59 protein-coding genes, 1 riboswitch and 1 other annotated feature (2 of these 61 cut by a window edge) are annotated in these 57,671 nt (G+C 37.3%); of the genes, 3 read left to right on the forward strand and 56 right to left on the reverse strand.

The window, feature by feature from the left end; all coding sequences use genetic code 11:
* The 22 genes from rsgA to QSJ81_RS12185 all read right to left on the reverse strand — a co-directional run.
* Positions 1-661: the 5' portion of a ribosome small subunit-dependent GTPase A gene (rsgA, locus tag QSJ81_RS12080; protein WP_285717635.1), read on the reverse strand. It extends 215 nt beyond the left edge of the window; only the first 661 of its 876 coding nucleotides appear in the window; it begins with the start codon at positions 659-661; its stop codon lies off the left edge, out of view.
* A 12-nt stretch (positions 662-673) separates the two neighbouring features.
* Positions 674-2,548, reverse strand: a complete 1,875-nt coding sequence (pknB, locus tag QSJ81_RS12085; protein WP_285717636.1) for a Stk1 family PASTA domain-containing Ser/Thr kinase — start codon at positions 2,546-2,548, stop codon at positions 674-676.
* 16 nt (positions 2,549-2,564) lie between these two features.
* Positions 2,565-3,980, reverse strand: coding sequence for a peptidoglycan D,D-transpeptidase FtsI family protein (locus tag QSJ81_RS12090; RefSeq protein ID WP_285717637.1), 1,416 nt, complete (start codon positions 3,978-3,980; stop codon positions 2,565-2,567).
* The gene (locus QSJ81_RS12095) at positions 3,967-5,232 is read right to left on the reverse strand and encodes an FtsW/RodA/SpoVE family cell cycle protein (RefSeq protein ID WP_285717638.1); all 1,266 of its coding nucleotides are present in this window, start codon (positions 5,230-5,232) and stop codon (positions 3,967-3,969) included. Before QSJ81_RS12095 ends, QSJ81_RS12090 begins: the two co-directional genes overlap by 14 nt.
* 2 nt (positions 5,233-5,234) lie before the next feature.
* Complete coding sequence (locus QSJ81_RS12100; protein WP_285717639.1) at positions 5,235-5,954, reverse strand: Stp1/IreP family PP2C-type Ser/Thr phosphatase; 720 nt, start codon at positions 5,952-5,954, stop codon at positions 5,235-5,237.
* A 6-nt stretch (positions 5,955-5,960) separates the two neighbouring features.
* Positions 5,961-6,431: an FHA domain-containing protein gene (locus tag QSJ81_RS12105; protein WP_285717640.1), complete on the reverse strand. Its 471-nt coding sequence runs from the start codon at positions 6,429-6,431 to the stop codon at positions 5,961-5,963.
* Between the two features lies 1 nt (position 6,432).
* Entirely contained in the window at positions 6,433-7,197 is a 765-nt protein-coding gene (locus QSJ81_RS12110) for an FHA domain-containing protein (RefSeq protein WP_285717641.1), read from the reverse strand.
* A gap of 120 nt (positions 7,198-7,317) precedes the next feature.
* The gene (gene rlmN, locus QSJ81_RS12115) at positions 7,318-8,373 is read right to left on the reverse strand and encodes a dual-specificity RNA methyltransferase RlmN (protein ID WP_285717642.1); all 1,056 of its coding nucleotides are present in this window, start codon (positions 8,371-8,373) and stop codon (positions 7,318-7,320) included.
* Between the two features lie 10 nt (positions 8,374-8,383).
* A complete protein-coding gene (gene rsmB, locus QSJ81_RS12120) occupies positions 8,384-9,715 on the reverse strand; it encodes a 16S rRNA (cytosine(967)-C(5))-methyltransferase RsmB (protein WP_285717643.1) in 1,332 nt (443 codons plus the stop codon).
* Positions 9,716-9,741: 26 nt separating this feature from the next.
* Entirely contained in the window at positions 9,742-10,503 is a 762-nt protein-coding gene (locus tag QSJ81_RS12125) for a DUF116 domain-containing protein (protein WP_038671044.1), read from the reverse strand.
* A gap of 13 nt (positions 10,504-10,516) precedes the next feature.
* Positions 10,517-11,458, reverse strand: a complete 942-nt coding sequence (gene fmt, locus QSJ81_RS12130; RefSeq protein WP_285717644.1) for a methionyl-tRNA formyltransferase — start codon at positions 11,456-11,458, stop codon at positions 10,517-10,519.
* Between the two features lies 1 nt (position 11,459).
* Complete coding sequence (def, locus tag QSJ81_RS12135; protein WP_285717645.1) at positions 11,460-11,915, reverse strand: peptide deformylase; 456 nt, start codon at positions 11,913-11,915, stop codon at positions 11,460-11,462.
* An 82-nt stretch (positions 11,916-11,997) separates the two neighbouring features.
* Positions 11,998-14,430, reverse strand: coding sequence for a primosomal protein N' (gene priA, locus QSJ81_RS12140; protein ID WP_285717646.1), 2,433 nt, complete (start codon positions 14,428-14,430; stop codon positions 11,998-12,000).
* Positions 14,431-14,559: 129 nt separating this feature from the next.
* On the reverse strand, positions 14,560-15,750 hold the full coding sequence (gene metK, locus QSJ81_RS12145; RefSeq protein ID WP_285717647.1) for a methionine adenosyltransferase: 1,191 nt from the start codon (positions 15,748-15,750) through the stop codon (positions 14,560-14,562).
* 69 nt (positions 15,751-15,819) lie between these two features.
* Positions 15,820-15,925, reverse strand: a riboswitch (SAM riboswitch).
* Positions 15,926-15,978: 53 nt separating this feature from the next.
* A complete protein-coding gene (coaBC, locus tag QSJ81_RS12150) occupies positions 15,979-17,175 on the reverse strand; it encodes a bifunctional phosphopantothenoylcysteine decarboxylase/phosphopantothenate--cysteine ligase CoaBC (RefSeq protein WP_285717648.1) in 1,197 nt (398 codons plus the stop codon).
* A 9-nt stretch (positions 17,176-17,184) separates the two neighbouring features.
* On the reverse strand, positions 17,185-17,391 hold the full coding sequence (rpoZ, locus tag QSJ81_RS12155; RefSeq protein ID WP_038671054.1) for a DNA-directed RNA polymerase subunit omega: 207 nt from the start codon (positions 17,389-17,391) through the stop codon (positions 17,185-17,187).
* Positions 17,392-17,408: 17 nt separating this feature from the next.
* Positions 17,409-18,026 (reverse strand): guanylate kinase, encoded by a 618-nt coding sequence (gmk, locus tag QSJ81_RS12160; protein WP_285717649.1) that lies wholly within the window; start codon positions 18,024-18,026, stop codon positions 17,409-17,411.
* Between the two features lie 24 nt (positions 18,027-18,050).
* Positions 18,051-18,317, reverse strand: a complete 267-nt coding sequence (gene remA / locus QSJ81_RS12165) for an extracellular matrix/biofilm regulator RemA (protein ID WP_007934670.1) — start codon at positions 18,315-18,317, stop codon at positions 18,051-18,053.
* Between the two features lie 59 nt (positions 18,318-18,376).
* On the reverse strand, positions 18,377-19,261 hold the full coding sequence (locus QSJ81_RS12170; RefSeq protein WP_285717650.1) for a YicC/YloC family endoribonuclease: 885 nt from the start codon (positions 19,259-19,261) through the stop codon (positions 18,377-18,379).
* A gap of 141 nt (positions 19,262-19,402) precedes the next feature.
* Positions 19,403-20,002 (reverse strand): hypothetical protein, encoded by a 600-nt coding sequence (locus QSJ81_RS12175; RefSeq protein WP_285717651.1) that lies wholly within the window; start codon positions 20,000-20,002, stop codon positions 19,403-19,405.
* 123 nt (positions 20,003-20,125) lie between these two features.
* On the reverse strand, positions 20,126-20,962 hold the full coding sequence (gene dapF, locus QSJ81_RS12180) for a diaminopimelate epimerase (RefSeq protein WP_285717652.1): 837 nt from the start codon (positions 20,960-20,962) through the stop codon (positions 20,126-20,128).
* A gap of 40 nt (positions 20,963-21,002) precedes the next feature.
* The gene (locus tag QSJ81_RS12185; RefSeq protein ID WP_285717653.1) at positions 21,003-23,756 is read right to left on the reverse strand and encodes a calcium-transporting P-type ATPase, PMR1-type; all 2,754 of its coding nucleotides are present in this window, start codon (positions 23,754-23,756) and stop codon (positions 21,003-21,005) included.
* 171 nt (positions 23,757-23,927) lie between these two features.
* Here QSJ81_RS12185 and QSJ81_RS12190 point away from each other — a divergent pair, with 171 nt between their 5' ends.
* The gene (locus tag QSJ81_RS12190) at positions 23,928-25,685 is read left to right on the forward strand and encodes an Rqc2 family fibronectin-binding protein (RefSeq protein WP_285717654.1); all 1,758 of its coding nucleotides are present in this window, start codon (positions 23,928-23,930) and stop codon (positions 25,683-25,685) included.
* A gap of 63 nt (positions 25,686-25,748) precedes the next feature.
* Here QSJ81_RS12190 and pyrR read toward each other — a convergent pair whose 3' ends face one another.
* The 23 genes from pyrR to QSJ81_RS12305 all read right to left on the reverse strand — a co-directional run bounded on the left by pyrR (position 25,749) and on the right by QSJ81_RS12305 (position 45,460).
* Positions 25,749-26,300: a bifunctional pyr operon transcriptional regulator/uracil phosphoribosyltransferase PyrR gene (gene pyrR / locus QSJ81_RS12195; protein WP_038671068.1), complete on the reverse strand. Its 552-nt coding sequence runs from the start codon at positions 26,298-26,300 to the stop codon at positions 25,749-25,751.
* Positions 26,301-26,312: 12 nt separating this feature from the next.
* Complete coding sequence (locus tag QSJ81_RS12200) at positions 26,313-27,236, reverse strand: RluA family pseudouridine synthase (protein WP_285717655.1); 924 nt, start codon at positions 27,234-27,236, stop codon at positions 26,313-26,315.
* A complete protein-coding gene (lspA, locus tag QSJ81_RS12205; protein WP_285717656.1) occupies positions 27,229-27,681 on the reverse strand; it encodes a signal peptidase II in 453 nt (150 codons plus the stop codon). Before lspA ends, QSJ81_RS12200 begins: the two co-directional genes overlap by 8 nt.
* A gap of 163 nt (positions 27,682-27,844) precedes the next feature.
* Positions 27,845-28,204, reverse strand: coding sequence for a carboxymuconolactone decarboxylase family protein (locus tag QSJ81_RS12210; protein ID WP_285717657.1), 360 nt, complete (start codon positions 28,202-28,204; stop codon positions 27,845-27,847).
* Between the two features lie 206 nt (positions 28,205-28,410).
* On the reverse strand, positions 28,411-28,575 hold the full coding sequence (gene fdxA / locus QSJ81_RS12215) for a 4Fe-4S ferredoxin (RefSeq protein WP_038671076.1): 165 nt from the start codon (positions 28,573-28,575) through the stop codon (positions 28,411-28,413).
* 125 nt (positions 28,576-28,700) lie between these two features.
* On the reverse strand, positions 28,701-29,405 hold the full coding sequence (locus QSJ81_RS12220; RefSeq protein ID WP_285717658.1) for a TVP38/TMEM64 family protein: 705 nt from the start codon (positions 29,403-29,405) through the stop codon (positions 28,701-28,703).
* Positions 29,406-29,600: 195 nt separating this feature from the next.
* A complete protein-coding gene (locus QSJ81_RS12225) occupies positions 29,601-30,251 on the reverse strand; it encodes a TraR/DksA C4-type zinc finger protein (RefSeq protein WP_285717659.1) in 651 nt (216 codons plus the stop codon).
* Positions 30,252-30,262: 11 nt separating this feature from the next.
* Positions 30,263-30,790 carry a nitroreductase family protein gene (locus tag QSJ81_RS12230; protein ID WP_285717660.1) on the reverse strand — a complete coding sequence of 176 codons (528 nt, stop codon included), beginning with the start codon at positions 30,788-30,790 and terminating at the stop codon, positions 30,263-30,265.
* 18 nt (positions 30,791-30,808) lie between these two features.
* Positions 30,809-31,096 (reverse strand): DUF5665 domain-containing protein, encoded by a 288-nt coding sequence (locus QSJ81_RS12235; RefSeq protein WP_285717661.1) that lies wholly within the window; start codon positions 31,094-31,096, stop codon positions 30,809-30,811.
* A gap of 77 nt (positions 31,097-31,173) precedes the next feature.
* The gene (gene ileS, locus QSJ81_RS12240; RefSeq protein WP_285717662.1) at positions 31,174-33,960 is read right to left on the reverse strand and encodes an isoleucine--tRNA ligase; all 2,787 of its coding nucleotides are present in this window, start codon (positions 33,958-33,960) and stop codon (positions 31,174-31,176) included.
* 36 nt (positions 33,961-33,996) lie between these two features.
* Positions 33,997-34,213 (reverse strand) — a binding site (T-box leader).
* Between the two features lie 99 nt (positions 34,214-34,312).
* Positions 34,313-34,762 carry a DivIVA domain-containing protein gene (locus tag QSJ81_RS12245; RefSeq protein ID WP_038671086.1) on the reverse strand — a complete coding sequence of 150 codons (450 nt, stop codon included), beginning with the start codon at positions 34,760-34,762 and terminating at the stop codon, positions 34,313-34,315.
* 19 nt (positions 34,763-34,781) lie between these two features.
* Positions 34,782-35,567: a YlmH family RNA-binding protein gene (locus QSJ81_RS12250; protein ID WP_285717663.1), complete on the reverse strand. Its 786-nt coding sequence runs from the start codon at positions 35,565-35,567 to the stop codon at positions 34,782-34,784.
* Positions 35,560-36,381, reverse strand: a complete 822-nt coding sequence (gene proC, locus QSJ81_RS12255; RefSeq protein WP_285717664.1) for a pyrroline-5-carboxylate reductase — start codon at positions 36,379-36,381, stop codon at positions 35,560-35,562. The genes QSJ81_RS12250 and proC overlap by 8 nt, the downstream gene beginning before the upstream one ends.
* Before the next feature lie 23 nt (positions 36,382-36,404).
* Positions 36,405-36,833, reverse strand: coding sequence for a cell division protein SepF (locus QSJ81_RS12260; RefSeq protein WP_038671093.1), 429 nt, complete (start codon positions 36,831-36,833; stop codon positions 36,405-36,407).
* Between the two features lie 16 nt (positions 36,834-36,849).
* Positions 36,850-37,551: a YggS family pyridoxal phosphate-dependent enzyme gene (locus QSJ81_RS12265; RefSeq protein ID WP_285717665.1), complete on the reverse strand. Its 702-nt coding sequence runs from the start codon at positions 37,549-37,551 to the stop codon at positions 36,850-36,852.
* Positions 37,552-37,735: 184 nt separating this feature from the next.
* Positions 37,736-38,548, reverse strand: coding sequence for a peptidoglycan editing factor PgeF (gene pgeF, locus QSJ81_RS12270; protein WP_285717666.1), 813 nt, complete (start codon positions 38,546-38,548; stop codon positions 37,736-37,738).
* Between the two features lie 15 nt (positions 38,549-38,563).
* Positions 38,564-40,303, reverse strand: a complete 1,740-nt coding sequence (locus QSJ81_RS12275) for a TIGR03960 family B12-binding radical SAM protein (RefSeq protein WP_285717667.1) — start codon at positions 40,301-40,303, stop codon at positions 38,564-38,566.
* 86 nt (positions 40,304-40,389) lie between these two features.
* Positions 40,390-42,396: an anaerobic ribonucleoside-triphosphate reductase gene (gene nrdD, locus QSJ81_RS12280; RefSeq protein ID WP_285717668.1), complete on the reverse strand. Its 2,007-nt coding sequence runs from the start codon at positions 42,394-42,396 to the stop codon at positions 40,390-40,392.
* A 38-nt stretch (positions 42,397-42,434) separates the two neighbouring features.
* The gene (nrdR, locus tag QSJ81_RS12285; RefSeq protein ID WP_285717669.1) at positions 42,435-42,893 is read right to left on the reverse strand and encodes a transcriptional regulator NrdR; all 459 of its coding nucleotides are present in this window, start codon (positions 42,891-42,893) and stop codon (positions 42,435-42,437) included.
* A 291-nt stretch (positions 42,894-43,184) separates the two neighbouring features.
* The gene (locus QSJ81_RS12290) at positions 43,185-43,469 is read right to left on the reverse strand and encodes a YlmC/YmxH family sporulation protein (RefSeq protein WP_285717670.1); all 285 of its coding nucleotides are present in this window, start codon (positions 43,467-43,469) and stop codon (positions 43,185-43,187) included.
* A gap of 359 nt (positions 43,470-43,828) precedes the next feature.
* Complete coding sequence (locus tag QSJ81_RS12295) at positions 43,829-44,059, reverse strand: hypothetical protein (protein WP_285717671.1); 231 nt, start codon at positions 44,057-44,059, stop codon at positions 43,829-43,831.
* Positions 44,060-44,132: 73 nt separating this feature from the next.
* Positions 44,133-44,369, reverse strand: a complete 237-nt coding sequence (locus QSJ81_RS12300) for a hypothetical protein (RefSeq protein ID WP_285717672.1) — start codon at positions 44,367-44,369, stop codon at positions 44,133-44,135.
* Positions 44,370-44,521: 152 nt separating this feature from the next.
* Entirely contained in the window at positions 44,522-45,460 is a 939-nt protein-coding gene (locus QSJ81_RS12305; protein WP_285717673.1) for a hypothetical protein, read from the reverse strand.
* A gap of 397 nt (positions 45,461-45,857) precedes the next feature.
* On the opposite strand from QSJ81_RS12305, the gene QSJ81_RS12310 reads away from it, so the two are divergent.
* Together QSJ81_RS12310 and QSJ81_RS12315 are read left to right on the forward strand one after the other, a co-directional pair.
* On the forward strand, positions 45,858-45,995 hold the full coding sequence (locus QSJ81_RS12310; protein ID WP_158442810.1) for a hypothetical protein: 138 nt from the start codon (positions 45,858-45,860) through the stop codon (positions 45,993-45,995).
* 113 nt (positions 45,996-46,108) lie between these two features.
* Complete coding sequence (locus QSJ81_RS12315) at positions 46,109-47,581, forward strand: recombinase family protein (protein WP_285717674.1); 1,473 nt, start codon at positions 46,109-46,111, stop codon at positions 47,579-47,581.
* A 146-nt stretch (positions 47,582-47,727) separates the two neighbouring features.
* Here the strand turns inward: QSJ81_RS12315 and spoIIR are convergent, their stop codons facing one another.
* From spoIIR to murA, 11 genes are all read right to left on the reverse strand, one after another.
* Positions 47,728-48,336, reverse strand: a complete 609-nt coding sequence (spoIIR, locus tag QSJ81_RS12320; RefSeq protein WP_285717675.1) for a stage II sporulation protein R — start codon at positions 48,334-48,336, stop codon at positions 47,728-47,730.
* 21 nt (positions 48,337-48,357) lie between these two features.
* Positions 48,358-49,131 carry an RNA polymerase sporulation sigma factor SigG gene (sigG, locus tag QSJ81_RS12325; RefSeq protein ID WP_038671115.1) on the reverse strand — a complete coding sequence of 258 codons (774 nt, stop codon included), beginning with the start codon at positions 49,129-49,131 and terminating at the stop codon, positions 48,358-48,360.
* 233 nt (positions 49,132-49,364) lie between these two features.
* Positions 49,365-50,102, reverse strand: a complete 738-nt coding sequence (sigE, locus tag QSJ81_RS12330) for an RNA polymerase sporulation sigma factor SigE (RefSeq protein ID WP_285717676.1) — start codon at positions 50,100-50,102, stop codon at positions 49,365-49,367.
* A complete protein-coding gene (gene spoIIGA / locus QSJ81_RS12335; RefSeq protein WP_285717677.1) occupies positions 50,093-51,019 on the reverse strand; it encodes a sigma-E processing peptidase SpoIIGA in 927 nt (308 codons plus the stop codon). The genes sigE and spoIIGA overlap by 10 nt, the downstream gene beginning before the upstream one ends.
* 253 nt (positions 51,020-51,272) lie before the next feature.
* Entirely contained in the window at positions 51,273-52,319 is a 1,047-nt protein-coding gene (ftsZ, locus tag QSJ81_RS12340) for a cell division protein FtsZ (RefSeq protein ID WP_285717678.1), read from the reverse strand.
* 32 nt (positions 52,320-52,351) lie between these two features.
* Positions 52,352-53,545 carry a cell division protein FtsA gene (gene ftsA / locus QSJ81_RS12345; protein WP_285717679.1) on the reverse strand — a complete coding sequence of 398 codons (1,194 nt, stop codon included), beginning with the start codon at positions 53,543-53,545 and terminating at the stop codon, positions 52,352-52,354.
* A 224-nt stretch (positions 53,546-53,769) separates the two neighbouring features.
* The gene (locus tag QSJ81_RS12350) at positions 53,770-54,099 is read right to left on the reverse strand and encodes a small basic family protein (RefSeq protein WP_038671235.1); all 330 of its coding nucleotides are present in this window, start codon (positions 54,097-54,099) and stop codon (positions 53,770-53,772) included.
* On the reverse strand, positions 54,099-54,791 hold the full coding sequence (locus QSJ81_RS12355) for a DUF881 domain-containing protein (protein ID WP_285717680.1): 693 nt from the start codon (positions 54,789-54,791) through the stop codon (positions 54,099-54,101). The genes QSJ81_RS12350 and QSJ81_RS12355 overlap by 1 nt, the downstream gene beginning before the upstream one ends.
* A 37-nt stretch (positions 54,792-54,828) precedes the next feature.
* On the reverse strand, positions 54,829-55,590 hold the full coding sequence (locus tag QSJ81_RS12360) for a cell division protein FtsQ/DivIB (protein ID WP_285717681.1): 762 nt from the start codon (positions 55,588-55,590) through the stop codon (positions 54,829-54,831).
* Positions 55,591-55,808: 218 nt separating this feature from the next.
* The gene (locus QSJ81_RS12365) at positions 55,809-56,741 is read right to left on the reverse strand and encodes a D-alanine--D-alanine ligase (RefSeq protein WP_285717682.1); all 933 of its coding nucleotides are present in this window, start codon (positions 56,739-56,741) and stop codon (positions 55,809-55,811) included.
* A gap of 11 nt (positions 56,742-56,752) precedes the next feature.
* Positions 56,753-57,671: the 3' portion of a UDP-N-acetylglucosamine 1-carboxyvinyltransferase gene (gene murA, locus QSJ81_RS12370; protein ID WP_285717683.1), read on the reverse strand. 335 nt of this gene lie beyond the right edge of the window; 919 of the gene's 1,254 nt are visible here — the last part of the coding sequence; its start codon lies off the right edge, out of view; it ends in the stop codon at positions 56,753-56,755.

Genomic DNA, 57,671 nt, shown 5'->3' on the forward strand with positions numbered 1-57,671 from the left:
TAAAACTAAAACCGGGCGTGTCGACAACAAAGCCACCGGTAGTTAAGGGTAACAGCTCTGCAAAGCGAGTCGTGTGCTTACCACGACCAATTTTTTCACTAACTTCACCTGTTACTAGAGTAAGCCCCGCTTCAATTGTATTTAAAATCGTGGATTTGCCAGCCCCCGAGGGACCAGCAAATACGCTAATTTTATCAGAAAGAGCATTTTGCAATTCCCTAATACCAAGTCCCAATTTAGCAGATAATGTGATAACCTTATAACCAATACTCCGATACAATGCAAGAAGAGGTTCTAATTCTTGCATATCAGCCAAATCAGTTTTATTAATACAGATGATTATATCTAAGTCCGACATTTCTGCCAAAACTAGAAATCGATCTACTAAAACTGCATTAATATTTGGATTTACTGCAGCAAAGGTAACAATAACTTGATCTATATTTGCAATCATTGGTCTTTTCAACATGCTACGGCGAGGTAATATCTTTTCAATTATCCCTTTATCATTTTCAGTAATATCATATTCAACTTCATCGCCTACTAAAAGTGAAAAACGTTCTTTTTTAAAGCGTCCTCGCAAAGTGCACATAATCACCTTGTCATTTGTTTTCACATAATAAAAACTATTATATGTTTTTAGTATCACCCCATGCTGCACTTGCTATGCCTCCTATATTGTTTGCTCTTGCAACAATACACCATTAATATACACTTGTACTCTAACTTGGCCTACACCATCCACGGTTTTTTCAACCTTATCACCAGGCTTATGGACATTTTCATAAACAACACGTCGACCATTTGTATCAGTTAAAACAACTTGAACTGCTTGGCGAGTGGCCCCTTCAGGTACTGTTATTTGCACAACGGCTTTTTTAGTTGCACTACCGCCGCCTTTTGCAACTGTGAAATCTACCGAAGCACCTTCTGTAATTTCCGCTGATGGACCAGGATTTTGTCCAATAATAGTCCCAATTGGATACTTATCGCTAACTTCTTCAGTTACTTTACCCACTTTTAGTTTTAGACTCTCAATTTGGGTGTTTACCGTATTTATCGGCGTACCACGAAAATCAGGTAAGGCAAATTTACGTGGACCAGCACCTTTACTTATAACAAGATCAACCGTAGAATTCTTATTGACTTGAACCGGCGGGCGTGGCTGCTGATTAATAATTGTATCCGCTGGAACGTCAGCGTTAAACTGTTCATCAATTCTTCCTACTACTAAACCAGCATTTTTAATTTGCAGTTCTGCATCCCTTCGGCTGAGTCCTCTAAGATCAGGCACTATAGTAATCTCGCCACCCTTGCTAATAACAAGATTAACCATACGCTGCTCTTTTACTACTGTATTTGCCTCTGGATATTGAGAAATGACGTTTCCAGCTGGTACTTTATCACTAAATGATTCTGATACTGTGACACGCAAGTTTTGCCCTGTTAAAATACTGCGGGCAACTTCTACTTGTTTGCCAACAACATTTGCAACGGTAACATCATTATTGCTCCAAAACTTACCAAAAGCAAAAAAAGCACCTATCATAAAGCCAAATAATAATAGCAATATTAAGCCCCATACTCGCTTCTTGGATTTATTACTTTTCGTTAAACTATTATTTTCTGGTTCGGCTCCAACCATATTTGCCTTGTTAGAAATCGGTTCCTCTATGCGTGGTAGTATCTGAGTAGGGAAATCGCCTCTTGACAGACGGCGCGTATGGTCATCCCTAAAATAGTTTTGTACTGATTTTAAGTCAGCAATCATCTCGCTAATGTCAAATCGGTTCGCTACATCTTTTGCCATTGCCTTAAGAACAATAGCCTCCAACAAAGGTGGTACTTCTGGTTTTAGTTCCCGTATAGGACGCGGTTCTTCTTGTAAATGTTTCAAAGCAATGCTGATTGGCGTTTCGCCATTAAAGGGCACTGTTCCCGTCAGCATTTCATAAAGAACAACACCTAATGAATAAATATCTGACTTTGCCCCAACCACTGTTCCTTTTGCCTGTTCAGGAGAAAAGTAATGTACTGATCCTATTATTGTTGAAGTATGATGCATCGTAGCTGAGCTTACTGCTCTTGCAATACCAAAGTCAGTCACTTTTATACGTCCAGCGCGAGTCATAAGTATGTTATGAGGTTTTATATCACAATGTACTAAATTATTCTGATGCGCGTGTTCTAATGCTTCAGCGATATCTGCGGCAATCCGAACTGCCATTTCTATAGGCAGTGGTTCTCGTAAAATACGTTCTTTAAGAGTTTCACCTGATATATATTCCATAACAATATAGTGTACATCTTCATCTTTTCCGACATCATAGATATTTACAATATTGTGATGAGATAAACGAGCCGCTGCTTGCGCTTCACGCCTAAAACGGGTCACAAATTCTTCGTCATTTGCAAATTGTGAACGTAAAACTTTAACTGCTACAGAGCGATCCAATAGTTTATCGTGTGCCCTATAGACATCAGCCATTCCACCGCCACCAATATGCTCTAAAACAGTATATCTCTTATCAAGAGTTCGATTAATCATGTGAACCATCACCCCCTTATTGTAATGCTGCCCTAAACACTTGACGGGCAATTGGCGCTGCAATGCTTCCCCCATAACCAGCATTTTCAACAATTACCGCAATTGCAATTTGCGGATTATTTGCTGGTGCGAAACCAATGAACCAAGCATGAGAATCCCCCTGAGCGTTTTCTGCGGTACCAGTTTTACCAGCTACTATTATACCTGGTAAAGAAGCTGATTTACCTGTACCACTTTCAACAACTTTGATCATCATTTTATTAATATCCTCAGCTAGTTGAGGGCTAGTCACAGTAAGCCATTCTTCCTGAGAATATGATTTAATTACAGTACCATCAGGATCCGTTATCTTATCTACAAGATATGGCTTCATAATTACCCCCTTATTAGCGAAACTACTTGCTAGCATAGCCATCCGCAAAGGTGTAACTAATAAACTGCCCTGGCCAATGCCCGTTTGTGCTAAATCTCCGTTGCCCAACGAAGAAAAATTCGGCAAATGAGAAGCAGTTTCTTGCAATTCTTGACTGACAGGTTGTTTAAAACCAAATCGCTCAAAGGCATTCGCCATTTTGCTGCGTCCTAATTCTAAAGATATGGTGCCAAAAAATACGTTAGACGAGACGGCTAATGCTTCAGTTAAGTTAATCTTACCATAGGACTCTAAATGACTTTCTTGCAAAGTATAATCTGGTGGTATCTTTAAAATACCTTCACAATCTATGGTTCTATTTAGGTCTATTACCTTCTCTTTTAATGCTGCCTCAGCAATCATAACCTTAATCGTAGAACCAGGAGGATACAATCCCTGAGTCACCCGATTTAATAAAGGACTATTCTCATTCGTAGAAATACTTTTCCACTCCTGATCAATTTGATTAGGATCAAAACTAGGCTTACTCACCATAGCTAAGATTGCTCCTGTACGAGGATTTATCGCAATTACGGCTCCTCGATGATTTCCTAGAGCTTTGTAAGCAATTTCTTGCAGTTTCACATCCAAGGTTAATACTACATTATTACCTGCCTTATTGGCAAATAAATGGCTGATTGCCCCTAAATGAGCCATTGCGTTATTATTCCCAGTTAAATAGGAATTGAAAGTCCCCTCAATACCACTCTTACCATATGTGCTACTATCGTAACCTACCACTTGTGCTGTCATAGCTTCATAGGGATACTTACGCTTAAATACATCTCCCTCTCTTTGACTATAGGCCAACTTATCACCATGTCTATCCACTATCATACCATATGGAATCATACGAGCAATTTCAGCCGTGCGGCGATTTAAGGGGTGTGTTGCCAAAAATTCACTCTCTACAACTTGTATATAAGACAGATAGATTAGTAAACTCAACAATAAACCAACTAGTCCTAAAGCCACCTTACGAATATTATCAGCTATATGATTCATGTCATTTCGCATCATAACATCTCACTTCCGATATGGAAAACAGCATACCTAGCAATATGAAATTTGATACAATAGAACTCCCCCCATAACTAATAAACGGTAAAGTAATGCCTGTTAAAGGAAAAAATTTAATAACTCCGCCAATAATCAAGAATATCTGGAGTGCCATAGAAACTGCCAATCCGCCAGCTACCATCATACTAAAAGGCATAATTGACAATAACGATGCACGAAAGGCACGATAGATTAAAATAATATATATTATAATAACCGCACCTGCCCCCATTAAGCCCATCTCTTCCCCGATAGCAGCAAAGATAAAATCTGTATGAACTTCAGGGATCATACCAGGAAATCCATAAGTAAGACCAGTCCCCATAATCCCCCCAGAGCCCAAAGCAAATAAAGACTGAACAATTTGATATGCTCCTCCGTTAGGGTCAGCCCACGGATTTAGCCAAATATCAACACGAATTTGTATATGAGAATATAATTTATAACAAATGACTGAGCCAATTAAAAATAAAACTAAGCCAATGATCACATAGCTCAATCGCCCACTAACCATATAGGCCATGAGTATAGCAATACCAAAATACAATAGGGCTGCCCCCATGTCACGTTGCAATATAAACATAAGCATTGTAATGCCCCATACTGCAATAAGAGGCGCAACAAATCTTGGGTGTGGCAGCACCAAAGGTCCATAATGCCTAGTAGCATGAGTAAGTAATTCTCTTCTTTCACTTAAATAAGCTGCTAAAAATAATACAATAAATATCTTTGCAAATTCAGAAGGTTGAAAGCGAATTGGTCCTATAATTACCCAGCTTTTATGTCCGCCAATATCAACTCCAAAGACAATTGCTGTTAATAACAAGCTGACACCAATAAATCCACAAATATATTTAAAATAAGCCACTTGTTCTAGTCGCCTAGAAAGAAATACAGATACTAAAAAAACACTCAACCCCACACCAATCCAAATCACTTGTACTAAAAAAAGATCTGGTCTAAGTCTAAAAATAGTAGTCAATCCAATACTCACCAGTAGGGCTGTTAACGGGAGTAATAGAGGATCACCAGCATGTCCCATTCTACGCAAGAGAGTATTTACTAGCATAAACCCAGCAAAGATAGAACATATAGCTCCTAATGCAATATAATTAATGACCCCGTGAGCCAAGCTAACAGCTGCTACACCATGTAACATAATGATACCAGCAACCACAAGCAAATTGCGCTCAAGTTGTCCTATGTTAGTCATAGTTATGCATCCTCTTCTTTAATTAAGATAGTCGTAATATTATCGAATCCACCCGCATTTTTAGCTTGCATCACCAACTGTTCTACAATAGAGCGAGGATCGCAGTCTTTTCTTTGAATTAATTTGTGGATTTCTTCTTCACTAACCATATTAGTTAGTCCATCCGTACACATTAATACAACATCACCTGCTTCTAAGGAAAGGGTGCCTGTATCAACGCTAATTAAACAACTCGTACCAACCGCACGAGTCAATATATTGCGCTTTGGATGATTCTGCGCGTCTTCTCTCGTTATACTACCGCTTTGCACTAATTCCCAAACCAATGAATGGTCATTGGTTATTTGGCGAAACTCTCCATTACGCAATAAATAGATACGGCTATCACCGACATGGCCCCAATGAAGCTTTTTCCCATCAATATATACGACCGTTACCGTTGTCCCCATACCACTAAAATCTTCTTTAGATAGAGCCATCTGATAAATGGAGGTGTTAGCTTGAATTATTGCTTGTTTGAGTAACAATTCAAGATTATCCTTCCCTACATGCTCTTGAATATAACCATTGACTGTTTTTACTGCAAGTTTGCTTGCAATTTCTCCAGCCACATGCCCTCCCATACCATCAGCCACAATGAACAAATGTGGTGGGCTACAGAAATAACTATCTTCATTTGTCTCTCTAACCAAACCAATATCAGAAATTACATGTGCGAGCAATACCCCTCACCCCTTAAAACTAAATGTAACAGATCCAACTTTAATTAGATCACCATTTTTCAACAAGGTTGCCTCTACAATAGGCTGACCATTAAGATATGTTTTATTAGTGCTATGTAAGTCAGTCAGCCAATACCCCTGTTGATTTTTATGGATACTAGCATGTTCATATGATATAAACGAATCCTCAATTACGATTCCATTATTCTCGTTACGCCCAAGATATACCGTTCCTTCTAAAAAAAAACTAGTTTGCCCTAGATTAACATGCCCACTATCAACTACCAATAATTTTGCCTCATTAGAGCCATCAAACTTATTCTGATCATTCTTTACTGATACTTTTTCATGCTCGGATAAATTTAAATCAGTATAAATTAATTTTATGACTTTATATAAAAAATAATATAGGAATCCTAATAAACTATATTGTAGTATAACGCCAATGCTATTTAAAATGAATACCTTGCTCGGCAATTCAATTCACCTCATATAAAATAACAGTATTACCTATTTTTATATGATCACCATGGGTTAATTCTTTGCAACTAATTCGATGATCATTTACATAAGTTCCATTTAGGCTTTTCGCATCATATATCACATGATTACCATCTTCAAATATCACATAGGCCTGTAACCTTGATGTATTTAAATCGGTAAGTGGCAGTTCATTACTAGCCCTACGTCCAATATTCACCCTGTTGGTTGTCATTTCAATCTTTACACCTGCATCAGGTCCTTCCAAAACACGTAATTTCCCATGTAAACAAGCTTGTTCTAATATATTACATTCCACTTTATCAAATACACGAGTATCGGATATTTCTTGTTGTTCTATATTCTCACTTACTACCCTTTTTTCATCAGGCAAGGGCTCGCTAAAGCAACTTACTACACGAAAACTCCCCTTAATAACAGACTCATCTTGGTAAAACTCAATTATAGGCATACCTATAATCGTATATTTCCTTTGTTTCGCCTGCTCCATTAAGTGCGTAGACAATTCTTGGGAAATAGACTGGCTATAAGAAGATATTCGATTATAATCAATATCGTTTAAATAAACCATATATAAATTAGGAACATACGTTTTTGAAATACCGACTGTTTTCTCGTCCTCCATACTCCTAACCAATTGCTTTCCAATTTCTATTGGCTGTAAACCACTAGAAAATTTACTATTAAAGAATCCTTCAATATACTTCTCAAACATATTCTCCAAGCCTCGAACAAACTTCATAACTATTACCTCACCAATTTAATCTATTTTATTATACTTTATATTACCACCATAGTCAAAATGAGGTACTTTTATCTTCAAAATCTTATCGAAATAATAAATCGAAAAAGCAAGGCATTATCACCTTGCTTTTGGGCTATTATTTACTACGTTATTTCTAAGCTGTCCACAAGCAGCCCGTATATCCGTACCCATTTCGCGACGTACTGTAACATTAATTTTTTTGTCGAGAAGGATTTTTTCAAACTGCTGAATTCTTTTATTATCAGGCCTTAATAACCCTCGTTCCATAACAGGATTAACGGGTATTAGATTGACATTAGCCAATCGCCCTTTCATCAGCGCCGCTAACTGCCCCGCATGCTCGATTTTATCGTTAACATCAGAAATTAATACATATTCGTAAGTCACCCGTCTACCTGTTTGCTCAGCGTAGTAATCGCCTGCATCCATAACTTCAGGTAATGAATAACGATTATTAATCGGCATTAGTTGGGAACGAATTTCGTTAGTAGGTGCATGCAAAGAAATAGATAAGGTTATTGGCAATCCCTCTCTAGCTAACTGATTCATTTCCGGCACTAAGCCTGAAGTGGATAATGTAATACTGCGATAACTAAGGTGAATACTATATTCTTCGTGACACAATCGGATAAATTTAAGTACATTGTCATAATTAGCCAACGGTTCTCCAGAGCCCATAATTACAATATTATTGACAGCAGCCTGTTCTTGCTGCAACAATCTGTTAATATACAACACTTGCGCTAAGATTTCGCCGCCTGATAAATTTCTGGTAACCCCATTTAATGTAGAAGCACAGAACACGCAGCCCATGGCACATCCAACCTGAGTTGAAACACATACACTATTTCCATAAGGCTGACGCATTAATACAGTTTCTACTGCAGAACCATCATGAAAACTTACTAAGTATTTACTTGTCTTACCATCAGACGACTGCTGCACAGCTTGTGTTGCCACCGTATGAATTACAAAGTTATCCATCAGTAGAGCTCTATGATCTTTAGACAAATTCGTCATATTATCAAAATCATAAACCCCGCACTGGTACATCCATTTTGCAATTTGCAAGGCCCGATACTTTGGTAAGCCATAAGGGTGAATGACTTGAGCAATTTCATCTACAAACATACCGAAAATATCAATTTTCATTATTATTCACCTATTTCACCCGTAGTAAGCGAGAAATAAAAAAACCATCTACCTGATCAATATGTGGCCATAACTGAACCATTTCACCCTTATGCTCTTCTGAGGGAAAGAGTTGGCCTGCATGCTGAAGTGTGAAATCCTGATTATCTAACAAGAAACTATCAATAATATTTTGGTTTTCTTCAGGTTCTATTGTACACGTACTATATACTAAAGTGCCACCTATTTTTACGCATGCAGCAGCGCTCTTTAAGATCGCCTTTTGTAAGACAGGTAAATCTTTAAACATAGATTCCGTTTTTCGCCAACGTGAATCCGCTTTACGCCTTAATACACCAAGACCAGAGCAAGGTGCATCCACCAGTACTCGATCCGCTTGCCTTAAGTATTTATCGCTTAAGGTTGTCGCATCAATTGCCTGTGTTTCAATAATGCTAATACCTAATCGTTTTGCATTCTCGTTAGTTAGTGCTAATTTATGATCATAGATATCAGTTGATAAAACACGCCCCTTATTTTCCATCAAAGCGGCTATATGGGTGCTTTTACCTCCAGGTGCACCGCAAGCATCAATAATAAACTCGCCTGGTTCGGGAGAGAGGACATGAGCAACTAACATAGAACTCTCATCTTGTATTTGGAATAACCCTTCGTTTAAGGATTTCAAAGTGTTCAATGCTGGATAACTATGACATACAATACCTTCTGGGGTCCAACGAGAAGGTTCAGCACTTACTCCTTCTTTTGCTAAAATATCTAGAAGTTCTTCACGGGTAACTTTTAGAGTATTTGTGCGTAAGGAAAGAAGTGGTGTTACGTTATTAATTTGGCATAATTCTTCAGTAGCTTTAGGACCTAGGCGCTTTAACCAACGAGCTACCATCCATTGTGGATGAAAGTACTTTAAAGATAAAAAGCGAAGAATATCCTTCTCCCGATCTGGATATACCACCTTATCAGTTCCGCGACCCGCATTACGTAGGACAGCATTAACAAATTTAACAGTACCAGCATGTCCATACTTCTTAGTCAGTTCTACTGCCTGATTACAGGCTGCCGATACTGGCACTTTAGACAAAAAGAAGATTTGATACATACCCATACGTAAAATATTCAAAATAATTGGGGCTACTTTATCTAATGACCTGGTGACAAAATGACCTATAATCCAATCTAATGTCTTACCAGCTTTAATCGTACCATATACTAATTCTGTAACGAAACGACGATCTTGATCGGATATTTTATGACGATTGATCTCCCTTACCAAAGCTATATTTGCATAAGCTTTATTATTTGTTACATCATTTATAACCTTTAGCGCAATCTCTCTAGCATCCATATATTCACCTTTTACACCTTTATATATTAAGAAATGAAATCTTTTACCGCTTCCTCTACCCGTTTAACATCAATTCGTGTGTTACAACAAGGTCCATTCGGTCTTTCATTTAACACACCAATAACCGGAAGTGGAAAAACATCCTGAATACCACTTGTCAAATCTCGTTCACAAGCAATGGCGAGCACTGCATGGGGACGAAGGGTTTTTATAACTTTTCGGGCTAATGTCCCTCCAGTAGAAATTGTTACATGTACCCCATATTTTTCTGAGATGGTCAGCAAATCTCCAACCTGACAAGCTCCACATTTACGACAATTGGCAATATCATGAGTCACTTTATATTGGCATAATTCTTGCTGAATACAATGAGGTGTAAGAATTAATAATTTATCAGGTGAAACTTTAATGTGTTTCTGATGAATTAAATAATTACTCACCTCAATAAAGGAACGTTCTACTCTTTCTTTTTCTACATCAAAAATTTTACCAATTTGGATGGCCAGAGGAAACAGCAAGTTAATTGCAGACCAAGCTGGCCCTTGAAACAAAGATAATGTAGAAAAACCTAAGATGGCTAAAATAATGCCGCCAACCCCAATCCCAATAGCCAATAAAACCATTCCTAACAAAACTCCAAGAACAACTGGCAGAAAAGTACTAATATTAGCGAGACCAGGGAAACTAACCATCCACAATCCATAGGTAGAAAGAGTGGCTAAAAACAGACTAGCCAATATGAGTGCCAAAAACAATCGTTTCTTGGGACGAGCTATCACCTCAATCACTACCATTCACCTTCTATTCTAATATATCGCCAACACGCAGCCCATAACCACAAGTAAAGTCACTTGCACTCATACGCCTTTTACTGTCAGGCTGAATTTCTAAAACTTCTAGCATTCCCTGCCCTGCTTCTACTACAAAACCATCTGCAGTAATCTTTGTTATTCTACCAGGATGAGTTACTATCTCGTCAGACGGATAAACCCTAGTTCGCCAGGTCTTTAGGTTTTTACCTCGGTAACAACAATAAGCACCGGGCCAAGGATTAAGTCCTCTGACTAAGTTATGTATATCTAACGCTGACTCTTGCCACTTAATACGTTCTAATTCTCTATTTAACATAGAAGCATAGGTAGCAGATGCATGATTTTGTGCCATACGCGGTGCTTTATTACCCGCAATTAATTTTATTGTTTCACTAAGAACGTTAGCACCAACACACTTCAACTTATCATGAATGTCTCCGGTCGTTTCCGTTTCTCCAATAGGTACCTCTTCTTTTAGTATCATATCACCAGTATCCATTCCAATGTCCATATACATAGTAGTAACACCTGTAAATTTATCCCCTTTAATAACGGACCAATGAATCGGTGCAGCTCCACGATAAAGAGGCAATAAGGAGGCATGCACGTTAATACAACCTAATAAGGGTAAATCCAATATACTTTTAGGTAATAATTGGCCAAATGCAACAACAATAATAATATCCGGTTTTAATAAAGATAATTCAACTTGAAACGCAGCCTCTTTTACTTTAGCTGGTTGCAAAACAGGTAAACCATAACTTAGTGCTGCTTGTTTGACTGGCGATTCAGCTAACTTCTGCCCCCGTCCTTTGGGACGATCTGGCTGGGTTACTACTGCAACAACATTATAGTTATCTGCTATTAATTTATCCAAACAAGGGACGGCAAAATCTGGCGTCCCCATAAATACTACTCGTAAATTTGACATCTTATTTACCCCTATGAATGGTTTGCGCTTTTTCAATAAATAATATGCCATCCAGATGATCAATTTCATGCTGTAAGGCTCTAGATAACAAACCAGTTCCTGTAATACTTATATTTTTCCCAAAACGGTTTAAACCAGTTACTGTGACTTCCGCAAATCGTTCTACTTCACCAAAAACACCTGGTATACTTAAGCAGCCTTCATTTCCCAGTTCACAGCCTTCACTTTTCGTAATAACTGGATTTATTAGTTCAATTAACTCTTCATTTACATCAATCACGATCACTCGAAGAGATATACCTACTTGGGGTGCTGCCAAGCCTACTCCATCGGCACTATACATTGTCTGTGCCATATCATCAAGAAGTTTCCTAATTTTTTTATCAACACGTAACACTGGCTCCGCTTTCGTTTTTAATACCTTATCGCCAGCTTTTCTAACGTCCATTATAGCCATAATAACCTCCTAGTAGATAAATCATGCCAAAATTCTATCATAGAAACATATAAAAATCCACGTTTAATATAAACAATATTTTTCACATAATACTAACTGGTTCAACATCAATAATAACATCTGGTCGCGTAGTTAGGCCCATCGCAACTATATGAGGCTTTACGTCCACAAGATTATCTGTTTTTACAATGATATTCATACGAAAAATATCATTTATCTTAGCAACAGGGGCTGGAAATGGCCCTATTACTTCTATATTTTTATTTTCTTTTACTAGACTTCGTAATTCTGTTATTAGCTTATCAGCTAGATTTCGAGCCTTTCCTTCTTCATCAGCCTGAACTGTAAGTTTAAGAATTTGACTATAGGGTGGATAAGAAAGGGCTTTACGAAAAACGATTTCAGCATCATAAAAGCTTCGGTAATCATGTTCAGCCCCCGCTTTTACTGCATAATGCTCGGGATTATAAGTTTGAACTACAACTTTGCCTGCCTTCTCACCACGCCCTGCCCTACCTGCGGCCTGAGTTAACAAGGCAAACACACGCTCTGCTGCCCTAAAATCAGGTAAATTCAATATACTATCAGCTGCTATGATACCCACGGCTGTAACACTTTTTACATCATGCCCTTTAGCTACCATTTGCGTACCAAGTAAAATATCATATTCGCCTTTTGAAAATCCATCTAAAATACGATCATAAGCCATCTTCCCGCCAGTAGTATCTTGGTCCATCCGCACTATACGTACATCTGGAAATAGCTTCATTAACTCTTCTTGTAATTTTTGCGTGCCTGTGCCAAAAAAGCGAATATAACGACTGCTGCATTCTGGACAAACATCGGGCACCTCTTCAATACATTGGCAGTAATGACACTTCAGTTTTTTACCTATAGAATGGTACACTAAAGAAATATCACAATGCTTGCACCGTACAATATGCCCACATTCTCGACACATTACAAAGGTAGCATAACCACGACGATTCAATAAAATAATAGCCTGCTCACCGCGGTTTATTGTCTCAGTTAGCAATTCTTGCAAAGGCAAGGAGATGACACTACGCCTTTTATTACGTAATTCTTCACGCATATCAACAACCGTAACCGCAGGTAACAACGCATTTGCAATCCGCTTTGACATAGCAAGCATTGTATGCTGCCCCTCTAAAGCTTGATAATATGTCTCAACTGCTGGCGTAGCACTTCCCATTATTACCACTGCACCTGCCAAATTAGCTCTCATTAAAGCTACCTGTCTCGTATGATAGCGCGGTGTTTCCTCTTGCTTGTAAGTAAATTCATGCTCTTCATCCATTATAATTATTCCGATATCTACCAAAGGTGCAAAAATGGCTGAACGAGCACCAATAACAATACCTGCTTCTTTTCTACGAAGACGCTGCCAAGCATCATAACGTTCACCAGTAGATAGCTTACTATGCATGACTACCACATCATCACCAAACCGAGCCTTAAATCGTGAGACAATTTGGCTTGTAAGGGCAATTTCAGGGACTAAAACAATCGCCTGACGGTAATTTTGACGAGCTACTGCCACTGCTTCGATATAGACTTGGGTTTTACCACTTCCAGTAATGCCATGAAGTAAAAAAGACTCAAATTCCTTAGCTTGCATTTTCGGTATAATTTTTCCCAATACTTGCTGTTGTTCAGTCGTTAATGAAACAGTATTTTTTGTTTCCGATAAATCAGCATAGCTATCACGAACTATCTGAACTTTTTCAATTTTAACAATGCCCTCTTGTACCAATTTTTTGACAGTATCATAACTAGTATTACTTTTTTTCAAGTCATCGTAAGAAAGCTGCCCATACTCTATTAAATAATTCAATAAACGGCATTGTGCTGGTTTTCTAACTAAACTGCTAATAAGGGTTTGGGCGGATTCAATAGATATGTCTAAATAGATTACACTTTTATAAAGATGTGTACCAGTCTTTTTTCCGATTGACTCTCCAACTATTACTTTCTTACGTAGTAAATATTGTATGACTTTTAATACACCAGCACCAAACTGTTTTTCTAATTTGGACGAAAGTACCGATCGCTGCTCATATATATATATAAATACCTGGTAATATTCTGCTGATTTAGCTAATAACTCAGTTAATGTTTTCTGAATATCCCGATCAGTGCCTACCGAATAAAGTGTAACACTTTTTATGCCTGATTTCCCTGGAATAAACAAACGCATCGCATCAACTAAATTACAAAGATAATATTCACTAATACACCTAGCAGTATGCATCATATGCTCATCAAACCATATGTCATTATCCAATGTATCTAAAATAGGTTTTAGGTTAATTATATCAGAATCTTCACCCTGAGTAATATCAATAATAAAACCCTCTAGTTTGCGATTTCCAAAAGGCACTAATACACGCCAACCTACAGCAACACAATCTAAGTGTTCAGGAATATGATATGAAAAAGCTTTGTTAATGTTTTTAGTTGTAAGATTTACTAAAACTTGTGCTATACGTTGCATTGTTACCACCATTCCATGATACTTAATAAAATTAAAAAGGGGGAATCTCACTGAGTCCCCCTTTTATCATTAGCTATACCTATAAAATTCGTATGATGAGATAAAAACCCTGCAAGAAATTATTAAAAATTAAAGATTTGCTTCCTTACGTAAAATTTCTGCTTTATCAGTGCGTTCCCAAGGCAAATCAATATCAGTACGGCCAAAGTGTCCGTAAGCTGCTGTTTGACGATAAATCGGACGACGCAAGTCCAAGGTTTTAATAATGCCAGCTGGACGCAAATCAAAATGTTTTTTAATCAGCTCGGCAATCAGTTTTTCATCTACTTTAGCCGTGCCAAAAGTCTCTACCATAATCGAGACTGGATGCGCCATACCAATAGCATAAGCTAACTGGATCTCACATTTATCTGCTAATCCTGCCGCAACTACGTTTTTGGCAACGTAGCGAGCTGCATAGGCAGCTGAGCGATCTACTTTGGTACAATCCTTACCAGAGAATGCACCGCCACCATGACGTGCCATTCCACCATATGTATCAACAATGATTTTACGGCCAGTCAAACCAGCATCGCCTTGAGGTCCACCTATTACAAAACGGCCTGTTGGGTTAATATAGTATTTCGTATTTGCATCTAATAGATGAGCTGGAACAATTGGTACAATAACTTTTTCAATCAAATCTTTTTCAATAGTTGCTAATTCAACTTCAGGACCGTGCTGGGTTGAAATTACGATCGTATCGACACGAAGAGGTTGTCCATCTTCATATTCCACCGTTACTTGTGTTTTTCCATCAGGACGTAAATAATCAACTTCTTCATTTTTACGGACTTCTGTTAAACGACGAGCTAACTTATGTGCTAAGGATATTGTCAATGGCATATACTCTGGAGTTTCATTGGTTGCGTAACCAAACATCATTCCTTGGTCACCAGCACCGATTGCTTCAATATCATCCATTTGTCCTTGTTTTGCTTCTAGCGCCTTGTCAACACCCATCGCAATATCAGCGGATTGCTCACCTATGGAAACCAGTACACCACAAGTGTCACCATCAAAGCCATATTTTGCACGTGTATAGCCAATTTCTTTAATTGTATCACGTACTATCTTAGGAATATCCACATAACAATTCGTTGTTATTTCACCAACTACATGTACTTGACCTGTTGTCAACAAAGTCTCACATGCTACCCGTCCCATAGGATCTTTTGCCATAATGGCATCTAATACACCATCTGAAATCTGATCCGCCATTTTATCAGGATGTCCTTCAGTAACAGACTCTGAAGTAAATAATACGCGTTTTTTTTCCACAATTTCTACCTCCAATAATTAATAAAAATAAAAAAACTCCCATAAGGGAGGGTGATTGTCACTGTCACTCTCCCATCTTGCGGATTTCACCGCAGGAATTGGCACCGTTTTTGGATATTCCAAATGGTTGCCGCGGTTTCATCGGGCCATTCCCTCCACCATCTCTTGATGAGCCAATATATAATTCTGCCAAATCAAATTTTAAAGTAAAATAGAACAAAAATCAACCTATTTTCGACATTCTATGTGAATTTTATCTAAAATAACTTCTGCTAGCCTTTTTTTAGACATTTGAGGCAACTCTTCTATACGACCGTCACGGTACAACAATTTTGCTATATTTGTGTCCGTATTAAATCCGGCACCAGGTATAGTAACATCATTAGCGACAATCATATCTAAATTTTTTCTCGTTAATTTATCTTGTGCATGAACTAGTAAATCCTGAGTTTCAGCAGCAAAACCAACCAATATCTGATGTTTCTTTAGGTGCCCAAGCTGTAGTAAGATATCCGGATTTTTCTCTAGTATCAAATGTAGCGTCTCACCAGTCTTTTTAATTTTATGCTCCGACATACTCTGTGGACGATAATCCGCTACTGCCGCTGCCTTTATCACAATATCACTTTCCGCAAAATGAGCCAATACGGCATCCTGCATCTGTGATGCTGATTGTACAAATTCTATTGTAACACCAGGTGGCGAAACTAAATGAGTAGGTCCCGATATTAAAGTGACTTTTGCTCCTCTGTGCGCAGCAACCTCCGCCAATGCATAGCCCATTTTCCCACTAGAGCGGTTACCGATATATCTTACGGGATCAATTGCCTCCTGCGTTCCACCTGCAGTAATTAATATCTTTTTCCCTGTAAAATCATGATTGGTTTTTAGTATCTCAATTACCTTTTCTACAATAGCCTCTGGCTCAGGTAAACGTCCTACACCCTCTGTACCACATGCTAATTTACCACAATCTGGATCCATAAAGTAATAATCTAATTGAGTCAGCTTACTAATATTTTGCTGAACAATGGTATTTAAATACATATTCGTATTCATAGCTGGCACCATTAAGATTGGTGCCGTTGTCGCCATAACCGTAGTAGATAACATATCATCCGCTATACCATTGGCTATTTTACCAATAATATTTCCCGTTGCAGGAGCCAATAAAAACAAATCTGCTCTACTAGCTAATGCAATATGTTCAACATTCCAATTGGTAGCTTCTGCCCACATATCAACTACAACCGGATGTCCACTTATTTCTCGGAAAGTCAATGGGGTAACAAAGTTAGTCGCTGCCTTAGTCATAATAACATATATGTTGGCGCCCTGTTTTTTTAGACGGCTAACGACATCCACTACTTTATAAGCAGAAATACCACCAGCTACGCCAACAACAATATTCTTTCCCTTTAACATAACGACCTCCTACTTTATACCGCTTTTGGTCCGCTCATAGGATATTTTGTCTTGCGCTACTTCCTCTAAAGCAATGGTTACTTGCTTATTCGACTTGCTCTCAACCATGGGTACTGAACCGTCCATAAGTTCTCGAGCACGCTTAGCCGCAAGCACAACCAATGTATATTTACTATCAACTTTAGTCACTAAAACATCTAATGATGGATGAATCATAGTAGTCCCCCTAAGTTTTATTTATTAAAATTAGTTAATATTTCTTCCACTATATTGTCATTACGTACCACTTGGCACTTTTCTGCAGTAATAATTGATAAAACCTTGTTTGTTGCTTCTTGCACCTCATCATTTACTACTATGTAGTTATAATTATGTACGTATGTCAATTCATTATTAACACAACTGAGCCTTTTCTTTATCACATCCAAGCTGTCAGTACCTCTTTTATGAATGCGATTCGCTAGCTCATCCAAGGACGGTGGTGCAATATAGATAAACACTCCTTGGGGGAATCTTTTTTTTATCTGCGTAGCTCCCTGTGCATCTATTTCTAAGACAACATCCTTACCATTTTGTAATAAATCCTTTACATGACGGCATGGTGTTCCATAAAAATTGCCATAAACTTCAGCCCATTCCAACAACTCATCATTTTTTATCATATTCTCAAATTCTTCACGAGAAACAAACCAGTAATTAACCCCATGTTTTTCTCCTACACGTGCTGCCCGTGTAGTGGCAGATATGGAATAGTTTAATTCAGGATATCTACGCAGCAATTCTTGACAAATTGTCCCTTTACCTGCTCCAGATGGACCAGATAAAACAAGTAAAATTCCCTCTTTTGTCATACATGCTGCTCCTTTCATCATCTGCTATTCTGCAGTGTCCTCGCTAGTTTCTTTGCTGGCAAGGCGATGAGCTACGGTTTCAGGCTGCACTGCAGATAAAATTACATGATCACTGTCAGTAATAATTACAGCTCTAGTACGTCTTCCATAAGTTGCATCAATTAACATTCCTCTGTCACGAGCTTCTTGAATAATTCTTTTAATTGGCGCCGATTCAGGACTGACAATAGATATGATTCTATTCGCAGATACAATATTACCAAAGCCAATATTGATAAGTTTTATTTCCATATAAAAATCCCCCTTATTTTTTATATCGCTAGCATCTACCTATGGTTCTTTATTTGATTCTACTCTACATTTTGAATCTGTTCTCTGACTTTTTCAATTTCACTTTTAATTTCTACGACTATGTTGGCTACAGTAAAATCATTCGCTTTTGAAGCAATTGTATTCGTCTCACGATTAATCTCCTGCACGATGAAATCCAATTTTCTTCCTACTGCCTCATCAATATGTAATGCAGTATGAAATTGTGCCAAATGACTTTTTAAACGTACTAACTCCTCAGTTATATTCGTTTTATCAGCAAAAATCGCTGCTTCCTGTACCAATCTGCCGACGTCAGGTTCTTCTCCTATCATCCCCAATAAATCACGCATACGTCCCAATATCTTTTCCCGGTACTCTACTAAAACTTGAGGAGCACGCTCTTCTACTGATTTAATATATGATTCAATCACTGCGATACGCGCTATCAAATCTTGCTGAATATTTAACCCTTCTGTTATACGCATCTGCATAAGATTATTGACCGCTATAGAAACGGCTTGAGACAATTTAGGCCACAAAGATAAAGCATCTTCTGTTACTTCCTCAGCGCGAATAACATCAGGATATTTTGCTATTTGATAAATTCTATCCTTTACTGGCATAGCAAATAATTCTGATAATTCATCTAAAGCTTTATTATAAGCCACTGCTAATTCTTTGTCAATCCGAACAGCTCTTTTCTTTTCTCCATACTCGTCTATTGTTATAAAAACATCAATACGGCCTCTTACTAGTGCACTAGATACACTGCGCCGAATTTTATCTTCAAGTGGTCCTAAATTCTTAGGCATACGAATAACGATTTCATTATAACGATGATTTACAGCTTTAATTTCTACAATTAGTCTGTATTCATTATCCATATATTCGCCACGCCCAAACCCAGTCATACTTTTTATCACACTAAGCGGCTCCTTTCTTTGCACATTTTTATTATTAACGATAATATTACAATTATCCAAATCTCTTTAAATACTTCTCCATACTTTCACTAAATCCCTTTTTCGCTTATTATCTAGGTATACCATTGTTTAAAGAATCTTTTATTTTATCTTTGCAATATCAAAGTAGAAAGAATGTTCTATTTTATCGTTTGTTTTAATCAGTAATATGATAGGAATATCAAGTACAATGTCTTTTTCTAAAAAATAAAAGTAACATTGAGCAGTAAATGTATTTTGCCCTGATTCTCCAGTATTCTTTTCGGCTTTAGAAGGAATTACCGTCTGGTATGCCTTAATTTCTTTGCCAGCCTGTTTAAGTATTACATTAGCGTTTTGAGTGAAATCCTGTTTCCCCCCAAACAAAACTGTACTAAAGCTTAATAAGCCTGAGTAATCTGCCAATATACTTTCACTATCTAACGCAGTAACATTACGCCCTAATAAATTCTTTTCTCGAGCGTCTGTTGCTATGAGCAAAAAGGAAGTGTATAAATACGAACGTTCTGCTGTATCATTTAACTTTATCGCTTTCTCTTCATAAGACATCCATGGCAGCAAGAAATCCTTTAATTGATTTTGTGCATTCGATTTACCATAATCCTGCGCCTCTTTTATAACATCAATATTAACCGGAGATATTGCAAAAGTCTGACTAAATGATAGTAATAAGAAAATCACTGTCAAAGTAAAAAATCTCACTATAGCACCTCCCTACTCTTATGAGGTATATTATTACACCACAAATAGAAAAATTCCTTTCAAATAAAAAATCCAACTCCTAATTTTTAGAGAAGTTGGACTTTTCTTTATTATCTAGAAAACTCAAAGATACTTGCCACGAAAAACTTCTACTGCTGGGCCAGACATATAAATATGATTATCCAAACCCCATTCAATAAACAAAGTACCCCCGTCTAATTCAATTGTAGCTTGCCGATCTGCTTTACCATTGAGTACCGCTGCTACTAATGTAGCACAAGTTCCTGTACCACAAGCCATAGTAACACCAGCACCGCGTTCCCAAACACGCATACGTAATTTTTGTTTATTTAATACTTGCACGAATTCAACATTCGTTTTCTTCGGGAAGATAGGATCTGTCTCAATTTTGGGTCCGATTACAGATAGATCAACTAAAGTAAGGTCATCAACAAATATTATACAATGGGGATTTCCCATAGATACGCACGTAATGTTGTATTCAATATCGCCAACTCGTAATATTTCGTTAATTACCTGTTCATCAGCGTTCCCGACCATCGGTATTTCACTTCGCTTAAGGCGCGGTTCTCCCATATCAACTTTTACGGTATCAAGTATACCATTGGTAAAAATTAGTTCTGGTTTAATAATACCGGCTTTCGTTTCTAACGTAATTTTTTTCTTATCTGTTAGGCCGTGCTCAAACACATAACGAGCCATACACCGTGTGACATTACCACACATTTCAGCTTCACTACCGTCTGAATTGAAAATTCTCATTTTAAAGTCAGCTATTTCTGACTTTAATAATATAACTAATCCATCTGCTCCTATCCCAAAATGCCGGTCACAAACCTTAATCGCCATTTCTTCATAATTTTCAATACTTTCTTCCAATCCATTAACAATTACAAAATCATTTCCCAAACCATGCCATTTACTAAAATTAAACTTCATGTCCTATTCTCCTCATTTTAAACTTAAAATTTCAATTCTATTAATGCACCCGCCCCAAAACGGAACGAGGCACCCGCCTACGAAAAAATAGATGTTTAATCGCACCTATAATAAAAGTCCACCCAGAAATGCACAGCACTACTAACCAATCCGACAAACCAAGAGGAACCGTGGCAAAAATTTCCCTCATAAAGGGATGATACACAACTAACAATTGCATAAACACAGAACAGACCGTGGCAAAAATCAGATATTTATTTTTAAACATGCCAATTTCAAAGATACTAAACCTTTCGGACCGACAGTCAAAAACATGAAACATCTGACAAAAAACCAAAGTACAAAAGGCCATTGTTCTAGCCAGTGTTAAATCATTTTTTAAAAAATATACTCCTGCAAAAACCAATACTGTACTAATACCGATTTGAAAACCACGTGTAATGATTTTAAGGCTTAACCCACGAGAAAATACACTTTCTCGCGGCTGCCTTGGTGGCCTATTCATAATATCATGATTGTTAGGATCTACTCCTAAAGCCATAGCTGGTAGCCCATCAGTAACTAGATTAACCCATAAAATTTGTACGGGCAACAAGGGCAAAGGCAATCCAGCGAGTGTAGCAATAAACATGGTGAGCACTTCGCCTAAATTACAAGATAGCAAATACCGAATAAATTTTCGTATGTTATCATAAATACCTCGACCTTCTTCTACAGCAGCAACAATAGTAGCAAAATTATCATCCGCTAAAACCATCGCTGCTGCCTCTTTGGTAACATCAGTGCCTGTAAATCCCATCGCGATTCCAATGTCAGCTTCTTTGATAGCAGGTGCATCATTAACACCATCTCCAGTCATAGCTACAATATGTCCCTGACGTTTTAACGCTTTGACAATACGCAACTTATGAGTTGGAGATACACGAGCATATACGGTAACACTATTGATGATCTTAGCCAATTCGCCGTCATTTAATTCATCAAGTTCATTACCAGTAAGAGCTTGGTTTTTCTCTTCTTTAAACATTTGCAGTTCCTTAGCAATTGCTACTGCAGTATTACGATGATCTCCAGTAATCATAATCGTCTTTATTCCAGCTTGCCGACATAAAGCAATTGCAGGCTTTACTTCTTGTCTAGGCGGATCAATCATACCAATCAAACCAACAAAAACTAAATCCTTTTCCAACTCTTCGCTTACATGACTAGCCTCCATCTTTGTAATCTGTCGGTAAGCCACGGCCAATACCCTAAGAGCCTGATCTGTCATTTTTTCATTTTGTTCCAGAATATCGCTTTTTATAGCCGCAGAAAGCGGTGATTCGGTGCTATTATTCATATAATGTTGGCACATATCTAAAATAACATCCGGAGCACCTTTGACATAAATAACATTTTTGTTATTTTTCTCATAGAGAACCGACATTCGACAACGTTCTGATTCAAAAGGGATTTCAGCTAAACGTCGCTGATTTTTCTCCATTTCACTGCGCCAAATATCCGCCTTAGCTGCCGCAATCACTAACGCACCTTCTGTAGGATCCCCTTCAATAGACCACCCACTGGTAGTTGTACGTCGCCATAAACCACTTATTCCTATATTATTATGCTTTAAAATACTATTATTACATAATGCACCTATTTCTAAGCACTGTAGTAAACATTTATCCCTTTTAGGATCAAATTCCTGCTTATTGTATAAAAAATTCCCCTTTATTTCATAACCAGTGCCAGTTAGTTCATAATTTCGACCTACAACAAATACTTTTTGCACAGTCATAACATTTTGTGTAAGAGTACCCGTCTTATCAGAACAAATGACCGTAGTACAACCTAGTGTTTCAACTGCAGGTAACTTTCTTATTATCGCATTCCGTTTTATCATACGCTGTACACCTAATGCTAAAGCAACTGTAACAATGGCTGGTAGCCCTTCTGGAATCGCAGCCACCGCTAAGCTAATACCTGCCATACACATTAAAAAAAGCGGTTCTCCTTTAAGTACGCCAGTTACAACAACGATCACACAAATGATTAAACATCCCCACACCAGCCATCGTCCTAAAGATTCTAACCTCAGTTCAAGAGGTGTACTTTCAGGCTTCACATCCTGAATCATATCTGCAATACGACCAACTTCTGTGGCCATCCCAGTAGCACAAACTACCGCCTTACCTCGCCCCTTAATAATGCTTGTTCCAGCGTACACCATATTCTTACGATCACCAAGGGAACTAGTTTCCCCAATTTGTTTATCCGCTACCTTTCTAACAGCTAATGATTCACCTGTTAATGTAGCTTCGTCCACTTCCATATTGTGTACATCAATTAATCTAGCATCAGCAGCAATTTTATCGCCTGATTCTAAGACCATAATATCTCCTGGAACCATCTCACGGGCCGCTATTTGCTGTAAAATACCGTTACGAATAACATGACTCATCGGTGCAACCATCGTTCGTAACGCATCCATAGATTTCTCAGCACGATGTTCTTGAATAAATCCTAATATAGCATTGATTAGCACAATAGACAAAATAGTTGCTGCATCAGCATATTCCCCTAAAAATGCTGAAATCAAAGTGGCAGCTAGTAAAACCAAAACCATAAAATCCTGGAATTGAGCAAAAAATCGTTTCCACCAAGCGGGTTTTTGTTTTTCCACCAATTCATTATATCCAAATTCAGCTATTCTACTTTTCACTTCACTAGAAGATAACCCTTCTTCTTGATCCGTTCTCCAAAAATCGATTATCTCTTGCGCTGTACGTGTATACCACTTGTCAGTATCCACTATGCCACCTCACTTACCATGTGTTTTTTTATTCATGTTATTCCAAACAGCCTCTAATTAGACCTAAATTGACCGAGGAAACGCAAAATGGTATACTAGTGAAAATTATACTAAAGGTACATAGAGAAACCTATACCTATCTCAAAATCAATATATTAATGGAGGAAAGGCATGAGTCTTGATGGAGTATCCTTATCAGCTTTACTTGCTGAATTAAATACAAAACTTACAGGCGGAAGAATTGATAAAGTTTTTCAGTCCGATAAATATACATTAATATTATGGATAAGACAATCGAATGAAAACTTACGCCTACTAATTTCAGTTAATCCAAAGCATCCTCGCATTCATCTAACTGAAGGCACTTTGGAAAATCCCGCTACACCTCCGGCCTTTTGCATGTTATTACGAAAACATTTAGAAGGTGGGCGCATTGCTAGCATTCTTCAGCACAGTCTCGATAGAATCGCTTTAATGTCTATCGATTTCCGTAATGAAGATGGTACGATTATAACTAAATGTCTTATCTCTGAGTTAATGGGCAAACATAGCAATATTATCCTCACACAAGATCAGGTTATTATTGATGCTATTAAAAGAGTTGGTCTAAGTATCAGTCGTACCCGACAGGTTTTACCTCGAATGGAATATACCTACCCACCCGGTCAAATGTGCCTAAATTTTTTTGAGACTCCTATACCTGTTTTTTTTAATACGCTTAAGACGCTCCAAACAACTCCTGTCACCAAAGCCATTATTCAAACAGGTATTGGTATCGGACCTATAACGGCCAAAGAAATAGTTTGGCGAGCTGGGCTACCTGCTGACATTCTAGTTGAAGCCTTAGATAATTCTGATATTATCGCTTTACAAGAAGCAACCGAGAGTATTATTACTCATTTAAACTCAAAAGAAATAGAACCTACAGTGATTGTTAATGCCGAAAATCAACTAGTTGGTATTGCATCTTTCAACTTAGAACATTTAATACAAAAAAATACGAAACATCATTTTTTCACCATGAGTGAGGCTGTTGAATTCATAGATAGTCTTTCAGGGAAAAAAAAGCTTCCTGAACAAACTATTTTATTCAAGATTGTCACAGAAGAGAGCAACCGCTTACAACGAAAAAAGATAATTCTTACTAAAGAATTATCTGATGCGACGTCTGCGGATTCCTTTCGAAAATTTGCTGATATTATTATGGCGAATCTTTATTCAATACCTGAAGATCAGAATATGATCTCCTTACCCGACTTATATCACGATTCCCCTGAAGATAATCAAATAAGTATAGTTATTGACACCAAACTTTCCCCATTAGAAAATGCCCAATCTTATTATTCAAAATATAATAAATTAAAGAGGGCGCAGGAATTACTCAAAGAGCAGCTCTTCCAATGCATACACGAAACATCCTATCTAGATAGCATTTTAGTTGCCCTTGAACATGCTACAAACAGTTCTGAGCTTGCCGATATTCGCGAAGAATTGATTAATAGCGGTTATCTTAAAAAGGCTGGCAAACGCCGCATGCCAATTCCTGCTTCCAAGCCACTAACAATCACCACTCAGGATGGCCTAACCATTTTAGTTGGAAAAAATAATCGTCAAAATGACATTGTAACATTTAAACAAGCACAGCATAATGATATATGGTTTCATACAAAAGACATCCCAGGGTCCCATGTTATTTTACGCTCCGGCAGCCAAACCCCATCATTACAGTCGATTCAATTAGCAGCACATTTGGCTGCCTATTATAGCAAAGCCAGTCAATCATCTAATGTGCCAGTGGATTATACACAACGTCGTTATGTAAAAAAACCCTCCGGTGCGAAACCTGGTTTTGTTATTTATGATCACCAAAGTACTATATATGTAACACCAGATGAAAACCTGGTTAATTCCGTATTAAAAAAGTCCTAAGCAAACAATTTATAGAAAAAGACATTTCCTATCCCTACTACTGTGGAAAGGAAATGTCTTTTTTTATTCTACAATTTCTTTAATTACTACTTTATCCGCTTGATCAACAGGCATCAACTGGACACCCACTACTTCTTTACTGGAAGTAGGCACGTTCTTCCCTACATAATCCGCCCGAATTGGCAGTTCACGATGACCACGATCTACTAACACTGCTAGTTGTATAACCTTTGGCCTTCCAATATCAATAATCGCGTCGAGAGCAGCCCGCACAGTTCGTCCCGTATATAATACATCATCAATTAACACAATTGTTTTTCCACTAATATCAACAGGAATCTGCGTTTGATGTACGATAGGCTGATAACTAAGAGTAGACAAGTCATCCCGATATAAGGTTATGTCTAAAATCCCTACTGGTAATTCTACTCCTTCGATTCTTGCTATTTCAATTGCTAATCTTTCTGCCAGAGGTACGCCACGAGTTCTAATTCCTACTAGTACTAAATCTTTTATCCCTTTATTGTTTTCAATAATTTCATGGGCAATACGAATGAGCCCCCGCCTGATGGCTTGTTCATCCATGATGACGGTCTTTTCTACTAAATTAACCATAAAAAGCCCTCCCTAATTATGTATTTTCCGTAACTCTCTTAAGATTAGTTCCATATCCTCAGGCAAGTTCGCCGTAAATATCATATTTTCCTCAGTAACAGGATGAACAATCTTTAACTCAGCTGAATGCAACGCTTGCCCTATAATAGAAAATTGTCTTCGATCAGGTCCATATTTGGGGTCACCAACTACTGGATGCCCAATGTAAGCCATATGCACCCTAATTTGATGCGTACGTCCCGTAAGTAACTTGCATTCTACCAGGGTGTATGCCCCAAACCGCTCTATCACACGAAATTTTGTTGTTGCTTCTTTGCTATTTACAAACGTTACCGCCATCCTCTTACGATCTGTAGGATGACGACCAATAGGTGCTTTAATAACGCCCTGCTCTTCCTTAATATTACCATGCACGATAGCTAAATAACGCCGACTTGCTGAACGTTCCTTAATTTGTTTTGCTAAACTTATATGTGCTCTATCACTTTTCGCAACTACCATAACTCCTGAAGTGTCTTTATCTAAACGATGAACTATCCCTGGACGGGCAACCCCATTTATCCCTGATAAATCTTCGCAATGCTCTAATAAAGCATTCACTAAAGTCCCACTATAATTCCCTACAGCTGGATGCACTACCATGCCGCGGGATTTATTAACAATAATAATATCTTCATCTTCATACAAAACTTCAAGCGGAATTCCTTCAGGAATTAGCTCTAGGGGTTTTATTCCAGGCACGGCAACCTCAACATCGTCTAAATATTGCACCTTATAATTAGACTTTACTAATTTTCCATTTACAGTAACATCACCATTAACAATCAATCGCTGCACTGTAGATCGAGATACATCACTCATGTACTTAGTTAAAAGCACATCCAAACGTTCGCCAATTTCAGCCTCATTCACCTTATAATGATTTAAATCAGTCATTGATTTCATCCTCTTTATATAAATATATCATAGTAAAAATAATGCAGCCAACACCACATACAATGGCTGTATCGGCAATGTTAAATACTGGCCAAATCCGAAAATCAAAAAAATCAACTACATAACCTGTTTTTATGCGATCAATAACGTTCCCAATTGCCCCTCCTACTAGTAAACCTATGCCAAAACGTAATAATCCATATTGCTTGGGAATACGGGGGTAAAAATAAATTGCTGCCCCTACCAGGCTTACCGCCACAAATAAAAAAAATAGGGTTTGATGCTCAAACAAACCAAAAGCAGCACCTGGGTTCAAGACATAAGTAATATGAAAGATGTCCTGAATGACAGGAATAGACATACCAGGTAACATATGTGCTAGGATGTAATTTTTTGAAAATTGATCAATTAATATAACAAACAGTACTACTAATAATATTGGCACAATTTTATCTCCTATCCAAAAATATATACTTTTATCAAAAAATACTTGTCTTTTTCCTAACTACTTTACATTCTGAATAAAGTTCATATTATATATAATAAACAAAAATTGGTTAAACGTAAAGTTTTATACTAAATTATCCTTTACATCTAACCAACTTCTCTTATGCTTTTTCAATTTTGTCCAGAAATTTCAGTAAAGGAACAATTTTAACAATGAGAGGAGCACCTCGCATCCAAACTTGTTGCCGAAAGACCTCCACAATCTCTTCTTTCGTTGCACCATTACGTACCGCTTTTAATAACTCTAATTTAGCGCGCGTATCATCTTCACTATATACAGCAGTAGCTAAGGCCATTAAATATCGATATTTAATGGGAATAACACCTTCACCCCATATTAAATGGTGATATTGGCTAATAAGCTCCCCCATGTCTTCCCCTAGTTCATTAGCCCCTACATTACAAGGCGGAAAAAAACCAAATTGTTCTTTAAATATCTGCCTAATTTCTTCTGCTTCCATTTTGTCATCTCCCTATTCTTTCGCAAAAACATTACTATCTCTAAACTTATGATCTTATTATATTCTATAAATTATCCAAACACTGTGATTTATATCATAAAAAAGACTTAGCTTATGCCAAGTCCTATTTAAATTCATCTTCAGTTGATTATGAAAAATAAGCAAAAAAGAAAAGCCCAGAAGTCTGGGCTTTTCTTATATTACAATTATTCTGGGCTGATTGCTCCTACTGGACATGTTGCTGCACATGAACCACAATCAATACACTTTTCATCAATAACATATTGTGCTTCGCCTTCAGAAATAGCTTCTACTGGACAAACAGCAGCACAAGCGCCACATGAAATACATTCGCTACTAATTTTATACATGAAAATCACCTCCTATGTAGATAACTGTATACTATTATACTATAGACTAGCAATAAATCACATAACTAATATCATTTTCTTATGTTTTTTTTTACATTATGCTTAATTTTTAACAAACTTTCAACTCATTCTTCTTTTTGAAAAATTATTTTCTCTATCTCTTTTCGATAATGAAACAAAATAGCACTAATAACCACTAACAGGGAAGTTATTAAAATAGTTATGCTTATATTACGTGTAAGATTTTGACCAATGAAAGAATATAGAATAATTGCAGGAGCTTGCCCAATTGCGGTTGCAATTACAAATCTGCAAAATGAAAGTGTTGTTAATCCAACCCCATAACTCACCACCTTAAATGGAATAATCGGCGTTAAGCGAGTAATAAATACAGCCCAAATACCATGCTTGCGCAGATAGAGATCTATCATTTTTAAGTACTTACCCGTAATAAACTTTTCAACTACCGGACGGCCATACCATCTTGCTATAGCAAAATCCAGACTAGCTCCTAGTAATGCGCCAACCCAAGAATATATTGCCCCAAAAACCCATCCAAAAATCCAAGCATTTGCAATCGTAATAACTAAACCCGGAACAAAGGGCATTAAAGATTGTAATGTCATAAGCATAATGCTACAAATTGGTGCCCACACACCATAATCAAGAATAAATTGACGTAAGCCATCAAGATTACGACGCTTTAAGTAGGTAACTCCATTTTCAAAGAATTCTCGTATGCCAGGTATATAAAAGTAAACAATAGCAGCAACGACCAAGACTCCAACCCGGTACAAAATAGCGTTTGTTCCCATCATTGGTCTTGCCATAAATAGAACCTCCCAGCCTGCATCTACCAACAATACCTAGGATTAATTTAATCTTTCTTTATAGTATCTTATGCTTACATATAAACAATTCCTGCTAATAATTAAAAACTGAGCTTAAGTTAAGCCCAGTTTTTAATTATTAAATATGACTTAGTACTTTTAGAAAACATTATTATATTCTATTTCTAACTATTTCTAACTATTTTTATCTTTATTATGTTCTAGTATATTCTCTTTTACAGGAATAGCATCTGTGAGATCAACAATTCCTTCATGTTCATCACTAGCGGGAAATAGATCATTATAATCAGTTGAACCAGGGATATCTTGTGGAGAATCGGAGCTACCATAACGTAATACTGCTTGCAAGGCATCTTCACCATCAAAACCTACAAATTCATTCTTGTCATCATCTAAAAAAGTTCGTTTGAATGGAGGCGTGAGAAGTTGCTCTTCGATTGGCCTGCGCGACAAGTCTAAACTATCATCTTCTCCTTGGCATTCTACGCACTCATTTGCCCAAGGAATTACCTCTAATCTAGAAATAGGTATCTTATTTCCACATTTACTACAATATTCGTAGGTCCCTTTTTTTATTTTTTCAAGAGCATTTTCTATTCTTTCTAATAAAACATGAGCATTGTCCCGCAATGCGAGATCTTTGCTGCGCTCAAATAATTCACCACTAATATCAGCGGGATGGTTATCATATACAGATAATTCACCAATAGAATCCGATAAACTGTTTCCTAGTCCGTTTTTTTCCAAGCGGGCAATCTGTTCAACTAACCCCCTTTTTTCCATATTTAAGTTCTTCATCAGCTCTTTACTTTTCTCAGCGTCCAAAATACCCTCTCCTAATGAATAAACTTTGCTACTTCTTGTACTCTTAATCTTTCTTTAGCAGGCGTATGCACTTCATTACTATATCCCAGACAAATAATTGCGACTGCTCTAAGCCTAGGAGGAGCTTCTACAGCTTTTTGTACTTGAACCTCGTCGAAAGCTCCTATCCAGCATGTAGCAAGTCCTAGGCCATGAGCTGCTAATATCATATTTTCCGCTGCGACTGCAGTATCCTGTAAACAATATAATTGAGCTCCACGTTCTCCATATTTTTCATTAGAGCGTGCTGGGTCTGCTAATATCACAATACTAACTGGCGACTCTTCTACCTGATTTTGTCCAAAACAAGCTTTTGCTACCTTTTGTTTTACTTCTTGATTCTTAACTACATAAAAATACCAGGGTTGTAAATTACCAGCACTAGGAGCCCAACAACCTGCTTCTAAAATTCGTGTTAATGTAGGTTCTAGTATTTCTTGTTGTGTAAAATTTCGAACACTATGACTTTCCCTCATACAATCAAATACATCTTTTGTCATATTCGTCACTCCTCAATTTCAAAACTTATTATTTTTAACCTCTACAATATGAACGATTTCAGCAACAAAATCTCCAATCCCCGGTATATTTAACAAGATAATTTGATGCAATAAATTTAATACTAGAGCAAAAATAACAGTAGCTCCAATCGCTATCCCTAGCCCCCTTGCTAGTCCAGCAATTAGGTTTATTAAAATAAGCTTACCTGGACGTTCTAATAGTTCCATATATTCAGCAATACGTAATGACTCTAAATGACGTACTAACTTTTCTAATTGTTTATGAACTACATCCTTTTTTTCCACAAAACATTCCTCCATTTATATCATCTCCATAAGATAAAAAAAAAACCGGAATAAAAATTCCGGTTTTCAAATTACAATTATAATTTTTCAACTACTGAACTACAGCGTTTGCATAATGTTTTATGTTCTTGCATGTTGCCTACAGTATCACTATAAATCCAGCAACGTTCGCATTTTTCGCCTTCCGCTTGTGATACGTCTATTGCCAAAGCCATATCTTCTACTTGGTAAGCGTTTTCTGGAGCCTTACTCCTATCTTCTACAACTACTACCTTTGACACAATTAGAATATTGGCCCACTCTTCACTCATAGCAGATAACTGAGTAAAGACCTGGCCATCGGCATAAACAACAACTACCGCATCTAGAGAATGTCCGATTACCTTATTGCGGCGAGCCGTTTCTAATGCTTTTGTAATCTCGCTACGCATTGCCAAAATAGAAGTCCACTTAGCTTCTAGTTCCGCGTTTAAATATTCACTACGAGCAATTGGCCAATTTGCTAATTGTACGCTTTCCGGCATATTTTGTTCTTTATGCATATGTTGCCAAACTTCTTCTGAGGTAAATGTAAGAACTGGGGAAACGAGACGAACCAAAGTACTCAGTATTTCATACATAACAGTTTGTGCTGCACGTCTTTCTTCTGAAGCAGGTAGAGCTGTGTACACCCGATCCTTTAAAATATCCAAGTAGATTGAACTTAAGTCTACAGTACAAAAGTTATGTATCGTATGATAAATTAAATGAAATTCGTAATCTTCATAGGCTTTCGTAACTTTTTCACGAACTTGCTCTAATCTTAAAAGAGCCCAACGGTCAATCTCTAACAATTTTTCATAACTAACTTTGTCAGTGTCAGGATTAAAGTCATGAATACTACCTAGAATATAGCGGAAAGTATTACGAATTTTACGATATACTTCTGATAATTGTTTTAAAATATCATTGGAAACACGAACATCAGCTTGATAATCCGCAGAAGCTACCCATAAACGCAAAATATCTGCACCGTATTTTTTGATAACATCTTGTGGGAAAATAACGTTACCCACTGACTTAGACATTTTACGTCCATCACCATCTACCACAAAACCATGAGTTAGGACAGCTTTATAGGGAGCAGTTCCCTTAGTTGCTACGGAAGTTAGTAAAGAAGATTGGAACCAGCCTCGATGTTGATCACTACCTTCTAGATATAAATCAGCAGGCCAAGCAAGTTCACTCTGCTGCTCTAGTACAGACGCATGACTTGAGCCACTATCAAACCAAACATCCATAATGTCTGTTTCCTTACGGAAAGAATCGTGGCCACAGTGAGAGCAGGTAAATCCAGCTGGTAAAATTTCCGTTGCTGTTTTCGCCCACCAAGCATCTGATCCTTCTATACGAAACAAATCTTTTACGGCAGTAATTGTCGTATCATTGATTACATGTTCGTTGCACTTTGCACAATAAAAAATTGGTATTGGTACTCCCCACACTCTTTGACGTGAGATACACCAATCGTGACGGTCTGCGACCATATTATGAATACGATCTTCTCCCCAAGTTGGAACCCATTTCACTTCTTTTATTGCCTGCAAGGCGTCCTCTCTAAAACCATCTACAGATGCAAACCATTGTTCTGTTGCCCGATAAATTACTGGGTTTTTACAACGCCAGCAATGTGCATATTGATGCTTCACTTTGCCTTTACCAAGCAGCATGCCACGTGCAGCTAATTCCTTAATCACTGGAACATCCGCATCATGAATTAACATCCCTTCAAAAATGCCACCTTCAGCCGTAAAGCGTCCTGCATGATCCACAGGATTGATAACTGGCAGTCCATATCTAATACCCGTCTCAAAGTCGTCTGGGCCATGTCCTGGAGCTGTATGTACACACCCCGTACCTTGTTCAAGGGTAACATAATCAGCTAAAACAACAACTGATTGACGTTCGATAAATGGATGGGTAAAAATTACGCCCTCAAGAGCAGCACCCTTCATGGTTGATAATATTGTGTAATCTTCCAACTTATTATCTTTGGCTACTGTTTCGATTAATTCAACTGCCAATAGATATATTTCCCCTTGACATTCTACCCAAGCATACTCAAGTTCGGGGTGAACAGCAATCCCAACATTAGCAGGCATGGTCCAAGGAGTAGTTGTCCAAATTACGCCATATACATTATCAGCACTTACTCCTACAGGTAATGTACCTTTACTATCCACTAATGGAAATTTAACATATATAGTATGAGATTTTTTTTCGGCATATTCAATTTCAGCTTCTGCTAATGCAGTCTCACAGGAGGTACACCAGTACACTGACTTTAAACCTTTATAAATGTGACCTTTTTTGGCCATTTGTCCAAATACTTCGATTTGCTTTGCTTCATAAGCAGGCCGTAATGTTACATAAGGATTTTCCCAATCCGCACCAATGCCCAGACGTTTAAAATCCTTACGTTGTGTGTCAACAAATTTCAAGGCGTACTCTTTACATTCACGACGTAAGTCTAATGGCTTTAATTCGTGTCGATTGAGTCCCAATATTTTTATAGCAGCATGCTCAATAGGTAAACCATGAGTATCCCAACCAGGTACATAAGGAGTATTGTAACCACATAATGATTTGTATTTTAGAATCATGTCCTTTAAAATCTTGTTTAAGGCATGACCAATGTGAATATCCCCATTTGCATAGGGTGGTCCATCATGTAAAATAAATTTAGGTTTTTCGTTCTGAGTTGTACGTTTCTCATAAATTTTTTGTTGCTGCCAATAATCTAGTAATTCCGGTTCCCTCTCAGGTAAGTTACCTCGCATTGGAAAATCCGTTTGCGGCAAATTAAGAGTTTTACTATAATCCAAAATAACACCTCCAAAAAAATAAAACCTCTTCATCCCTAAAGGGACGAGAGGTTGTTTCCCGTGATACCACCCTAATGACTGCTTACGCAGCCACTCAAAAACGAAATAACGCTCGTCAAACGGCAAAACTTAATTAAGTTTCAGTTTGCAGTTCAGGAGTGATATTCACTATGATTGATTTATTAGGCTCACACTCTTCCTAACTCGCTGCAAAATCACATATCCCAGCTACTGTCTCCATCATTACTTGTATAACTATGTACATATTATAACGGATTTTATTATACCGAATTTAATTCTCCGAGTCAAATTTTTCTTGCCTTTTAATTCAAAAAATAGTTAAAACATGCAACTATTCATCCTCATTAGGCTCACCGAGTATTTCCAACTGGGCCTGTACTAATGTTCGCATACGAACACGATATACATCAACTTGCTTCTTTAGATCCTGATATTCATCAGCCATGCGCCTTACTTTATTAGAGGCTTCTTCTGCTAGTTTTTGCGCGTTAATTTCAGCCTCTTTCAACATCAGTTCTGTCGTTTTCTTTGCATTAAGTTTAACTTCTTCTGCAGTTTCTTGTGCAATGATCAATGTATTATGCAAAGTAGTCTCCATATGCTGAAACTGCTCTAATTTACCTGTAAGTCTATCAATACTTTCTTTTAATTCAATGTTTTCTCGATATAGCTGTTCATAGTCTTTTATTACGCGATCAAGGAACTCATCTACATCATCTTCATTATACCCTCGGAAGCTTCTTTTAAACTCTTTATTATGAATATCTAATGGGGTTAACATATATTATACCTCCACCTATCTATATAAATCGTTTTAACAAAATACTGATTCGCCCTTTTTTAGTTTGACCTAACACTTCACTAACTTCAACACGCCCGCGACCACGCATAGAAATAATATCTTTTTCTTTAATATTTTGGGCACTATTTTTGCTTTCCTGCCAATTAACTTTTAATTTACCTACTGCAATCTCGTCAGCCATCCTGCTACGAGAAGTCCCAAAGCCTGCTGCTGCAATAACATCAAGCCTAAGAGAAGCTACTGTTGTCTTAATTTCTTTCATTTTTTCTTCTTTTGGAACAATAGCAGATAGTTCTAGCTGAGAAACTACTATAGGTGCTGCACCAATCTTATTAAAGTTTTGCATAATAAAATTTAACAAGGAAGCATCTGCAAGGATTTGGCAACCTTGTCCGCACATTATGATGTCACCAAGTATTTCCCGTTTAATACCAAGACCCATTAATGCTCCCAGTACATCTCGATGAGTAATTTCATAATATCTTTCATCCCATTTTGCCGCTAAGACTTCTAGCCCAAAGTCAGGATTTCCTCGAAATTCTTCATTAACAAAAACAGCTTTTACTCGTTCTGCCCCATTATAACCTCCACTTGATAAAAGTTCTAACCGATCATAATGAGCAGCGATTGATTCCGCTATACTATAACCAAATGGATCAAGGAACTCGGTAACCTTATATCTTCGATTACGCAATGCGGCTTCAGCCAAATCAAGTAGTCTAGCAGCTAAATCACCGTCGCCACTAGCTTGATAATATCGTAGGATTTTTTCCCGTTCATTCATGCTTTTTTTTCCCCATATCTTGTGATCGTTTTGTAGCTGCTTGTACTGCATCAATTAAGGCTGCCCTCACACCATGTTGTTCCAAAGAATGAACTCCCGCAATGGCGGTACCACCTGGTGAAGTCACCATATCCCTAAGTTTAGCAGGATGTTCACCTGTTTCAAGAACCATTTTGGCAGCTCCTAATAAAGTCTGTGCTGCCATAATTAACGCATTATTCCGCGTCAAGCCAACTCTTACACCGGCATCTGTTAAGGCATCAATCATAACAAAAGCATAAGCCGGCCCACTACCCGATAAGCCAGTTACTGCATCCATAGCATTTTCATCCATAATAATAGCTCTACCAACAGCTGCAAAAATAGTCAATATTAACTGACCATTTTCTTCGCCGGCATATTGCCCCAAGGCAAGAACCGACATACCTTCTCCTACTGCGACTGGAGTATTTGGCATAACTCTAATAATAGGAATTCGCGCTAATTTCGCTTCCAATAACCCAATCGTAATTCCTGCAGCAACGGATACTACTAGTGTTGATGGCAGGAGAAAAGGTGCAATGGCATCTAAAACACTATTTATAATCTGAGGTTTTACTGTTAAGAACAATATATTTGAGGTTTTTATGATTTCCTGGATATTTAAGGTTGTATTAATACCAAATCGATCCGCCATATGATCTAAGCGACCTCGTGTAACGTCATTCGCAGTAATTTGACTTGGCATCACTAATCCAGCTTTTAATATTCCATCAATCAATGATTCAGCAATCGCTCCGCTGCCAATGAATCCAATCTTTTTATCTTGCAACATCTTCAATCCCCCATTTAAAAAACCTATTTATTCCATGGCAAAAATTCTTTATCGCTACCTTCTTCATGAGGGCTATAAGTAACATCCACGTTATTAGGAGCACATAAAAAGATATTATTCCCAATTTTTTGTATACTTCCTGCTAAAGCATAGGTAGTTCCACTGATAAAATCAATCATACGTTTGGCAACTTCTTTATCACAGTTTTCAAAATTCACTACCACTGGCTTGCGATTTTTCAGATGATCCGCAACATGCTGGGCATCATCAAAGGCAAAGGGCTCAACCACCATTACTTTCATTTGCTTTTGAGCCGTAGGCAGATTAACGATATTGCCACCTTTTTTCCCTTTTGCCAATTCATATTCTTCAGCCTTAGGTTTTAGTTCCTCTTCTGCCTCAACAGGTTCAAATAAGCCTAAACTTCCCCAAACCTTTTCCATAAACTTCATTTTTTTATGCCTCCCTTTAATATTGACGCTGACCAAATATCCCAGTACCAATACGTACTAAATTTGAACCTTCTTCCACACCTATCATGTAATCATTCGTCATTCCCATTGACAACCATTCTATATTTGTATGTGCCAAATTCGCAGTCTTTAGTTCCATAAACAATTCATACATGTTGCGAAATATTGGTCTCACAAGTTCTCTATTTTCATAAAAAGGAGCAATTGTCATTATTCCACATAACCGAACATGTTCTAGGTTACTAATAGCTCGTCCTAACATGAATGCGTCCTTAGAAGATATTCCAAATTTGGTATCTTCATTAGCCATATTAATTTGCATAAGAATATCCTGACGTTTACCAAGGATGCCAGCAACACGGTCAATTTCAACAGCCAATCTTTCGCTATCAACAGAATGAATCATATCAAAGAGTTCTACTGCCTGCCGAACCTTATTGGTTTGCAAATGACCAATAAGATGCCATTCTACTTGATGTCCAATAGTTTGGGCCTTCTTAGTTGCTTCTTGTATTCTATTTTCGCCAATTGCCATTACTCCTGCGGATATCGCCTCTTGTATTGCTTGAGTTTCATGATTCTTAGTTACAGCTACTAATTTAACAGAATTTCCTATATGTATTCGCGTACTACTTGTCCTATTTACAGCATTTGTAATATTCCCTATAATTTCGGTTAGGTTTTCAGATATAGACATAGTAAATCCTCCATTATATGCATTATTCGCGAATAAACATTAATTTCCTCTTACAGTATATCCTAAACCCAAAAAATATATTGACATTATAATGTTACGTCAAAGATATGCCGACATAGTTCCACTTTCTAATTCTAATCATAAAAGGAGTAAATTTCAAGAAAAAATCTTGTAAGCAGTTTGCTTACAAGATAATCGCCGCACCTAATCGACCAGTATGTCCATTTTCTCGTCGGTAGGAAAAAAATAATTCATGATTGCAGGCAGTACATACTCCACTGACTACAATATTTCTATTCTTAACACCTACTTGCTCCAATCCCATGCAATTGGCTTTCCATAAGTCTAGGTACCACCTATCACCATTGGGCCTAACCAGCTTCTCCCAATTCTCGAACTGTTTTTTTAGCTTATTGATTACTACTTCATCAACCTCATAACAACAAGGTCCAATAGAAGGAGCAATACCAACTAAACAATCCTCTGGGTTTGTTCCATAATTATTTTTCATGGCTAGCACTGCTTTTCCTGCAATATTTTCTACCGTGCCTTTCCAGCCCGCATGAACGACCCCCAGAGCTCCCTGCACAGGGTCTACTATTAACACCGGAACGCAATCGGCAAATAATAACATTAGAGGAAGTCCTGAAATATTTGTGATAAGAGCATCTGTATTTGGTATTGCTTCATCATAACTTTTTGCGCCTTTTCCAACATCCCCAGCTGTAATTACCTTTACGTTATCAGTATGAAGTTGTTGTGCTGTTACGATGTGATCTGGGTGTATTCCAATTGCATGACAGAATAGTTGACGGTTGGCAACTACATCCTCATTCTTATCTCCTGTATGTAACCCCAAGTTTAAGGACTGAAATGGATGTTGGCTCGTCCCGCCCAAACGGCCCGATACACCATGTCTGATAGATAATTTATTAAAATGAGTAAATGTTCCATACCACAATCCATTACTCCCATAATTTAAAATAAATTTTTCCATCGTACCACCCTCTCGTTATTCATTCTTACATACGCCACAACGTGTACATCCTGTAACACATGGAGCAGTAAACTTCTCTAATTCAGCCTCTTTCAATTCTTGTGCTAAGTAAGATGAATCTAATCCCATATCTAATTGTTGCCAGGGTAATATCTCATTCTGTTGATCTCGCTGCCTATATAAATAGTGTTCTTCTGAAAGAAAGTTCGCCTTCATTGCCTGTTTAAATCCCTTACTACCACCTCTTCTATGGGCTTCTAGTAAGGCTACAGCCAAGCGACGATCCCCTCTAGCTAATATAGCTTGAATATAAGCCTCTTTTGGTGACTCAACCAAAACTTCAATACCTTTTCTCTGGCGTAAACTAGAATTAATAAACTTCAGTCTTGCCTCGATCATTGAAACCTGAGCCATCGGCATCCATTGGAAAGGCGTAAAGGGCTTGGGAATAAATGGGTTAACACTGAGTGTTAATTTCCCTTTACTCCCTAGTGACTCCATATATTTTTTTATATTTTCAGCCATAGTAACAATTTCTTCAATATCCTGTTGTTCTTCTGAAGGCAGCCCAATCATAATATACAAACGAATGTGAGGAATACCTGCTTTAATGGACATATTGATCGCATTAAATAAATGTTCATCACTAATCGTTTTATTGATAATACGACGTAAACGAATACTCGCTGCCTCGGGGGCCAGGGTAGTCGTCTTATGCTTACTCACAGCTAACCCATGAATTAAACCCTCTGTAAGGGAGTCTGCCCTCAAAGAGGCCACAGACATATTCATTCCTTGCTCTAAGATCAAATTGCACAACTCATCAATCTCAGGGTAATCAGAAATAGCTGCACCCATCAAGCCCACTTTATTACGAAACTTTTTTGCCTCTAAAATTGCTGTTTTCAATTTTTCCAGGGATCTGACACGAGGATTACGATAACAATATCCTGCCATGCAAAAGCGACAATGCCGCCCGCAGCCACGAGCTACTTCAATTAAAAACATATCTCTAAATTCAGTATCAGAAGTTACAATGACCGTTTGTGCCTCATACTTATCTAAGTCCTGAATCCAGCGTCGCCCGACCTGATTCGGTATCCCCTCGGAATGTATAACCTTTTCAATTGTTCCATTTTCTTTGTATTTTACCTGATAAAAACAGGGTACATAAACACCAGAAAGTTGTGCCATTTGGAACAAAATTTCCTGCCGCGAGAGCCCGCGCCCCTTTGCATTGTAATAGGTATCGAGAATCTCATGAATTACCTCTTCCCCTTCACCAATGATGCAAATATCTATGAAATCAGCTAATGGTTCCGGATTAAAGGTAGCACATGGTCCTCCGACTATAATAAAAGGATCTCTCTCACTACGGTCAGCTGCTAATAAAGGTATCTTCCCTAGGGTTAAGATTTGCAAGAAATTAAAATAGTCCATTTCAAAGGTTAAGGAAAAGCCAATTAGAGGGAACTCATATAGCGGCCGCTGTGTTTCAACTGTCATTAAGGGTGTATTGGTACGAATATATTCTGGTTCTGTTTTTTTATCAGGTAAAAATAAGCGTTCACATGCTGTGTCGCCTCTAGAGTTAATTTGCTGGTAAATAATTTGAAACCCTAAATTAGACATACCTACATGGTACGTATTAGGATATACTAGCGCAAAACTCTGCTTCGATCCAGGAGCAAAAACCATTGCTCCCTGTTCCTCAGCTAAGGTTTTTTGTAGTTTTTCTTTTAAAAGCCATGTCAATATGATCACTCCATTTAAAACGCTCTATACTTCTAAAAACAATATTGATTCTTAATCAAATAAATTACAAATTATAATCCACCTTTTTACAAATGTGCTACACGTTGCTCCAACTCTTCATGTTTTGCATCATTAAAGCGGTCAATCGTACTTAAATATCCAGTAATCCGCCTAACTCGCTTAATCTCCGACGCGGCGCACACAGGACAAACGTCCTTATCAATCACGCCAAGAAAGCCACACTTTTCGCAAAAGTCAACAGGAAAGTTAATGCCCGCATAACCCATATCCGATTGTTTCATATAACGAATAATCTCTTCTACCGCATCAAGGTTATTAATTGGTGGGGCTGCAAACTCAACATAGCTAATATGGCCTGCATTGGTATACTTATGATAAATGGCTTCTAACTTAATTTTATCATGTACACTAACGGAATAATTCACGGGAAGATGAAAAGAATTGGTATAATACTCTTTATCCGTCACGCCAGGAATTAAGCCATACTCATGGCAATCCATTTTCACAAAACGTCCTGCCAGTCCTTCTGCTGGCGTAGCTAATAAGGTGAAATTAAGTTTAAATTTATCCGTAGCTTTATCTACCTTATTCCGCATAAAGGCTACAATTTCTTCACCTAAAATCTGAGATTCTTCTGCTTCACCATGATGATTGCCAGTCAAAGCAATAAGCGTTTCAGCTAAACCAATAAAACCAACTGACAATGTACCATTTTTTATCACTTCCTCGATAGTGTCGTTTGGTTTTAGTTTATCTGAATCCAGATATAGTCCCTGCCCCATTAAAAATGGCATATCCTTTACCTTCAGTTTAGCCTGCACTTGATAACGGTGTAATAATTGTTCACAAGTTAAATCCATAAGATCTGATAAACTCTGATAAAATTTCATTAAATTCCGTTCGGCTTTAATCGCTAATCTTGGCAAATTTATCGTTGTAAAACTAAGATTTCCCCGTCCATCCGTTACTTCTGGACCACATACATTGGACATTACTCTCGTACGGCATCCCATATAACCAACCTGATCGCCATAGGGCTTATTAAATGACGCATCCATAAAACTAAAAGTAGGATTCAGCCTTTGGGAGGCCACTCGAATTGCCAATTTAAATAAATCATAATTAGGATTACCCTTACGCAGGTTAACCCCTTCTTTCACCCTAAAAATAATATTCGGGAAAATAGGATTTTCACCATGTCCTAATCCCCTCTCATAAGCAAGCAAAAGATGTTTTGTTACCAGACGTCCAGCGGATGTAACATCCCCACCCACATTAATACTCGAAAAAGGAACTTGCGCTCCAGCTCTACTATGCATGGAGTTTAGATTATAAACAAAGGCCTCCATAGCCTGATATACTTCCTCTTCCTTACATCCATCCATAAATGGGGCCATATCACGATCAAAAAAGGCAAAGGATTGACCACCATGCATATCATTTTGTGAACTTTGCAAAATAATGGCGGCTAAAGCTGCTGCTGATGCTGGCCGTTTTGGCGGACGAATAAAACCGTGCCCATTATTAAAACCATTCTTCAATAATTTCCCAAGGGGGATTTGCACACAAGTTAATGTTTTTCCATAGAAATCCAAGTCATGTATATGAATATCCCCTTTGATATGGGATGACGCTATATGTTCAGGAATAAGGCGATTCAGATAATAAGCTTTACTAGCAGCACTAGCAATTTGTAGCATTTTCGCTGAAGGCGAGTTTGATATATTAGCGTTCTCTCGATTGGTTTCTACTAATATTTCTGCAACCGCATCCATCAGGTAAGACTGACCATCTCGCATACGAGTTCGCTTATCTCTATACAAAATATATGCTTTCGCAGTTTTAGCATGTCCCTTTTCAATCAGTATTTTTTCAACAGCATCTTGGACTTCTTCTACACCAAACGTCCCGGCACTATATTCCTGTTTTAAGAAACGTAAAACATCCAATGTTAATTCCATTGCTAGTTGTTTATCTGCTCCGCCAACTGCTTTAGCTGCTTTAAAAATTGCTTCTGTAATTTTATTTTCGTCAAATACAACCTCACGTCCATCTCGTTTCTTGATTTTCATAACTACACCATATCCTCACTTTTAGAGTTTTAACTTGCCTATTCCTTATTCTTCATTAATAATTTTAATTCATCCATAAAATTATTAACATCTGTAAACTGACGATAGACGGAAACAAACCGCACATAGGCCACTTGATCCAACTCTTTTAGCCGCCTCATTACCATCTCACCAATCTGACCAGTCGTTATTTCCCGCTCCATCGTATTACGAATATCCCGTTCTACCATTTCTCCAACCTCTTCAATCTTGCTAATAGGGATATCTCTCTTTTCACAGGCTCTTATAATTCCAGTTAATAATTTATTTTGTTCAAATATTACACGGCGTCCGTCTTTTTTTACTACGATTAAAGGTGATTGTTCTACCATTTCATAGGTAGTAAAACGACGTATACATTCTAAACACTCACGTCTACGTCGGATTGAATTTCCTTCTTCTGCCCCTCGTGAATCAATAACTCTACTTTCTATACAACCGCAAAATGGACAACGCATAATGTCCCCCTTCCAGATCTATTAACATATTGCTCCCATCAAGATGGTTCTATACTTAGCCACCAATTTTAAAGGATCAACAAACCTTTTTCACTTATGAATCTTTAACAATTTTGTTTTACTAGATGTTGTGTTTTAATATTTACTTTACGCCATATCTTGTGCTTCTCCTGCTAAATTTATTATTATTTTTATTTAATCATAATAAAAAAAATGAAACGATTGCTGCTTTTAAAGAATTTGCAATCGTTTTATATTTTTTTATATGTAAATACGACTATTCTTCAACTTTTACTTATCCAGATGCTTCATTTCAGCAAAAGCTGCGGTTTCAACTAAAATAACATCAAACCCTATTTTATTAATTTTATCCCAAGGAATTACAATGTCTTCACTACGACCAAATAACCCTAAGAATCTACCATTTCCTGGCACCACAATCGCTGTTAGCTTACCGCTTTCCACATCGATTTCGATATCTGTGATCGCTCCCATTCTTTTACCATCAACAATGTTGATTACTTCTTTAAGCTTAAGATCTGATACACAATTGGTAATACCTTTCACATCATCCACCCCCCAATACATTCTATGAGGGACAAGAATATTTATGATATCTCCGTAGAACGTGAATATCGCTATCCATTCATGGTTCTTTTTTAGATTTTTCTACGTATGCGAGACACTCATGACCCGAAGCCCTCCTGACAACATCAGCAGGTGATGACGAACTTTTAATCCCCATTGCCTTGCACCCAAAAGGGAAGTTCTTATCCCAAGTAGTATAAAGATAAATACAGTTACGGCATATGGGTCTTTCCATTAACATTTCCACCTCTAAAATAAGTAAACCACCAAAGTACAATAACCCCCAATACAATGCCCTTTGTACTGCGTTACTGTACTCTTGTGGTTTGCAATCTAAGTAATTATTTTTACGCTTTATAGTCAATAGTTACCCCAATGTTCCCAGCACTGTGGCTAGCATGATTTGAAGATTTTTCTTTGTCTTCTTCAGCTTGTTGATTTTCTTGTTGGGGTTGATGCTTTTTCTTAGGGTCTGGCATATATTCAGGTCTCTTGAATAAACGTATGCGTCCTATAGGCTTAACTCGTAATGTTTTCTCAATTCCTTCGATTGGCAAAATACCTCGATCTCTTTCCAAAACATCATCCCCCCCTTTTAAACCCTTTAATTTATTTAAACATGCTTCTTTATACCTGTCAATCATTTAAGTCTTACAGTTTATTATTTATAAGATTAGGGTCAAAAAGTGGCATTTTATCCGTTTCAATCAGCGTATTGACAATTTCTTTTTCAAAAAGTAATAATGCAGGTGTATCAGCATGCTCAACATATTCAATAAATGTACATTCTCCTTTTGCTATGGCTTGATAAAGCCCATTTTTTTTATCCTTTCTTTCCATCACGAAACCACGAAATAACCCTTGACACTTTTTCCTTTCATATGTCATATCACCACCTCATAGTAACCTATGAAAAAACAAGCTTTAATAGCACTATGAGTACAGTAGATGGGAGTTAAAACTATCCTTTATGTGAAACACAGTAAACAGTAGATATAAAAAGAACACGAACTCACATGTTCGTGTCTTTCTTAAAAAAGTTAAAATTTATACGCAACAGTTGCACGGAAAGAAGTGTTATCTTTCGCTATTGATTCAGTTGCAATATTACTTCTATATAATAAGTTCAATGAGGTTGTTTTATCAAAGGTGTGGTTATAAATATAGTAAGCACCTTTTTGACCATTATCCCAATCAGTAGCAATATTGGATTTACTGCCAGTATTATGAGAATAGGCCGATAAAGTATTTTTACTGTCAAATGCATAACTTACACCAAGAACAAGGGCGTCATTATTATTATCAGCATCTGATTTAAGATAATCAGCTACAAAATTCGCTTTACCAGTAGCATATTGCACATCAGTACCCCAATAGGTTTTATCACTTCCGACATTAGGATTAGACTTAGCTATGGTACCTCCTACAGTCCAATTTTTTGCTGGACTATAAGAACCATGAAGGGAATAAACTTTATCTTTAGTACTTTGATCACTTTTACCAGCAACGAATTGTAATGAAGTCACACCCGATTTTCCATCTACAACTAAACCATCAAGGAAAGACATATTCTCCCCAATATATGACTCACTGCTATAAAGCAGAGCTGTTGGCGTAATTGATACACCTTGACGTCCTAATTTATATTTAAAATCTTTGCCTTTGAAGATTATGCCATATTGATCAAGAGTAACTAAACCGTTATTGCCATATTTATTTTGATCAAAGTCTGCACCAATTTTGTCGCCACTCAAACTTTGAGCCGCAAATCGAGCAAATAAGTCAACATTCTTATCTAAAGCGCTTTTGGCATTCAAACGGAAACTAAATATTCCACCTTGCGCATCAGGAATAGTATCCTTAGTATTTGAACGATACTGTGTTTTAATTTGACTATCGAATTCGACAGGTGCAGCAATGACAGCACCCGCGGTTAGAGCCATAGCGGCAGCAAGAGCAGTTGTTATTATCTTTTTCATTTTTATTCCTCCAACGTTACTTATTTTTCCCCATGGCTCTTGGTACTGCAGATCTCCAGCTTTATTTGGCCCCGCCCACCAGCCTATCTTGCAACTACTTCCTAATGTTTATTGATCCTCACCTCCATATCACATAGGAACATTACAAAAAATTAGGTTTTACAGTATATTCTACATATAAATATCAAATTCCTCCTCTTTTAAAAACATTTGTATTTTTAAATAGTACATTTTCCATTTTTATCTAAAAACGCAAATTAATCTGCTATAAAAGTACTTTCAGGAAACTACAAAATAGATTTTATCAAGCATTCGACTAAGTATAAAAGAACATGATATAATAAACGTAATCCATTTTTTTTACTGAATTAACAATTACAAAAAGGAGGGACATTACTTGAACTTACTAGCTCAACTACTTGAGAAAAAGAAAAAGGCAAATGAGAATAATAAGTCATTTTTGAAAGCTGCAAAAGGCAAAGCCGGCAATACCAGCCACCAAATTCCTATGAGAAAAACTGGCAGAGGTAAATAATCCTTAATATAAAAATTGATCCTAAATGACAGAACATATGCTCTGTCATTTTTATTTTACCCTCACATAAAATTATACTATGAATATATTGTCTATCTTTTATGGAGGATAATGTGAATGCACTATATGTGAGAGTCTCAACAGATGACCAGGCCCGCAAGGGCTATTCACTAGACGACCAAATCGAGGCATGTCGCAAACATTTATTAGTACTTGGCTCTACAACCGTAGAAGAATATATTGACAATGGCTACAGTGGCGAATTCTTAGAACGTCCAGGCCTTGAAAGGCTACGGGAAGATCTGCAAAAGGGCATAATTAAAACAGTAGCTATTTATGATCCTGACCGTCTTTCCCGCAATCTTACCAATCAATTGATCATTGCTGCAGAAATAGAGAAAGCTGGTGCAACTATTACTTTTGTAACGGGTGACTATGACTCCTCACCTGAAGGCCATTTATTTTTCAGCATGAAGGGCGCTATATCTGCCTACGAAAAAGCAAAAATACGTGAACGCACTTCTCGTGGTCGACGAGCTAAAGCAAATAAAGGAAAAATCGTCTTTAATGCTCACCCTTTTGGTTATGACTGGGATAAAAAAAATAGCATGTATGTGATTAATGAAGAAGCAGCTAGAACCATACGTTTGATTTATGATTTATGCATTAATCACGGATTTGGGTCTAGAAAAATTGCCTTAGAATTATTGCACCTCGGTGTTGTTGGCATTAACGGACGCCCACTCTCAACCTGTACTGTCTCACGTATACTCACCAAAGAAATGTACCATGGGCAACACCATCTATTTAAACAAAAAACCAGTAAAACTGGCCAAAATACACGTGAAATTAAAACTAATCCTCAGGAGTTATGGATTCCCGTCAATATACCAGCTATAGTAACTAGAGAAATATGGGAAGCGGCCCAAATCCAAATACAAAAAAATAAAATATTAGCAAAACGTAATAATAAACACAGTTACCTGCTGCGAGGATTATTATATTGCGCCCTTTGCGGACGCTCTATGACGGCCTATGCTCGCACTTCTAAACGTAAAACAGGTGATGATATAATCTATTATTATTATTCCTGCATTTCGAAAGAGTCAAGCTCCTATACACTTAATGGCACTCCCTGCACATGCCGTAGAATTCCCGTGGATGATTTGGATTCTGCCGTTTGGGAATTTATTATTTCTATCGCCAAAAATAATAATCAGTTAAAAGATTACTTATATTCCAAAAATAACCTCACTTACGCAAAAGAAATTAGCTACTTAAATAACCTCCAATTAGAACTTAAGAAAAAGCAGATGAGTACTATGCGCTGGTATCATGAAAACACAATCGACTACGAAACAGCAGAAAAGACATTAAAGAATATTAACTCAGAATTAGAGACGATTCATACTACTCTTTCTGAATTAACAATATCTCAAGGAAAAGAAAATCAGCTGGTTCTATCACCAGCTGATTTTCTAAAAGCCAAGACCTTTAAAGAAAAACGGAGTGTACTCACGAAACTTCCCTATCGCATCTATGCAGCGCGGCAAGAGGAACATTTTGAGTTCTTTTTTGAAAAGTAATTTGCCTTCTCTTTATATTGTCATTTGTGCATCTGATACGTTAAGATCTGACGTCTTTAACATATTTTTGCCTCCTAGCACAACTCTGCTTGTTCCATATATTATATGAGAACAGTGAATAAATGTGCTAAGGAGTAATAAACTCTTCACTTAACATTTTCCTTCCATAATTCAACGAGCTTTGAACGGAATTCAATTTTTCCATCTTGTTGTTCCTGATTATCCGCGTATCCTTGCTGTTTTGGTATAGCGGTCGCATTTGTTATATCAATGAAACATAGGGGAGGAAATAATACGCACCACCAATTTTTCCCCTCTGCCTTACCTATTAAAATTCGTACTGCTTCATATTTTCCGGCTGGCAGCACCAAATTACCATATGCTTTTATCGGAAAATCAAACATTCCAATCTCAATATCGACTGGATACTGAGCGCCATTCTTACTTAAAATTTCTTCACTTATTGCAATGAGCTCTTGTTGATGCGTAACTACAACCTTCTTTGCAGCCTCTTTATTATTAGCAGTTTCTAGGTAAGGTGCCAAATAAGCAATTACTGCATCGCGCACCTTCAATTTTAACTGCTGATCTTCCGTGCTGTCACTGTTAGCCAGCACATGTAAGCGAATTAAATCTTCTTTACCAACAGATACAGGCAAACTTTCTCTACCCTGTAACGTTAAAAATCCCCAACCTGCTATAATAAAAAAACCTAAACCAAGTAAACCAAATCCCCATAATAATTTTCTCTTCACAGTAAATTTTCTCCCACCTGTTTATATATATTTACGCATATGACCAAGGGCTGCTTTTTCTAATCTTGAAACTTGTGCTTGCGATATCCCAATCTCATCAGCGACTTCCATTTGTGTCTTACCTTCAAAAAATCGCAGATTAAGAATATGTTTTTCTCTATCGCTGAGCCTGCGTAATGCATCCTTAATAGCTACCCCTTCTAGCCAATTAAAATCCAGTTGTTTATCATCACTAATTTGGTCCATCACAAAAATAGGATCACCGCCATCATGATAAATTGGCTCGAATAAAGAAATTGGTTCTTGAATCGCATCAAGAGCGAATATTATTTCTTCCCGTTGAATTTTGAGCTCATCAGCAATTTCCTTTATAGAAGGTTCCCGGGAATGTCTGCTGACGAGAGAATCCCTTACCTGCAATGCTTTGTAGGCAATATCCCGCATAGATCGACTAACTCGGATGGGATTATTATCACGTAAATAACGACGTATTTCACCAATAATCATCGGTACAGCATAAGTAGAAAATTTGACGTTTTGTGAAAGGTCAAAATTGTCGATTGCTTTCATTAGACCAATACAACCAACCTGAAACAAATCATCTACATATTCACCGCGATTATTAAACCGCTGGATTACACTAAGAACCAATCGTAAATTGCCGTAGATTAATTGTTCTCTTACAGATAGTTCTCCATTTTGTAGCACAACAAACAATTCACGCATTTTAGTAGCGGAAAGCACCGGGAGTTTCGCTGTATTAACACCGCAAATTTCCACTTTATTTATAATCATTTTTTTCCCCCCATTGGTTTCCATAAATCCATTTTAACAAATACCATACATGAGCATTATTGCCATGCATAGTTAGTTTTATTCACATGACCATCGCAAACATTAATTGAATACTCTTATTTTAACTACATTATCAGGATATTTAAGTAAAATTCTACGCTGTACTACCAACGTTGTTACTATTTTTTCTGCGCAAAAAAAAAGACCTAGCTTAGCTAAGTCCTTTGTTAGGTCTATTCCATACGTAGTATTTCCTTACGTAACCTTTTTATAATTCTTTTCTCGAGTCTAGATATGTAAGACTGTGATATCCCTAGCATATCTGCTACCTCTTTTTGGGTACGCTCTAGTCCATCATCATGTAGTCCAAATCTTAATTCCATAATACGCCGTTCTCGACCACATAATTTATTCATCGCAGCATGTAATAAAGTTTTATCGACTTCCTCCTCTACAGATTTATAAATAATATCGTTTTCAGTACCCAATACATCGGATAATAGTAGTTCATTTCCATCCCAATCAATATTTAGCGGTTCATCAAACGATACTTCTGCTCTTGTTTTACTATTGCGTCTCAGATACATCAATATTTCATTTTCAATACACCTTGAAGCATAGGTAGCTAATTTTATGCGTTTGACAGGATCAAATGTGTTGACAGCTTTAATTAGGCCAATGGTACCGATGCTGACTAAATCTTCAATGCCAACACCTGTATTTTCGAATTTACGAGCAATGTAAACGACTAAGCGTAGATTCCTCTCGATAAAAATACTTTTTACTCCTAATTCACCTTTTTGCAAACGATTTAATAGAAATACTTCTTCGTCATTACTTAAAGGGGGAGGCAGAACTTCTGTACTACCAACGTAAAAAACCTCATCCGTTTCTAATATTCCAAACCACTGTAATATACCAATCATTTTAAGTTTAATTACTATTTTAACTATAGACCATGTCATGCGCATACACTTGCCCCCTCTTTTTTGTATAGTTCATTTATTATCTGAGGATGCAGCAACCCAGCATATTTCCCATCCCCAGACAAAGCACCATTATAAATAGCAATAATCACATCATGAACTTCTATTAATTCTGACTTGCTCTCCACTAATAAACAGTCAGCCTTAAAAGCCAACAACATGCTACGACTACCAATTGCATGGTAGGGTATAATTTGGGTGCGGTCCAGCCACCTTATATCGGTGCATTGGGTTAGATTCGTTAGCCAAAGATCAGGACTATTTTCACGTAGATAAGTTACCACTCCCTCACTTAAAATTGGCTCCAAGGCACCTTGGTCAACAATGACTACGGGTTTGCGACCTACTGGTGTATATAATCCATTACCTGTATCAAGCATTGCAGTAATGTCAACCTTTTTGCCGTTATATTCAATTGTTGTCTGATATAAGTTTTGGCAATGTTTCTTACCAAGCAGCATGCTTCGCACAATGCTAACAATTAAGAAAATACCCAGGCCTCCCCCAAATAGTAAATTTTCCCAAGAAAGTTTCATAAGCACTGTTGTGAAGGTGTCCATATGATGATTAGTGTGCCAAAAATATAACCAGCCAACGATTGCTCCTCCTAAAATAAAGGATACAATATAAAAAGATCCTAAAAGTAAAAGTAATTTACGTCTAGATTGATAACCAAAAGATATCAGAACTAACAATAGGGATATTGCCATCTTCGCGAACGCTGTATTTAAGATATCAGAGTTCGCTAACATACTAAATAAAACATAGCAACTTCCAATTGCGGCTGCTAAAATAATACGCCATATTTTGTAAGTAATTCCAGCCGTCCAAGCCGTCAACAACAATATCGTACTATTCATCATTATATTGATAATAAAAAGCACATCCGCATATATATACACATTGATTACCATCCCATCAATTTGTTGGCAATACTCTTTTTATAATAATCTATTGTCCCAAAGCATAAGTTATTCTTATTATAACAAATAGGTCTTTTTTTTTTTGTAGAAATATGGTTTTATTTTCCATTTTATTTGTCACAAAGACGAACAAAAAAAGCATGTGAAATTTCATTGTTTCACATGCTTTTTATTCGTTTTTACTATTCATAATATATTCTAACTAGTACTCAAAAAATAACAATTATAGATATTAGCGTCTCATCCACGTTGGTATATCCAGGTCGCGTACTTTAAAGGGTTCTATTGTTGTACTCTCAATTTTTCCTACCGCTAAATTCAGAGGTCTACCGTCAAACCCTGTAGCAATCACTGTAACTCGTACTTCATCTTGGAAGTTTTCATCAATAACTGCACCAAATATGATATTCGCTTCTGGATCAACAGCATCAGAAATAATAGCAGCAGCCTCGTTCACCTCTAATAAACCTAAGCTTGGTCCGCCAGTAATATTCAATAAAACACCTTTAGCTCCTTCTATCGAAGTCTCTAACAAAGGACTCTTTATTGCTGCTTCTGCTGCAGCCACAGCTCGATTGTCACCTGAACCATAGCCAATTCCCATGAGCGCTGAGCCCGTATCAGTCATAATGGTTTTGACATCCGCAAAATCTAAATTTATCAGTCCTGGTACTGCAATTAAATCAGATATACCTTGTACACCTTGTCTTAATACATCATCGGCAATACGAAAAGCATCTATCATAGAAGTACGTTTATCAGCTACTTGCAACAACCGATCATTTGGTATAGTAATAAGAGTATCTACCTTTTCCTTTAATTTAGCAGTTCCAACTTCAGCTTGAGCTTGACGTCTGCGGCCTTCAAAAGAAAATGGTTTTGTAACGACACCAACAGTTAAGGCTCCCACTTCTTTAGCACATTCGGCAACAACTGGAGCTGCACCAGTACCAGTGCCGCCTCCCATTCCCGCTGTAACAAACACCATATCTGCACCGCGTAAAGCCTTAATAATATCTTCGCGGCTTTCTTGAGCTGCTTTTTCACCAATATCTGGATTTGCGCCTGCCCCAAGTCCCTTAGTTAGTTTTTCACCAATTTGTATGCGATAAGCAGCCTGAGAGTGCATTAACGCCTGCGCATCTGTATTTACAGTTATAAATTCAACACCATGCAAACCTGCAGCAATCATACGATTTACAGCATTGTTACCGCCGCCGCCTACACCAATTACTTTAATTGCAGCAAATCGATCTAAATCCATATCTAATTCAAGCATTAAAATTTTTCCCCCTTATTAGTCACAAATGTTTAATTCTTAAAAAATTTATTACACCTATTCATCAATCGTTGCCAAGCGTTACTACCAGGAGCAACCTGAGGCTTGGACAGATTTTTCACAGCATATTTTACTATACTATAACAAGCAGTATTTCCAGGTGAACTATATTCTGGAGACAAATCGCTAGGATGTATAATTTCAACTGGAACCTTAAAGGTTGTCCCTATACACTCTATAAAGCTTGGCATCGCTCCACAGCCACCAGTTAGAAACACTTTTTCAATTTGAACCTCTTCTAACGATAGCTTTAAGTAATCAGATAACAAATAGATAATTTCCGAGACACGACTTTCAATAATATCGTTTAAAAAATCATATGGAATGTGTTTATCTGTCGTATTATAAGCATTACAATCTAACGTAATTTCCTGTCCTCGTAATTGTTTATCTAGCTTCGCATAATATTTTTTTATTTCTTCAGCATGATTCCAAGAAATGGAAATACCTTGCATGATATCACTCGTAATGTAATCTCCGCCTAAGGGTAATGATGCTGACAAAAAGATATATCCTTCCCGATATAGCGTTAACTCTGCCGTCCCTGCCCCGATATCCATAAGTAAAAAGTTACCATTACTAGTAGATTTTACATTTTCTGTAATGACAATAGAATTTACTACCACATTTACAACATTTATACCTAACTCTTCAATAGCATTAACTAAACTGTTGAGAGTTTTTTTAGGTATACTTACAATATGGGCTTGTACCTCTAAATGAGAGCCATTTTCTTGTAATGGTAATTCGACCCTTTGTTTATCAACAAAAAACTTTTGTGGCAACACATGTAGAACTTCGTGATCTTCTGTAACAGCAACAAATGTAGCCGCGCGCTTCCCACGACTTATGTCATCCTGTGTAATCTGATCAGTAAGTAAAGGTGAAACACTTCCCAAACTATTAACGGCTTTAATCTCTATGCCGCTAATACCAACATAAGCATCTTTCACGCAAATATCAGTAGCTCCAACTGCGCAATCAACCGCTTGTTTAATTGTCATCGCAAGTAGCTTAGGATCAGAAAATATACCTTTTTTAAAACCTACTGTTGGCGCGGTTCCACTACCAGCAACTAAAACGTTTCCATTAGTATCTAATGTACCAATAAATACCTTAATAGTGCTTGTCCCTATATCAATCCCTAAGATATATCTGCCATCCATGACTAACCTCATTTGAAAGTATTATACATCATTCATTTATTTCAACATAAATACCAATTTCCCTTTTTTTATTCTAATAAAAAGACTTATATCCTAATAAAATATTTCAAAGGTCCCAATTATCGTAAACTAGAACAAATTTATGCATTTTTTTACAAATAAAGACTTAAAGTATCAACCTAAAAAAAAGACCGCTCTTATGAGCGGCAAAATTTTCTTATATATTATTTTCTTAAAAAATAACGACGAATAATTGCCAGATTTTGAAATATACGCAACCCAAATGCTAATAATGCTACATAGTATAAATCAATACCCAAGCGTTCTCCAATATAAACTAAGCCTGCTGCCATTAACGCATTTGTGAAGAAACCAGTAATAAACACTGTATTATCAAACTTCTCCTCAGCACCAGCTCTAAGACCACCAAATACTGAATCCAGAGAAGCTAGTAGTGCAACTGACATAAATTTGGCATACTCGACGGGTATGGTTAATGGAAAAAAGGCACCAATAATAATCCCAACAATAAGTCCAATTAACGGTAAAGCCATTACTTTCCACCTTCCTTTACCGGTTTAGCATATTCAAAACGAAAAGCACCTTTATATGCTGGTATTTGTACCATATCCTGTTTCTTAACACTTACCGAAATGCCCCAAAACTGTAATGTTTCTATTACTCCGCCTCTCATTTTAAGAGAATTTTCTAGGGTCTGCGGTTCACCAATTACTAATATCTCATATGGTGGTGAATAGCGTGTGTTATTCACTGATAAGGTTGGCCCAGCACATCGTATTTCTGAGGTAGCAATCAATCTTTGTCCATTAATAGAAATAGCCTCAGCACCAGCTGCCCATAGTTCGTTAATTACTTTAAGCATATCTTCATCATGAATTAAATATAAGTTCGGATTTTCCCCTGGTTTTGATAATCTTTTACTATCATCGATAGTTATGACAAGGCCTGTACCAGAAACCGCAACCACACCAGCACCCATTTTAATATTCTCAACTTCTTTTGTTACCGATTCTACTTCTGTCGCTTGACGCAATTCATGAACCTGCTTGAGTAGTATATCACGTTCCTTTTCAGTCTGGCTTAAGCGTTGCGATAAGTCTTCAATACGCTGAAAAGGAATACTTGATCGAATATCCTGTGTCGTTCGAAATTGTACTGCTAGCATGAATCCCAGCACTACACAAACAAAAGCAATAGCAGCCTGTCCCTGTTTAAGATGTAGCAACTTTTTTCTCCTTTCATAAAACCAACATTTTTTCCAATTAATTTGACTGTTTTATCTTAATAAACGGTGAAGCATACGTAAGATCAAGATATTCTACCATCATTTTTTTATTACCAATCTCATACAATATATCATTAGTTAGCTTTGCCTTATCAGACAATCTATCACTACTCCCTAAACGAATATGCACTGATGAAATCGTATATGCATTGATTTGCTCTGGGGATGTAACATTGACTTCAGAAATCTGATTTAAAACCTCTTCATTTAGCAGCGATAAATAATACAAAATACTCTTAATTCCTGGATTTTCAATTTTATCACCTACATATTCATCATCCAATCGAATTCCCGTAATAATTGGCACATTCATCTTTTTGATATTTTTAACTACTGCCAGAACAACCCCCTGCTGATCTAATTCTAAAAAACCATAACTACCAGCAACATATGCCGTAGGCTTACGTTCTTTTATGCTAATAACAATAGTAGCTGGAAATTTTCTTGATACATCAACTTCCGAAATCCTCAAATCGTGAAGCAAACGGGTTCTTATATCCGCAGCATTTAAATTAAAAATATTTAATTTCTCAGGTATCTCTGCTATCTGATATACATCTTCCACTGTTACATAGTGATTGCCTTCCACCACCACTGCCCCCACTGTAAAATAAGATGATTTGATAAATAACAGTCCTGCAATTAGGATAACTAGGACTAAAATAAGTCCAACAAACCTTTGACCCAGTATTGATCCTTTATCTTTTGACATATACTGCAATGGTTCTTGTTCTCTCATTTCATCGCTCCTTGGACAGGTTGATATATACAATTATAAAGATAATCATACAACAATTCTAGTCCATAATGCAATATAAAAAGTAGACAGCATATTATATTGCCCTAATAATTGTCTTTACAGGTCACTATGAAGCTAGTGTAGCATCATAGTAACTGTTAATTATTAGATCCCATACAAATACTGTCTATATAACTCTATTTTTTAAAAATACTACTCTACTTATTCGTTACCATGCACAACAATCGCTCACATAATGCGGGGAATTTTATTCCTGCTGCTGCTGCTGCTTTTGGAACTAAGCTGGTAGCTGTCATTCCAGGTATTGTATTTACTTCTAACACATAAGGCTTATCATTACTATCAAGCATAATATCAACCCTTGCAATACCACTACATCCTAAGATAAGAAAAGCCTCAATTGCTATTTTTTGTACGAGAGCAGAAGTTGCTTTATTCAGTTCAGCTGGTACAATGTACTCTGTTGCACCACTTGTATATTTAGAATGATAATCATAACGACCTGAATGAGGTACAATTTCAATAATAGGTAAAGCCTCTGGTTCCTTGTTTCCCCAAACAGCAACCGTTAGTTCTCTACCTTTTACAAATTCTTCGATTAGAATAGTATCACTATATTTGAAAGCTTGTTGAACAGCTTCTACTAAATCGCCACTTTTCTCAACAATAACAACACCAATACTAGACCCTTGTGATGATGATTTTACAACAACTGGAATACTAAATTTCGTTACAATTTCCGCGACTAAATCTCGGTTCATATCAGCCTTTGTAAATAAAAGAGAGCGTGGGGTTGGGATGTCTGCAGATAAAAACATCCTTTTAGATATCCCTTTATCCATAGCCATTGCACTAGATAACACACCTGATCCAGTATAAGAGATTCCTAAAAGTTCCAATGCCCCCTGCAATATTCCATCTTCACCATATTGACCATGAACCGCATTAAATACAACCTCAATCCCTTCCTCAGTTAATTGCTCTACAAATCGAGTTGGTTCAAGATCAATACCTACTGCATTATAGTTAGACTCTTTAAGTGCAGCTAAAATTGCTTTACCAGTGTTTAAAGAAACCTCTCTTTCAGCGGATGGCCCTCCCATTACCACTGCAATTTTCTTATCTTTCATATCGCGTCCCCCTAGTCCTTTTTATGCCGTGAGATATTAGCTCCCAAGCTTCTTAACTTTTCCTCTAATGCTTCATATCCTCGATCGATATGATAGACATTCTCTATTTCAGAAGTTCCTTCAGCAGCCAAAGCCGCAAGAACTAATGCTCCACCAGCCCTTAGATCATGTGCTGCAACAATGGCTCCTGTCAATTTTGGTATACCGCGTATTATAGCAGTACGACCTTCCACTTTAATCTTAGCTCCCATACGAATCAATTCATCTACGTGTTTAAATCGATTTTCGAAAATAGTTTCCGTTATAATACTCGTGCCTTTGCCATTGGTGACTAAGGAAAGCATTGGTGCTTGCAAATCCGTAGGGAACCCAGGGTATGGCAATGTTTTTATATCAACACCACGCAGATCTCCACTCTGCACACGAATATAATTTTTCCCAGTAGTAATTTGCACACCCATTTCTTTTAGTTTATCCGTCACTGAAAATAAATGCTCTGATAAGATATTTTCTACCATCACATCGCCACGAGTGATAGCTCCTGCTACAAGGAAAGTGCCAGCCTGGATACGATCAGACATTACAATGTGCTCAGTAGCAGTAAGTTTCTCCGTACCATCAACTCTAATAATATCAGAGCCAGCGCCCATTACTTTTGCACCCATTTTATTAAGAAACACTTGCAAATCATAGATCTCAGGTTCACGAGCAGCATTTCGTATAATAGTTGATCCTTTTGCTAGTACTGCAGCCATCATCGCATTTTCAGTTGCTCCTACACTAGGATAGTCAAAATTAATTTCACCGCCTGTTAAACAATTGGTTTGCGCCTCAATAAAGCCAAAGCCTTCTTTAACATCAGCACCAATTTTTTCTAAAGCCTTAATATGCAAATCAATGGGTCGTGGCCCAATTGCACAGCCACCAGGG

The organism is Pelosinus sp. IPA-1, assembly GCF_030269905.1.
In the GTDB taxonomy this organism is placed as follows: Bacteria; Bacillota; Negativicutes; order DSM-13327; family DSM-13327; genus Pelosinus.

What these genes read in the sequence shown, in the direction of transcription:
- QSJ81_RS12245 (WP_038671086.1), bottom strand. Translation starts at nt 34,762, where the DNA reads ATGTTAACCCCATTAGATATTCATAATAAAGAGTTTAAAAGAAGCTTC.
- fdxA (WP_038671076.1), bottom strand. Translation starts at nt 28,575, where the DNA reads ATGTATAAAATTAGTAGCGAATGTATTTCATGTGGCGCTTGTGCTGCT.
- QSJ81_RS12220 (WP_285717658.1), bottom strand. Translation starts at nt 29,405, where the DNA reads ATGGCAAGACCAATGATGGGAACAAACGCTATTTTGTACCGGGTTGGA.
- def (WP_285717645.1), bottom strand. Translation starts at nt 11,915, where the DNA reads ATGGCTATAATGGACGTTAGAAAAGCTGGCGATAAGGTATTAAAAACG.
- QSJ81_RS12090 (WP_285717637.1), bottom strand. Translation starts at nt 3,980, where the DNA reads ATGATGCGAAATGACATGAATCATATAGCTGATAATATTCGTAAGGTG.
- gmk (WP_285717649.1), bottom strand. Translation starts at nt 18,026, where the DNA reads ATGACAAAAGAGGGAATTTTACTTGTTTTATCTGGTCCATCTGGAGCA.
- coaBC (WP_285717648.1), bottom strand. Translation starts at nt 17,175, where the DNA reads ATGTTAAAGGGAAAGAATATTGTTGTTGGCGTAGCTGGTGGTATTTCT.
- QSJ81_RS12250 (WP_285717663.1), bottom strand. Translation starts at nt 35,567, where the DNA reads ATGAATGAACGGGAAAAAATCCTACGATATTATCAAGCTAGTGGCGAC.
- QSJ81_RS12095 (WP_285717638.1), bottom strand. Translation starts at nt 5,232, where the DNA reads ATGACTAACATAGGACAACTTGAGCGCAATTTGCTTGTGGTTGCTGGT.
- QSJ81_RS12210 (WP_285717657.1), bottom strand. Translation starts at nt 28,204, where the DNA reads ATGGAAGCAGAAGAAATTAGGCAGATATTTAAAGAACAATTTGGTTTT.
- pknB (WP_285717636.1), bottom strand. Translation starts at nt 2,548, where the DNA reads ATGATTAATCGAACTCTTGATAAGAGATATACTGTTTTAGAGCATATT.
- sigE (WP_285717676.1), bottom strand. Translation starts at nt 50,102, where the DNA reads ATGCGCATGACATGGTCTATAGTTAAAATAGTAATTAAACTTAAAATG.
- QSJ81_RS12190 (WP_285717654.1), top strand. Translation starts at nt 23,928, where the DNA reads ATGAGTCTTGATGGAGTATCCTTATCAGCTTTACTTGCTGAATTAAAT.
- sigG (WP_038671115.1), bottom strand. Translation starts at nt 49,131, where the DNA reads ATGATTATAAATAAAGTGGAAATTTGCGGTGTTAATACAGCGAAACTC.
- priA (WP_285717646.1), bottom strand. Translation starts at nt 14,430, where the DNA reads ATGCAACGTATAGCACAAGTTTTAGTAAATCTTACAACTAAAAACATT.
- remA (WP_007934670.1), bottom strand. Translation starts at nt 18,317, where the DNA reads ATGGAAATAAAACTTATCAATATTGGCTTTGGTAATATTGTATCTGCG.
- rsmB (WP_285717643.1), bottom strand. Translation starts at nt 9,715, where the DNA reads ATGGATGCTAGAGAGATTGCGCTAAAGGTTATAAATGATGTAACAAAT.
- ftsZ (WP_285717678.1), bottom strand. Translation starts at nt 52,319, where the DNA reads ATGCTTGAATTAGATATGGATTTAGATCGATTTGCTGCAATTAAAGTA.
- QSJ81_RS12365 (WP_285717682.1), bottom strand. Translation starts at nt 56,741, where the DNA reads ATGAAAGATAAGAAAATTGCAGTGGTAATGGGAGGGCCATCCGCTGAA.
- QSJ81_RS12230 (WP_285717660.1), bottom strand. Translation starts at nt 30,790, where the DNA reads ATGACAAAAGATGTATTTGATTGTATGAGGGAAAGTCATAGTGTTCGA.
- proC (WP_285717664.1), bottom strand. Translation starts at nt 36,381, where the DNA reads ATGTTGCAAGATAAAAAGATTGGATTCATTGGCAGCGGAGCGATTGCT.
- fmt (WP_285717644.1), bottom strand. Translation starts at nt 11,458, where the DNA reads ATGTCAAATTTACGAGTAGTATTTATGGGGACGCCAGATTTTGCCGTC.
- rlmN (WP_285717642.1), bottom strand. Translation starts at nt 8,373, where the DNA reads ATGAAAATTGATATTTTCGGTATGTTTGTAGATGAAATTGCTCAAGTC.
- QSJ81_RS12350 (WP_038671235.1), bottom strand. Translation starts at nt 54,099, where the DNA reads ATGGCTTTACCGTTAATTGGACTTATTGTTGGGATTATTATTGGTGCC.
- QSJ81_RS12300 (WP_285717672.1), bottom strand. Translation starts at nt 44,369, where the DNA reads ATGACATATGAAAGGAAAAAGTGTCAAGGGTTATTTCGTGGTTTCGTG.
- QSJ81_RS12305 (WP_285717673.1), bottom strand. Translation starts at nt 45,460, where the DNA reads ATGAAAAAGATAATAACAACTGCTCTTGCTGCCGCTATGGCTCTAACC.
- rpoZ (WP_038671054.1), bottom strand. Translation starts at nt 17,391, where the DNA reads ATGATTCATCCATCATTAGATGTTTTAGTGACTAAAGTTGATAGTAAA.
- QSJ81_RS12360 (WP_285717681.1), bottom strand. Translation starts at nt 55,590, where the DNA reads ATGAGAGAACAAGAACCATTGCAGTATATGTCAAAAGATAAAGGATCA.
- nrdD (WP_285717668.1), bottom strand. Translation starts at nt 42,396, where the DNA reads ATGAAAATCAAGAAACGAGATGGACGTGAGGTTGTATTTGACGAAAAT.
- ftsA (WP_285717679.1), bottom strand. Translation starts at nt 53,545, where the DNA reads ATGGATGGCAGATATATCTTAGGGATTGATATAGGGACAAGCACTATT.
- QSJ81_RS12260 (WP_038671093.1), bottom strand. Translation starts at nt 36,833, where the DNA reads ATGAAGTTTATGGAAAAGGTTTGGGGAAGTTTAGGCTTATTTGAACCT.
- pgeF (WP_285717666.1), bottom strand. Translation starts at nt 38,548, where the DNA reads ATGGAAAAATTTATTTTAAATTATGGGAGTAATGGATTGTGGTATGGA.
- QSJ81_RS12110 (WP_285717641.1), bottom strand. Translation starts at nt 7,197, where the DNA reads ATGAAGTTTGTTCGAGGCTTGGAGAATATGTTTGAGAAGTATATTGAA.
- dapF (WP_285717652.1), bottom strand. Translation starts at nt 20,962, where the DNA reads ATGAAGTTTAATTTTAGTAAATGGCATGGTTTGGGAAATGATTTTGTA.
- QSJ81_RS12200 (WP_285717655.1), bottom strand. Translation starts at nt 27,236, where the DNA reads ATGACTGATTTAAATCATTATAAGGTGAATGAGGCTGAAATTGGCGAA.
- nrdR (WP_285717669.1), bottom strand. Translation starts at nt 42,893, where the DNA reads ATGCGTTGTCCATTTTGCGGTTGTATAGAAAGTAGAGTTATTGATTCA.
- pyrR (WP_038671068.1), bottom strand. Translation starts at nt 26,300, where the DNA reads ATGGTTAATTTAGTAGAAAAGACCGTCATCATGGATGAACAAGCCATC.
- QSJ81_RS12265 (WP_285717665.1), bottom strand. Translation starts at nt 37,551, where the DNA reads ATGTCTATATCTGAAAACCTAACCGAAATTATAGGGAATATTACAAAT.